Annotated in this window: 32 protein-coding genes and 2 pseudogenes (1 of these 34 running past the window's edge); 15 read left to right on the forward strand and 19 right to left on the reverse strand. The window is 69.6% G+C overall.

Annotated elements, in window-relative coordinates:
* Positions 1-31 precede the first annotated feature (31 nt).
* The 3 genes from AADR41_RS00005 (at position 32) to AADR41_RS00015 (ending at position 4713) form a co-directional block, all read left to right on the forward strand.
* On the forward strand, positions 32-1057 hold the full coding sequence (locus AADR41_RS00005; protein WP_342279368.1) for a 1-aminocyclopropane-1-carboxylate deaminase: 1026 nt from the start codon (positions 32-34) through the stop codon (positions 1055-1057).
* A gap of 134 nt (positions 1058-1191) precedes the next feature.
* Positions 1192-3240: an APC family permease gene (locus AADR41_RS00010; RefSeq protein WP_342279250.1), complete on the forward strand. Its 2049-nt coding sequence runs from the start codon at positions 1192-1194 to the stop codon at positions 3238-3240.
* Between the two features lie 144 nt (positions 3241-3384).
* Positions 3385-4713 (forward strand): class I SAM-dependent RNA methyltransferase, encoded by a 1329-nt coding sequence (locus AADR41_RS00015; protein ID WP_342279251.1) that lies wholly within the window; start codon positions 3385-3387, stop codon positions 4711-4713.
* Positions 4714-5411: 698 nt separating this feature from the next.
* Here the strand turns inward: AADR41_RS00015 and AADR41_RS00020 are convergent.
* The 7 genes from AADR41_RS00020 to AADR41_RS00050 all read right to left on the reverse strand — a co-directional run bounded on the left by AADR41_RS00020 (position 5412) and on the right by AADR41_RS00050 (position 20202).
* Positions 5412-7580: a DEAD/DEAH box helicase gene (locus tag AADR41_RS00020; RefSeq protein ID WP_342279252.1), complete on the reverse strand. Its 2169-nt coding sequence runs from the start codon at positions 7578-7580 to the stop codon at positions 5412-5414.
* Entirely contained in the window at positions 7580-8905 is a 1326-nt protein-coding gene (gene brxD / locus AADR41_RS00025; protein ID WP_342279253.1) for a BREX system ATP-binding protein BrxD, read from the reverse strand. The genes AADR41_RS00020 and brxD overlap by 1 nt, the downstream gene beginning before the upstream one ends.
* 46 nt (positions 8906-8951) lie before the next feature.
* Positions 8952-10700: an AIPR family protein gene (locus AADR41_RS00030; protein WP_342279254.1), complete on the reverse strand. Its 1749-nt coding sequence runs from the start codon at positions 10698-10700 to the stop codon at positions 8952-8954.
* A 42-nt stretch (positions 10701-10742) separates the two neighbouring features.
* Positions 10743-13640: a BREX-2 system phosphatase PglZ gene (gene pglZ, locus AADR41_RS00035; protein ID WP_342279255.1), complete on the reverse strand. Its 2898-nt coding sequence runs from the start codon at positions 13638-13640 to the stop codon at positions 10743-10745.
* A complete protein-coding gene (pglY, locus tag AADR41_RS00040) occupies positions 13637-17557 on the reverse strand; it encodes a BREX-2 system ATPase PglY (protein ID WP_342279256.1) in 3921 nt (1306 codons plus the stop codon). Before pglY ends, pglZ begins: the two co-directional genes overlap by 4 nt.
* Positions 17558-17651: 94 nt before the next feature.
* On the reverse strand, positions 17652-19550 hold the full coding sequence (locus tag AADR41_RS00045) for a DUF2075 domain-containing protein (protein ID WP_342279257.1): 1899 nt from the start codon (positions 19548-19550) through the stop codon (positions 17652-17654).
* A 391-nt stretch (positions 19551-19941) separates the two neighbouring features.
* Positions 19942-20202, reverse strand: coding sequence for a hypothetical protein (locus AADR41_RS00050; protein ID WP_342279259.1), 261 nt, complete (start codon positions 20200-20202; stop codon positions 19942-19944).
* 200 nt (positions 20203-20402) lie between these two features.
* Here AADR41_RS00050 and AADR41_RS00055 point away from each other — a divergent pair, with 200 nt between their 5' ends.
* Together AADR41_RS00055 and AADR41_RS00060 are read left to right on the forward strand one after the other, a co-directional pair.
* Positions 20403-21245: a helix-turn-helix domain-containing protein gene (locus tag AADR41_RS00055; RefSeq protein WP_342279260.1), complete on the forward strand. Its 843-nt coding sequence runs from the start codon at positions 20403-20405 to the stop codon at positions 21243-21245.
* Entirely contained in the window at positions 21227-21436 is a 210-nt protein-coding gene (locus AADR41_RS00060; protein ID WP_342279261.1) for a DUF397 domain-containing protein, read from the forward strand. Before AADR41_RS00055 ends, AADR41_RS00060 begins: the two co-directional genes overlap by 19 nt.
* A 59-nt stretch (positions 21437-21495) precedes the next feature.
* Here the strand turns inward: AADR41_RS00060 and pglX are convergent, their stop codons facing one another.
* The 3 genes from pglX to AADR41_RS00075 all read right to left on the reverse strand — a co-directional run bounded on the left by pglX (position 21496) and on the right by AADR41_RS00075 (position 30329).
* Positions 21496-25128 (reverse strand): BREX-2 system adenine-specific DNA-methyltransferase PglX, encoded by a 3633-nt coding sequence (gene pglX / locus AADR41_RS00065; protein WP_342279262.1) that lies wholly within the window; start codon positions 25126-25128, stop codon positions 21496-21498.
* A complete protein-coding gene (pglW, locus tag AADR41_RS00070; protein WP_342279263.1) occupies positions 25125-29801 on the reverse strand; it encodes a BREX system serine/threonine kinase PglW in 4677 nt (1558 codons plus the stop codon). The genes pglX and pglW overlap by 4 nt, the downstream gene beginning before the upstream one ends.
* A gap of 372 nt (positions 29802-30173) precedes the next feature.
* Complete coding sequence (locus tag AADR41_RS00075; protein WP_342279264.1) at positions 30174-30329, reverse strand: hypothetical protein; 156 nt, start codon at positions 30327-30329, stop codon at positions 30174-30176.
* 73 nt (positions 30330-30402) lie between these two features.
* On the opposite strand from AADR41_RS00075, the gene AADR41_RS00080 reads away from it, so the two are divergent.
* Complete coding sequence (locus tag AADR41_RS00080) at positions 30403-31449, forward strand: beta family protein (protein WP_342279265.1); 1047 nt, start codon at positions 30403-30405, stop codon at positions 31447-31449.
* Between the two features lie 36 nt (positions 31450-31485).
* Here AADR41_RS00080 and AADR41_RS00085 read toward each other — a convergent pair whose 3' ends face one another.
* Both AADR41_RS00085 and AADR41_RS00090 read right to left on the reverse strand, forming a co-directional pair.
* Positions 31486-35361 carry a caspase, EACC1-associated type gene (locus AADR41_RS00085; protein WP_342279266.1) on the reverse strand — a complete coding sequence of 1292 codons (3876 nt, stop codon included), beginning with the start codon at positions 35359-35361 and terminating at the stop codon, positions 31486-31488.
* Complete coding sequence (locus AADR41_RS00090) at positions 35358-35765, reverse strand: effector-associated constant component EACC1 (protein WP_342279267.1); 408 nt, start codon at positions 35763-35765, stop codon at positions 35358-35360. Before AADR41_RS00090 ends, AADR41_RS00085 begins: the two co-directional genes overlap by 4 nt.
* Before the next feature lie 260 nt (positions 35766-36025).
* On the opposite strand from AADR41_RS00090, the pseudogene AADR41_RS00095 reads away from it, so the two are divergent.
* The 5 genes and pseudogenes from AADR41_RS00095 to AADR41_RS00115 all read left to right on the forward strand — a co-directional run bounded on the left by AADR41_RS00095 (position 36026) and on the right by AADR41_RS00115 (position 45434).
* Positions 36026-36945: pseudogene (locus AADR41_RS00095) on the forward strand (M56 family metallopeptidase).
* 251 nt (positions 36946-37196) lie between these two features.
* Positions 37197-38843 carry a TIGR02677 family protein gene (locus AADR41_RS00100; protein WP_342279268.1) on the forward strand — a complete coding sequence of 549 codons (1647 nt, stop codon included), beginning with the start codon at positions 37197-37199 and terminating at the stop codon, positions 38841-38843.
* Positions 38840-40072 carry a TIGR02678 family protein gene (locus AADR41_RS00105; RefSeq protein ID WP_342279269.1) on the forward strand — a complete coding sequence of 411 codons (1233 nt, stop codon included), beginning with the start codon at positions 38840-38842 and terminating at the stop codon, positions 40070-40072. Before AADR41_RS00100 ends, AADR41_RS00105 begins: the two co-directional genes overlap by 4 nt.
* Complete coding sequence (locus tag AADR41_RS00110; RefSeq protein WP_342279270.1) at positions 40069-44184, forward strand: TIGR02680 family protein; 4116 nt, start codon at positions 40069-40071, stop codon at positions 44182-44184. The genes AADR41_RS00105 and AADR41_RS00110 overlap by 4 nt, the downstream gene beginning before the upstream one ends.
* Positions 44175-45434 carry a TIGR02679 family protein gene (locus AADR41_RS00115; RefSeq protein ID WP_342279271.1) on the forward strand — a complete coding sequence of 420 codons (1260 nt, stop codon included), beginning with the start codon at positions 44175-44177 and terminating at the stop codon, positions 45432-45434. The genes AADR41_RS00110 and AADR41_RS00115 overlap by 10 nt, the downstream gene beginning before the upstream one ends.
* 210 nt (positions 45435-45644) lie before the next feature.
* Here the strand turns inward: AADR41_RS00115 and AADR41_RS00120 are convergent, their stop codons facing one another.
* The 4 genes and pseudogenes from AADR41_RS00120 to AADR41_RS00135 form a co-directional block, all read right to left on the reverse strand.
* Entirely contained in the window at positions 45645-46703 is a 1059-nt protein-coding gene (locus AADR41_RS00120; protein WP_342279272.1) for a hypothetical protein, read from the reverse strand.
* Between the two features lie 158 nt (positions 46704-46861).
* The gene (locus tag AADR41_RS00125) at positions 46862-47515 is read right to left on the reverse strand and encodes a D-arabinono-1,4-lactone oxidase (protein WP_446750960.1); all 654 of its coding nucleotides are present in this window, start codon (positions 47513-47515) and stop codon (positions 46862-46864) included.
* Positions 47421-47726 (reverse strand): annotated as a pseudogene (locus AADR41_RS00130) (FAD-binding protein); the annotation flags it as partial. The pseudogene AADR41_RS00130 and the gene AADR41_RS00125, both read right to left, overlap by 95 nt.
* Positions 47727-47757: 31 nt before the next feature.
* A complete protein-coding gene (locus AADR41_RS00135; protein ID WP_342279274.1) occupies positions 47758-49092 on the reverse strand; it encodes a GH1 family beta-glucosidase in 1335 nt (444 codons plus the stop codon).
* A 61-nt stretch (positions 49093-49153) separates the two neighbouring features.
* Here AADR41_RS00135 and AADR41_RS00140 point away from each other — a divergent pair, with 61 nt between their 5' ends.
* Positions 49154-49777 (forward strand): TetR/AcrR family transcriptional regulator, encoded by a 624-nt coding sequence (locus AADR41_RS00140; RefSeq protein ID WP_342279275.1) that lies wholly within the window; start codon positions 49154-49156, stop codon positions 49775-49777.
* A gap of 16 nt (positions 49778-49793) precedes the next feature.
* Here the strand turns inward: AADR41_RS00140 and AADR41_RS00145 are convergent, their stop codons facing one another.
* Positions 49794-51056, reverse strand: a complete 1263-nt coding sequence (locus tag AADR41_RS00145; RefSeq protein ID WP_342279276.1) for an MFS transporter — start codon at positions 51054-51056, stop codon at positions 49794-49796.
* On the reverse strand, positions 51053-53113 hold the full coding sequence (locus tag AADR41_RS00150; RefSeq protein ID WP_342279277.1) for an alpha-galactosidase: 2061 nt from the start codon (positions 53111-53113) through the stop codon (positions 51053-51055). The genes AADR41_RS00145 and AADR41_RS00150 overlap by 4 nt, the downstream gene beginning before the upstream one ends.
* 591 nt (positions 53114-53704) lie before the next feature.
* Here AADR41_RS00150 and AADR41_RS42750 point away from each other — a divergent pair.
* The 3 genes from AADR41_RS42750 to AADR41_RS00160 all read left to right on the forward strand — a co-directional run bounded on the left by AADR41_RS42750 (position 53705) and on the right by AADR41_RS00160 (position 57060).
* Positions 53705-53929: a hypothetical protein gene (locus AADR41_RS42750; protein WP_446750961.1), complete on the forward strand. Its 225-nt coding sequence runs from the start codon at positions 53705-53707 to the stop codon at positions 53927-53929.
* 758 nt (positions 53930-54687) lie between these two features.
* Positions 54688-55542, forward strand: a complete 855-nt coding sequence (locus AADR41_RS00155) for an alpha/beta hydrolase family protein (protein ID WP_342279278.1) — start codon at positions 54688-54690, stop codon at positions 55540-55542.
* Positions 55543-55659: 117 nt separating this feature from the next.
* Complete coding sequence (locus AADR41_RS00160) at positions 55660-57060, forward strand: carboxylesterase/lipase family protein (protein WP_342279279.1); 1401 nt, start codon at positions 55660-55662, stop codon at positions 57058-57060.
* 39 nt (positions 57061-57099) lie between these two features.
* Here AADR41_RS00160 and AADR41_RS00165 read toward each other — a convergent pair whose 3' ends face one another.
* Positions 57100-57671, reverse strand: partial view of a PucR family transcriptional regulator gene (locus AADR41_RS00165; protein ID WP_342279280.1) — the 3' portion only. 613 nt of this gene lie beyond the right edge of the window; only the last 572 of its 1185 coding nucleotides appear in the window; its start codon lies beyond the right edge, outside the window — the gene reads right to left on this strand; the stop codon is at positions 57100-57102.

The raw sequence follows: 57671 nt of genomic DNA on the forward strand, positions 1-57671 counted from the left end.
CTCCACCCCACCCGCGACCAAGGGAGCCCCCGTGTCCATCTCCTCGTACGAGCGCTACCCCCTCCTCTTCGGCCCCTCGCCCGTGCACCGGCTCGACCGGCTCACCGAGCACCTCGGCGGCGCCGCGGTGTGGGCCAAGCGGGAGGACTGCAACTCCGGCATCGCCTACGGCGGCAACAAGACCCGCAAGCTCGAATACCTTGTCGCCGACGCCCTCGCGAAGGGCTGCGACACCCTCGTGTCCATCGGCGGCGTCCAGTCCAATCACACCCGCCAGGTCGCGGCGGTCGCCGCCCGCGCCGGCCTCAAGTGCGTACTCATCCAGGAGAGCTGGGTCGAGTGGCCCGACGCCGTCTACGACAAGGTCGGCAACATCCTGATCAGCCGGCTGGCCGGCGCCGACGTACGGCTGGTGCGCGCCGGGTTCGGCATCGGGGTCAAGGAGAGCTGGGAGCAGGCACTGCGCGAGGTGGAGGAGGGCGGCGGCAGGCCGTACGCCATCCCGGCGGGCGCGTCCGACCACCCGCTGGGCGGTCTCGGCTTCGCGAACTGGGCGTACGAGGTCGCCGAGCAGGAACGCGCACTCGGCGTGTTCTTCGACACCGTGGTGGTCTGCTCGGTGACCGGCTCCACCCAGGCCGGGATGGTCGCGGGCTTCGCCGCGCTGGAGGAGGCGGGCGCCCGCCCGCGACGCGTACTGGGCATCGACGCCTCCGCGGAGCCCACCCGGACCCGCGAGCAGATCGCCCGGATCGCGGCCGGCACCGCACGGCTCATCGGTGTGCGCCGAGAACTCACCGTGGACGACATCGAGCTCGACGAGCGCTATCACGCGGGCACCTACGGCATCCCCGACGACACGACCCTGGACGCCATGCGGCTCGCCGCCCGAACCGAGGGCATGGTCACCGACCCCGTGTACGAGGGGAAGTCGATGGCGGGAACGATCGACCTCGTGGCACGCGGCGAGATCGCCCGCGATTCCACCGTCCTCTACGCGCATCTCGGCGGCCAGCCCGCGCTGAACGGCTACAGCGCCCTTTTCGCGGACGCCTGAGCACGCGGATTCCGTACCGGGGCGCAAGGATTCCGTTAAGGATTTCGTGGCCCTTTCGGCCGAGCGCAGGAGATTGCGGGGCCACGGGGGTGGTGCGTCTGCGGCTTCCATATGGAGCGCTTACGATCCTCAGCGTGTCCAAACTGACCGACGTGCCCAAACGGATCCTGATCGGACGGGCGCTGCGCAGCGACAAGCTGGGAGAAACGCTCCTCCCCAAGCGCATCGCACTTCCTGTCTTCGCATCCGACCCGCTGTCCTCGGTGGCCTACGCGCCCGGAGAAGTCCTCCTGGTGCTCTCCGTCGCGGGCGTGTCGGCGTACCACTTCAGCCCCTGGATCGCGCTTGCCGTCGTGGTCCTGATGTTCACGGTCGTCGCCTCCTACCGGCAGAACGTGCACGCCTACCCGAGCGGTGGTGGTGACTACGAGGTCGCCACCACCAACCTCGGCCCCAAGGCCGGGCTGACCGTGGCGAGCGCACTGCTGGTCGACTACGTGCTGACCGTCGCCGTGTCGATCTCCTCCGGGGTGGAGAACCTGGGGTCCGCGATCCCGTTCGTCGTCGAGCACAAGACGGTGTGCGCGATCGCCGCCATCGTGCTGCTGACGCTGATGAACCTGCGCGGCGTCAAGGAGTCCGGCAAGCTCTTCGCCATCCCCACGTACCTCTTCGTGGCCGGCGTCTTCATCATGATCATCTGGGGTGCGTTCCGGGGGCTGGTCCTCGGCGACACCATGCACGCCCCGACCTCGGACTACACGATCAAGGCCGAGCACGCGGGGCTGAGCGGCTTCGCGCTGGTCTTCCTGCTGCTGCGGGCCTTCTCCTCCGGCTGTGCCGCCCTCACCGGCGTCGAGGCGATCAGCAACGGTGTGCCCGCCTTCCGCAAGCCGAAGAGCAAGAACGCCGCGACGACGCTCGCGATGATGGGCCTGCTCGCCGTCACCATGTTCTGCGGCATCATCGGCCTGGCCATGGCCACCGACGTGAAGATGGCCGAGAACCCGGCCAAGGACCTGATCAACCACGGCGTCCCGGTCGGCTCGTCCTTCGTCCAGGACCCCGTGATCTCACAGGTCGCGGCGGCGGTCTTCGGCGACGGCACGTTCTTCTTCGTCATCCTCGCGGCGGCCACCGCGCTCGTGCTCTTCCTGGCCGCCAACACCGCGTACAACGGCTTCCCGCTGCTCGGCTCGATCCTCGCGCAGGACCGCTACCTGCCCCGCCAGCTCCACACCCGCGGCGACCGGCTCGCCTTCTCCAACGGCATCGTGCTGCTGGCCGGCGCGGCGATCCTGCTCGTCTGGATCTACGGGGCGGACTCGACCCGCCTCATCCAGCTCTACATCGTCGGCGTGTTCGTCTCCTTCACGCTCAGCCAGACCGGCATGGTCCGGCACTGGAACCGCCACCTGCGGACGGAGAAGGACCCCGCCAAGCGCCGCCACATGGTGCGCTCCCGCGCGATCAACACCTTCGGCGCCTTCTTCACCGGCCTGGTGCTCGTCGTCGTCCTCGCGACCAAGTTCACCCACGGCGCCTGGGTCGCGCTCCTCGGCATGGTGATCTTCTACGGGACGATGACCGCGATCCGCAGGCACTACGACCGGGTCGCCGAGGAGATCGCCGCCGACGAGACCCCGTCCGACGAGACGATCCGGCCCTCCCGGGTCCACTCGATCGTCCTGGTCTCCAAACTCCACCGGCCCACCCTGCGCGCCCTCGCCTACGCCAAACTGATCCGCTCCGACCGGCTGGAGGCGCTCTCCATCAGCGTCGACGCGGCGGAGACCAAGGCGCTCAAGGACGACTGGGAGCGGCGCGGCATCGACATCCCGCTGAAGATCCTCGACTCCCCGTACCGCGAGGTGACCCGCCCGGTCATCGACTACGTGAAGAGCCTGCGCCGGGAGAGCCCGCGCGACGTGGTGAGCGTGTACATCCCGGAGTACGTGGTCGGCCACTGGTACGAGCACCTCCTGCACAACCAGAGCGCCCTGCGCCTCAAGGGGCGGCTGCTGTTCACCCCGGGCGTCATGGTGACCTCCGTGCCGTACCAGCTGGAGTCCTCCGAGGCGGCCAAGAAGCGCGCCAGGAAGCGCGCCGAATGGAACGCCCCGGGTTCGGTGCGCCGAGGACCGGTGGAGCGCAGGCCCAAGGAACCCAGCGGCAAGAGCTGACCGCAGGACCCGCTTGCGCCGGTGGTAAACGGCCGGACGACACCCACGTAGAATCGTAGGTTGTTGTCCGGCCGTGGTCGTTGTCCGGCCGTTCCCCCTTGACCCCTTTCCCTTGTTCCCCTTGATCCCTGGAGCCACCCCCTCATGCAGAACGAACCCACGTCGTCGCTGGTCGGGGAGGAGTACGAGGTCGAGGTCGGCCCCGTCGCACACGGCGGCCACTGCATCGCCCGTACCTCGGAGGGCCGGGTCCTCTTCGTACGGCACACGCTCCCCGGCGAGAAGGTCGTCGCCAGGGTCACCGACGGCGAGAGCGACTCCCGCTTCCTGCGCGCCGACGCGGTACGGATCATCGAGGCGTCCAAGGACCGCGTCGAGGCGCCCTGCCCGTACGCGGGCCCCGGCAAGTGCGGCGGCTGCGACTGGCAGCACGCCAAGCCCGGCGCCCAGCGCCGCCTCAAGGGCGAAGTGATCGCCGAACAGCTCCAGCGCCTCGCGGGCCTCACCCCCGAGGAGGCGGGCTGGGACGGCACGGTCATGCCGGCCGAGGGCGACAAGCTCCCGCCGGGCGAGGTTCCCGCCTGGCGCACCCGCGTCCAGTACGCCATCGACGAGGACGGCAAGGTCGGCCTGCGCAAGCACCGCTCGCACGACGTGGAGCCCGTCGAACGCTGCCTGATCGCCGCCCCCGGTGTCACGGAGCTCGGCATCGAGAAGCGCGACTGGCCCGGCATGGCCTCGGTGGAGGCCATCGCCGCCACGGGCTCCCACGACCGCCAGGTCATCCTCACCCCGAGGCCCGGCGGCCGGCTGCCCCTGGTCGAGCTCGACAAGCCCGTCTCGGTGATGCGCGTCGACGAGCGCGACGGCGGCGTCCACCGCGTCCACGGCCGCGCCTTCGTCCGCGAGCGCGCCGACGACCGCACCTACCGCGTCGGCTCCGGCGGCTTCTGGCAGGTCCACCCGCAGGCCGCCAACACCCTGGTCCGCGCCGTCATGCAGGGCCTGCTGCCCCGCAAGAACGACATGGCCCTCGACCTCTACTGCGGCGTCGGCCTGTTCGCCGGCGCCATCGGCCAGCGCATCGGCGAAAAGGGCGCCGTCCTCGGCATCGAGTCCGGCAAGCGCGCGGTCGAGGACGCCCGCCACAACCTGAAGGACCTGGACCGAGTCCGCATCGAACACGGCAAGGTCGACCAGATCCTCCCGCGCACCGGCATCACCGAGTGCGACCTGATCGTCCTCGACCCGCCCCGCGCAGGCGCCGGCAAGCAGGTCGTCAAACACCTCACGGGCCTGAGCGCCCGCCGCATCGCCTACGTCGCCTGCGACCCGGCGGCGCTGGCGCGCGACCTGGCGTACTTCGCGGAGGGCGGGTACCGGGTGCGGACGCTGCGGGCGTTCGATCTGTTTCCGATGACGCATCATGTGGAGTGCGTGGCGATTCTCGAACCGGCCGCGAAGGGATCCTGACCTGCGGTTTTCTGGTGTGGCCGGTGTTTGACGGATTATGCCGACCTGTTTTCGGGTGGGCATGATGTGGGGAATGCCATCGGACTGCCGAATGCTTCTGACCTGCGGTTCTGTGGATGGTGTGTTGGATGAGGGATTCACTGCCCCGATCTTCGCGGGGCAGTGAGAGATCATTTCGACGCTCATCTGACGCTAATTCTGACGGGGCGTCATGCGTGTCCGGTAGTGCTCGTGGTCGCTTGGGACCGGTGGTGCCGGGCCTCGAACTCTTCGAGTGGAGGTCCACTGGACGGCGAGGCGTTCGACCTGGTCAGCGTCTTGCCCGGCTCGGCCTTGCGGTCGCGCCAGTGTCCAGCAGCCGATCCTCGCAGGGGATGGAAACGTATTGCGGGCCGCAGTGCTGTGATGAATCAGTCCCGAGCTCTGCTTGATTCCCCGCCGGCGCAAGGCGGTCTTCAGTGCGTCGAGCGGGGATCTGTGCGCATGTGAGTGGCGAGCTGCCATCCGGCGGTACGGACTCGGGGGCCTGGCGACGACGCTCGCAAATCCGCCTTTGGCGCTGTGCATGCGGCACACGGGTCTGCCAGGCTAGACCGCACCGTGAGCCCCACTCCGTCCGTTGTCCGTAACACCGCTGGATATTGGTGCGAGCGGCGTGCCCGAGCAGCCCGACCGTGGCCCTGGACCAGAGGCGACGGCTATCCGGCCGATGTGACGTACAAGCGTTTCGGCTCCGCCAGAACGGCACGTGCGCCGTCGAAGTCGGCGAGTCTCGCGGCCACTGTGGCGGTGGCCAGCCGCAGGGGGAGCGCTGCCGAGAACTTCAGCCCGTGGACTGCGCGCGGGTCGACGTCCGGAAGGACCATCGCCGGAGCTGCCGCGGCGGCCTCGATCGCGGAGCGCCACATGACGTGTGACAGATCCTCCCGCAGCCGCAAATAGCAGTCCGTCGGGCGCTGAACCGGATCGGCGATCGATGACAAGGTTGCGCCCAGCGTCGCGTTGGCGCGGTATCCGGCCCACGTCCACCAACGAACGTCGTTGCCCTTCCGGGCCACAAGTGTCCCAGCGGGATGAACGATGTGTGGCCCCTCGGTTTCACGCCACTCCTGAAGGCAGACGTCGGCCCGCCGGGTGAGCGAGACGACCGGGTCGGATCCGAGAAGTACTGCTCGCATGGCACGGGTCAGTGCATGGGAGAGCCCCATGAATGTCCCGCTCGACCATTTGGCGATCCCTCCGCCGTCGACCGGTTCGACGAAAGCCCGCTTGCGTCCCCAGTCGATGAAGGTCACCTGCCAGCTGCGACCGGCCAGCAGCAGCCTCCGTGGGCCCGGCCGTTCCTCGGTGAGTACTGAGGGATCCATCTGGCCGATCTCGGTGCGCCCGGACAGGACGGTGAACTGCGGTGGTGCGGTGAACGACGCGGTCAGCTCGATGAAGTGCCGTCGACCGAAACGGCGTTCGGCCTCAGGCCCGATGAACAGCATTCCGCCGTCGGTGTCGAGGAAGCCCTCGTCCGTCAGATGGCGCAGGATTGGAGCGGCCGAGCGGTCGAAGGGAGCGAGGCCGTTCCACTGCTCGGGCCAGAGCTGGTCACCCAGTTTGTGTTCCTGAAGTGTGGCGGCCAGCAGCTGCTGAGCCACGAGGTGGCGAGGCTCGGGTGGTGCCACAACGGGTTCGACCCATCCGCGCCCCCAGAGCAGGAGTAGCCCCGCGGCTTGCAGGAGCGTGTCCTTGCGTGTGGCCAGGAAGAGACAATTGCGCTGGGTACCAGCTCTGCGTCCGGTGCGGCCGATGCGCTGGAGGAACGAGGCGACGGTGCTCGGGGAGTCGATCTGGATGACCCTGTCCAAGTCGCCGACGTCGATGCCCAGTTCCAAGGTGGACGTGGACACGATGACGCAGTCCCGTGCCTCGGCGAACGCCTGCTCCGACCTGGCTCGCTCGTCGGCCGAGAGCGAGGCGTGCGACAGGAACACCGTGACCTCCCGCGCCCGCAGCGCCGCTCCCAGCTCCTCCACCTGACGCCTGGAGTCGCAGAACACGAGCCGTTTCTCGCCCCTGTGCAGGGCCGCGATCACCTTGGCGGCGTTGTCGAGGGAGCCCACGTAGTCGAGCTCCACGTCTCCCGGTGGGGGCTCCGCGGCCGGCATGCCGACGGGCCGGCCAGAGGTGGTGGCGGGCGCCTTGGGGAGATCCGGAGCCACCACCCGGCCAGGACGCTGTCCCGCGCCCGATCCCTGGAGCCAAGTGAGCAGTTGGTGAGGATTGCCGACGGTCGCGGACAATCCGATGCGCTGGATGGGCCGCCCGGTGACGCGCTCCAGGCGCTCCAGCACGGCCAGGAGATGCCAGCCGCGGTCGTCGCCGGCGAAGGCGTGCACCTCGTCCACGACGACGGCCCGAACCCCTCCCAGCAGGTGGGCGTGATCGGTCTTCACGCCGATGAGCATGGCCTCCAGAGACTCCGGCGTGGTCAGCAGGATGTCGGGCCTCTCGGTGCGGATGCGTCTGCGCTGGGACTCCTTGGTGTCGCCGTGCCAGAGGGCGGCGGTGCGCCCGAGCCACTGCGCGTACCCGTCGATCCGCGTTACCAGGTTGTTGAGAAGGGCCTTGAGCGGGCAGAGGTAGAGAACCGAGGTGCCCGTCCAGCCTTGGGTGGTCATGGCCGACAGGATCGGCAGGCACGCGGCCTCGGTCTTGCCACCGGCAGTGGGAGCGAGGACGACGGTGTCCTCGCCGTCCATCACCGGGTCGATCGCAGCGCGTTGGAGCGGGCGCAGATCGGGCCAGCCGAGGGTGTTCACCACGTGATGCAGGACGACGGGATCGAGCCGGTCGACGGGGTCCGCTCCCTGCGCCATCACAGCTCCAGATCGATGCCGTCGGCGGACGACGCGGCCGCCAGGTTGCGTTCCACGGCGGTGAGTTCACTGCCGGCCACCGTCAGTCGGTAGTGCTGCCGGGGGTCGAAGTCCTTGAACTGGTCGATGCGGTCGAGGACGTCTCCGACGAGCTTCTTCAGGAAGAGCCGGGGCGCCACACCGACCTTGCCGCCGAGCGCCCCGCCCACCGCCTGTGCGAGATCGGCGACGTACGCGTCGTTGGCCAGGGCCTTGATCCGGTCGGGAGCAGCGGCACCGGTTGCGTACAGGTCTCGGATCGTGATTCCGAGACCTGTCAGGGAATCCTGGGTGAATCCCGACAGGCGCAGCTGGACGGCGCGGGGGTTGTCGAAGCGAGGGTCGGTGGTGAAGTCGGTGGCGAGGCGCTGGGCGAGCGGTGCGAGCCGCTGGACACCCTGCTGGCCGTCGTAGAACGCGGGGGTTCCGGTGATGACCAGGTAAAGGCCGGGGAAGCGGCCCGAGTGAACCTCGTCGATGAGCTGCCGCAGGGCGTTCAGAGCTTTGTCGCGGGCGTCCGACCGTACGCGCTGCAGCGTCTCCACCTCGTCGAGTACGACGAACAGCCCTCGGTGTCCGGAGTCCCGCAGAACGGTCAGCAGCCCCTGCAGGAAACCCAGGGCCCCGAAGTGATCCAGGTCGCCGCGTACTCCCGCGGACCGGCGGGCTGCCGCGGCCACATGAGGCTGGCCGCCGAGCCAGGCGAGGATGGCCGCAGCCGTCGGTTCGTCGCCTTCCACGAGTGCGGACCGGTAGCCGCGGAGTGCGCTGGCGAAGGAAGGGGCGTGTCGCGACACCTCGGTCAGTCGGGCGGCCAGGAGTTGCTCCACCTCGCTGCTCAGGTCGTCCTCGTCGGCCCCGGCGGCGAGTGCGTCCTCCTCCAGTGCGTAGAACCAGGCGTCCACCACCGGGCGGAGCGCGCTCGGAGGGAAGCTGGAGGTGGACAACCGTTCGGTGAGGCGCCGATAGACGGTTTCCAGCTTGTGCAGCGGCGTCTCTGTCTCGGAGACCTGGATCTCGGCCACGGCGAAGTTGTGCTGCTTGGCGCGTTCGCCGAGCCAGCGGGTGAAGAACGTCTTGCCGGATCCGTACTCGCCCCGGACGGCTTTGAACACCGAGGCGCCCGAGGCGACCGCGTCGAGCTCGGCGTCGAGCGCGGACTCGAATCGGTCGAGGCCCGTGGCGAGCAGGTCCAGGCCGCTCTCCGGAACGGCGCCGCGCCGCAGGGCGTCGATCGCGGTACGCCGCCGGACGGCGGAGACGGCTGAGGAGCGAGGGTCGGTCACCGGGCCATTGTCCCATCGGCCCGGTGACTCTCGACCGGCTCTCGCGTCATCTGCGGGGTAGTGGCCCGTATCCGAGGGCGGTCGTCAGGTGGGCGACGAAGTCGCCGCTCTTGGCGGTCTTGTCGGGACTCCATTGCCGTTCGTTCTGGAAGTCGTCGAACTGCTCCTTCAGCGACTTCCAGAGGGACACCAGGCGGACGGTGGTGGGGAAGATGTCCTCCCGGGCGGCGTTGTTCAACTCCCCCGGCTTCCCGAACGCCCTGCCCACGAGATCGACGGCGCCGAGCATGGCGAGATGGAAGCGAAGGTTCGTGTGCTCCGAGCGGGAGACGAGTTCGGGTGCCACCTGAAAGAAGGCGTCGATCTGCCGCTGTGCCTTTGCCAGCCACAGGTAGACCGGCAGTTCGGTGTTGTCGGAGAAGACGCGCCGGTAGTCGGTGTCCGACTTCAGCAGGCTCGACGGACGGGCGCGGGCGTAGTCGGGCCGGCCGAGGCCCATCGCCATGACGGACTGGGCGAGCAGGGGGATGCTGATGATCCGGTCCGCCGACTTGCCCTGGTTGCGGTAGAAGTTCTTGCGCCGGTCGTAGAACCAGTCGTGCTCCAGGAAATACGACTCGATCTGCCGTTGGATGTCGTCCGTCGCCCGCAGGGATGCCACGGGCACGCTCGTCTGCCGGTTGGTCGCCCGGATCACGGCATCCCGCGCTGCCTGGTCGGCAGTGACGAGGATGCGCACCTGCACCAGCCTCTCGAACACCGCCGCACCCGGATCGGTCACGTACAGGCCGCTGAGCGTCTCATGCAGCGTGTACGAGGTCTGGAGCCCGTTCACGATCTGTACGTCGGACAGGCTCATCCGCTTGCCGATCGAGGTCGCCTGAGAGCACACGATCGTGATGCCGTTGTTGAGCCACCAGAACTCCGGCGCGTCAGGATTCTGGAGGGACGCGGTGATCTCCCGGTTGACCTCGACGTTCCCCTGATAGTCACGGACGTTCCAGTCGAAGATATGGGTCTGTATCGCCCCGGACTCCTCGCTGAGGAAGTCGATGTACTCGCCCAGGGCGACCAGCGCGATGTGGCTGGTGCCGTGCGTGATGCTCTCCCGGTACGGGAGTTCCAGGGTGTACGAGGGCAGGGTGCTGGCACGCTTCCACAGCTCCGCAGGCCCGAGAAACTCCACCTCGCCCGTGGAAATCGCGAAGGCGTTGGAGAACTGTGCTTCCAGGATCTTGCCCTTCGCCTGCACCTTCGGGTGCACTTCGCCCGCCTCGCCGCGCGTCACGTACGAGAACTTGATCAGTACCGTGGGGTGGCGGGTGAGGAGCTTGGTCAGGGCCCTGCGGAACATTCCGAAGCGGGCAAGCAGGTCGTCGGAGTACAGCAGCCCGACCACGGACTCGTCGACCTCCATGTCCAGGAGGTTCGAGCAGGTGGAAGCTACCTTGTCCAGTGCGACCTCGGAGAAGCCGGTGCTGGTCTTCGCCTGGACGAGCCACAGCGTCAGGTGAGATCCCGCCTCCACCCCCGTGGCGGCGAACTGGGGGGAGAAGATCTCGCTGTCCTCGTGGAGCAGCCTGCCACCGAGGAAGACGTACACCCCATCGATGCCGCCGTCGTCCGAGCCACCGATCACACCGGCCTCGATCTCCTCCTCGGAGAGGCCGTAGCCGTGCAGGGCATGCTCGGCCGCGAACCTTTCGAAGGTGGCGTCGAAGGACAGCGGAACGGTGCGCGCGTTCCGCTGCTCCTCGATCATCGCGTTGATCAGTACACGATCGTTGGCGCTCATGGCCCCCCGGTCCGTTCATGAGGTGCGGCTCTCACCGCTCTGTCAGCTGAGATCGAACTGGTCGCGCAGCAAGGAGAGATCGAGACGGATCGTCCGACCGTCCGGAAGCGTCTCCAGGACCTGCACGCCGTCGTAGTTGAGCAACTGCCGCAGGATGGCGGCGAAGCCGTCCGCCCGGGTGGCCGGGTACTCGACGCGCTGGGCCAGCGCCGTGACCGGAAGGGTGCCTCCCGCATCGACCAGGGCCCGGATCGCGCGGTCCACCTTGTCCATCGGCGGCTTCCGCGCCAGCAGGCCGATCTGTCCCCGGAACGCCTCCGATGCGAAGAGGGCCTCGATGAGAGCGTCGTCGGGATCCACCAGTGCCTTCTTCACGAGTGCTTCCTCACCCTCACCCGCGGGCACCAGGGCGACATCGAACAACGAGTCGTGCGTCCTGGCCAGGTGAGCCTGTTCCTTCTTCGGCTTCTGGCGGGTGTGCCGCTTCTCTGCGGGAGCCGTTTCGGGAGTGGCCGCCATGACCGGACGCGTTACCTGCTCTTCGAGGAGCCACCAGGTCGGACGCTGATCACCCAGCTCCCGCCAGGTCGGGGGAGGCGTGGCTCCGAACGGCAGAAAGGCCAGGACCGGAATGGTGAACTCCGCAAGGGATGCCCCGCCGTGATAGCCGGCCTTCCGGGCCGTGTACCTGGAATCGGCATCCCACAGCGCGACGATCGATCCGCCGGGCTTCGGCGCGACCACCCGGTGCCCGCGCAACTCGACCTCGGCCGCCGCCGTCCTGCCGCCTTCGGCCCGGTGGCGGGCCGACTGCGGCGACTCGGTATCGACCTTCATGCCGTGCCGGTCCACCACATGCCCGTGGTCACTGGTGACCAGTACACCCATGCCCTGCCCGGCGGCGACGCGCAGCAGATCCAGGAGAGCGGGAATGTGCTCGGCCTGCCAGGCTCCGTCGCCGAGCTTCTGCTCCTTGGCGAGCCGGTCGTCGATGGCGTTGAGGACGACTGCCACGTGCGTCCGGCCGTCCATGAGCGCTTCGGTGAGCGCGGGCCCGAACGTCGCCCCCGCGCTTGCCGCCCGCAGGTCGTCCTTGTGGAACACGGCGGCGGGCGCACCGCGCCAGAGGGCCAGGCCGGGGAACAGCTGGGCCTCGTCCTTCTGTGACCCCTGCATCAGTCTTCCCGTGAAAAGTGACGTACGGGAGACCGCGGTCAGCGTCGGCAGGGCCGCGGCCATGGCGCGGCGACGTGGGACACCTTCGTCCAAGGGATCGAACTCGGCCCAGGAAGCTCGTAGTTCCTCGCCCAGCTCGGTGGCGATGGCCGCACTCATGCCGTCCAGTACGAGGAGGAGAATCCTCCGGTCGGCGGCGCTCTGGACGACCGGCTTCACGGTGCGCTCCAGGAAGGTCTCCACCGTGAGCATCGCACCGGGCTCGGTACCCGCGGCCGTCCAGGTCGCGAGAGCGCGGGCGAAGTCGCGGTCGATCTCGTGCCGCCGTGCGCGTACACGAGCGACGAGCACGTCGTACGCGGCCTTCAACACGGCATCGGGGTCCCCGCCGGCCTCGATGTGTTCAAGGGCGCGGTCCACCCACCCGGTCTCGGCGAGATGGCGCTGTATGGCGGCGTAGACCGAGGGAGCGTCGACGGCTGGTTCGTTGGCCAGCCACTGGGCCAGCCGCTGGGCCATGTGTGTGCGCTCGACGCGCGCTCGTACGTCCGGCCCGTTCCCACGCCGGTGCTCGCCCAGAGCGCGGACCGCAGCAGCGAGCGGGTCCGCCCGGCCGGCCGAGAGCGCCCGTCCCACGGTGGTGAACCTGGCATCCAGGCCGGCCGGCAGTACCGGGCTCTCCTGGGCCGCGGCTTCCGCGCCGAACTGACGGATCAGTGCCGAGGCGCGCTCCAGGACGGTGTCGGTGATCCTCCGGGCCTCGCGGGCTTCGTCCGCTCCGTCGCCACCGCCCCTGGCGGTCCGGGCCAGGAGCCCGACGATGTAATCCTCCGACGCCCGCCCGAATGCGGCTGCGAGGGTGTCGAATTGTTCGCCTTCAGCCGGTCGCCGCTCCCCGAACCAGCGCTCCGCCCGACCGCGTGCCGTGTACGTGGACGCATCCGCCGAGGCATGACACCACAGGGCCGCGCACACCAAGCCGAACGCGACCGCGTCGGCCCCGTGTTCCGCCTCGACGAGGGCGAGGAGTGCCCGCCCGGCGAGCCCGGCCTGATCCTCCTCACTGAGGAACTCCGTGAGCCCAGAGCGCTCGGGTCCCCGTAGCTCAAGAAACCTCTCGGGGCGGCCGGGAGTCAGCGACCAGCCGAGCAGCGTATGCGTGTCCAGGCTGCCGGCCGCCGCGGTGTGATCCTGTGCCGCCGACTCGTCCTCGTACGGGCCGAGCCGAAGCCGACGCAGCGACAGGGCGGACAGCGCCGTGCGCCGCGAGAGCATGCCGCCCGCCAGACGAGGCCAGCGCTTGGGCGGAGCGGCGTCGAGGAGCGCCTCAGCAGCCCAGTTGTCCTCTTTGAGCCGGGGGTCGACCTGATGAGCGCCGAATGCGTCCCGGACCACGTCCCAGCTGTCCACCGCGTCGATGCGCTGCTTGTGGGAACGGGCCAGGATCGCCGGGTCCAGTTCGTTCTGCTCGCGATCGGTGAGGATCACGAGCACGGCAGGGCCTGTGACCCGGTCCGCGAGATGGTCGAGCAGCAGCTCGTGCACGGCGAGTGGGGACAGCGCTGCTACGACGCGGGCGGACTGCCCGTCGCCCCAGACCGGTTCGGCGGGGCCGTCCCACTGCGGTGCGGAACGCAACAGTACGGCTCTGCGCTTGCCCCGGCCCACGAGAGCATCGGTGAGGGACGACTGGGCGGACAGGTACTGGGTGATCGTCGCGAGGTTCAACCGCACCGCGACCGTGCTGGTCGTCACCGCGCTCATGCCTCGACTACCCGCCAGGTGATCTCGATGGTGGCACCGGGCTCCTGTGCCGCCAACTCTGCCAGTTGCAATTGGAGTTCGGCCACCGCTTGCACCGCAGGTGTACGGCTGCCGCCCGAACGCCGCACCCGGCCGGTACCGGTGGACCCTTCGGCGGGGCTGGTAGAGGACCCCTCCTCCGGCACACGCGGATGGCGGGAGGGCGTATCCAGAGGCACGTCACCCGGACCGGGGACAGGAAGAACAGGCGGGGGCGGCGGGGTGACCGTCGCCCGGTTCCGCTTGACCAGCGCGAGGACCTCGCGCTGAGTGCGGGCCAAAGCGTCCTTGAGGTCGTTGGTCCGCTGGTCGCTGCGGGCGGCATTGCGCAGGGACTCGAGCAGTGCCGCGCCCTCGGGGCCCTCGGCGGTGGCCAGGTCGAGGGTGGTCCACGATGCCGAGTCCAGCGCCCGGGCCACCGCCCCGGCCTGCTTGACCGAGGTTCCGAAGCGGTCCGCGCTGACCCCGCCGAAGTCGAAGGCGGCCAGCGCCTCCACCGTCTTCTTCGCACCGGCGGCACCCTGGCCGGCCGAGCGCGTGAGGGCGTCCAGCAGATCGACGGCCCGGCGCGCGATGGCGAGCCGGCCGGCCTCCGCGGTCTCGTCCAGCTGAAGGAAGGCGGCATGCCGCTCCAGCTCGGTCACGAGCTGGCGAGCCTCTTCCCGGTAGGCCCCCGCCTCCTTGGCGATCTGCCGGGCGAGCTGGTTCACCATGCGGCCGCGTCGCAGCGTCGGCGCGGGTACACCGAATAGCGTCGTGAAACGCTGGCGGGCAGCCTCCCAGACCTCCTCCGACGGCAGCGGCTGGCTGCGCAGCGCATCCTGGTCCTTGATTTCGTGGAGTCCAGGCGCCGGGTCGAGAGGAATGCCCGCCCGCACCCACACCCGGTCGTCCATCTCGGCGAACGAGGCCACCACGAGCCGGGAGAGGAAGGCCGGCAGTCCGCGCGGATTCGGCCGGTCCGTCCAGTCGGTGAGTGTGATCAGACTGAGGTCCCCGGTCACCCCCTGCTCGCGAGCGAGCTTCTGGAAGTGGTCCGCCCAGTAGCGTGACACCTCGAAATACGCTTCCTTCTGCTGGCCGAGCCGCAGCTGGCCGGCCACCCGCCGCATCAGGTTCCGGTCGGCGGCCGGGACCTCGGCCCGCCCGTCACGGGCCTCGGAGGCTGCCTGGACGTGTCCGAACACCTTCTTGGCGTCGGTCGGCTTGACGACGGTGCCGTTGCCGTCGGGGTCGAGGTCCGGGTGATCCGGGTACTGGCTCGCGAGCAGCTTGCCCGCGATGTGCCGGATCCCGTCGCGCAGCGACTGGCCGAAGGAGAGCGTCAGCCCGTCGACCGCACGCAGTGACTCCAGGTGGTCGCCGAACCCCAGCTCCACGTCGGTCGCCTTCTTGTCCGCGAGCCCGTAGGCCTGCTTGAAGGCGGCCTTGACGTTCTTGAGCAGGGACTCCCGCTGGGTTTCGAGCAGCCCCTTGGCGCTTGCCCGGTTGTCGGGGTTCAGATGGACCGCGTACTGACCGTTGAACCGCTGCTCGTCCGCGAGCGCCTTGTCGATCACGACCAGCCGACGGAAGTCGGCATACCGCTGGCTGGAGAGGTGGGTGGGGAGCCAGGCGACGGTACGCGACGGCTCGCCCTGCTTTTCACGGAGCCGCCGCATCCGGTTGGCGTCCTCGACCGGCCCGTACTCGCTCTCGTCGAAAGGCAGGTCGATCGCGATCCGCCAGCGACCGTCCAGCTGCGGCATCAGGTCGTGATCCGCCAGCTCGTCCTCGTCCGCGACGTTGCCGAAGATCACCTCGACACTGCGGTCCGTGCCCCGCCAGACGAAGTTCAGCTCGTCGATCAACTGGCCCTGCGTGATGCCGAGCTCATCGGCGAGAAGCCGCTTGGCGAGGGCGCTGCGGCTGCCCGGGTTGTCGTTGACGTTGGCGTTGGCGATGACCGAGTCCACGTCGACCCCGGAGAGTTCGAGACGGACACCCGGATTGCTGTCGGTGCCGGTCTCCTTGATCTCGGGGAAGCGGCCCGCCCACTCGGCCACCTTGTTCTTCAGGATGCCGTACTCGCGGCCGGGGATCGGAGCGACCACCGAGCCGTAGTTGAGGGCGGACAGCCGTCGGATGGTCAGGTCGGAGAGAGCCGGGACGCTGGGCGCGAGCGCGGACAGCAGCAGCGTGCCCACGATCCGGTTGTCGCCGACAAACAGCTTGACCCGGCCGCGCAGTTCCTGGTCGGTGAGACTGTCGGGACGGTTGGTGTACTGCTCGATGTCCTCCTCCGACACGTTGTGCGTGAGGAGGAGGTACGGGCGCAGCTTGGTCCGGTAGAGCTTGTCCGCGGCCTCGAAGACCACCTTCAGGCTGTTGGTGAAGGGCTTGTCGCCGCCGGCCGTGATCAACGGGTACAGGTCGCCGACCGGGATCAGGTCGCCCAGGCGCAGCTCGGCTCGGTGATTGGCGAGAAGCTGACCCATCAGCTTCATTCCGGTCCGGTTGCGCTGGAGTGCCGAGGACACATGGACGAGGGTGTCCATGAACGCCGGGGAGAACGGGTACGTCAGCCGGAAGCTCTCCTCGTCGGCCCCGATGCCGTCGGCGCCGCGGTCGGAGCCGAGGAGGGTGTCCCACACCTCCTGGCGGACCTTACGGGTCTTGTCGAACTCCGCCCTGACCAGAGCAGCTGCCTCGCCGTCCTTGGGCTGGAGCAGACGGGCATGCGCGATCAGGGGAAGGTTCCGGTCCTCGAGCGTGATCTTGTCGAACCGGCCCGAGGCCAGATTGAGCGTGTCCTGGATGGAGGACTCCGCCGCCCCGGACACCTCCTCGCCGACCAGCTCGCGCAGATCGCGCTGGCGGGCGATGAAGGAGACCACGGGGATGGCGCGCCGGGCGTCGCCGCCCTCCACGAAGTTCGTGATCTTGCTGGCCTCGCGGGCCACGAACTTCTCCTCGTGGATCAGCGTGGCCAGCCACAGGATCAGCTCATCAAGGAAGAGGACCAGCCCGTCGTAGCCGAGCCCCTTGGCGTGCTCGGCGATCACGGACAGACCGGCGTCGAGCGAGATGAACCCGTGCTCGTTCTCGGCGGCGTTCTTCGCGAAACCGGGCAGCAGATTCGTACTCGCGTCGCGCACCAGCCGCGCCCGCAGCTCGGACGGCGTGGACGGGCGGACGAGGTTGAGTGCCTGGCCCGCCTCGTGCACCTCCTCGGCGGCGAGCGCGGTGTCGAGCAGGTCCGGCGTCCATGTCCAGGTGAGGGACTCGCCCCACTCGTCGCCATCGTCCCCGGCTGCCACCGCCTCGGACTCGTCCACCGAGGTCAGGCCCGTGATGACGGGCCCGTCGCCCATGCTGGCCCGCATCGCCCGGATGTCGTCGAAGAGGGCGTCCGTCCGGTACACCTGCGGCGTCGGCGCCTCCGGGTGCAGCTTCTTGACGTGGGTCACGTACCCGCCGAGCACCCGCTGCTCCAGCACCTTCGCCCCGAGCATGTGGTACGGCACGAGCAGGAACTTCTTCCCGTCCGTGCCGAGCCACTCGTGCTTCGTCAGTACGGGGTCGAGGTCCTCGCGGGCCCGGGCCGCCGGGCTGCCGCTGAGCAGGGCATGCAGCACCGCCATGAAGTGCGACTTACCTGAACCGAACGAGCCGTGCAGGTACGCCGCCTTGGACGTCCGTCCGTCGAGCGCGGACCGGATCAGGCCGAGCGCCTCGTCGAAGTTCTCCAGCAGCCGCTCGGTCACCACGTAGTCGCGGAGCGCGCGCTCGGCGCCCTCGGGAGTCGTCGCCTCCGAGAGCTGGAGCACGAAGTCCGAAGTGGAGATGGACTCCTTGATGTCGATGACATCGCGGAGCAGGGGCGGCTGCTGGGCCATTGACGATCTCACTCTCCGGCGGGACTGGTGTTTTGGTTCAACCGATCGTATGGCGTAGGTCTGACATCGGATGAACCTTTTCGGTCACCGGACGTCACACCAGGGCGGCTACCGCCTCGACGCCCGAGGCCGGGTGAACGAGCGAGCGCAGTTTGTCCCGCGTCTCGGGATCGGTCGAGTAGATGACCGTGCCGACCATGCCCCGAGTGAGCAGCACCTTGTAGGTGTTGCGGATGAGCCTGTCGACGTGCGCGTCCGGGGTCGCCTTGGTGAACGACGGGTCCTTCGAAGCGGTCCGGTCCACCACCCAGTGGTCCGTGCGCCAGACCAGGTCGGGGCCGATGATCACGCCCGACCAGTCGTACTCGAAGCCCTGCGCTGTGTAGACGCAACCGACCTGGCCGAATCCGGCCGGATCGGTGGCCCACAGGGGAGCCGGCGGAGCGCCGAGCACCGACCGGTCACCGTAGAGGTTCCACGGCCGCGCCCAGTCGCCGATGACGACATCGGCGGGCAGTGACGGCATGTCCGGAGTGACCTTCGTCGTCCACTTCCAGCAGTAGCCGGCCGACATGCGCGCGCTGTAGCGGTCCACCTTCCGGCGTGCGAGGAGGAAGTCCTCAAGCTCCTGGGGGCTTTCGGCAGTCAGCAGTTGCACCTTGCCGTCCGGCTCCCAGATGGCCGGGTCGCCGCCTTCCAGGCCGAGGAGGTCGGATACCCACTTCACGTATGCGTCGCTGCCGCCGCAGCGGAACTGACCGCCCAGCTCCACCACCGCGCAGTCCACCCCCTGCTCGGCGGCGGCCCGCTCGATCTCCTCCTTGGTCCCCATCTCGCCGGGCCGCACCACCTGGTGCTGGTCGAGCAGGAACACCGGCACCCTGGCCGCGTCGATCAGCTCCGCCACTTGCGGGCGGTCGGTGCGCAGTGCTGCCTTGGTGTAGCGGTTGGCGGAGGTCTTGCGGAGCCGGTGCGCCTCGTCGCAGATCAGTACGTCGAGGTCGTTAGGCTCGGCCTCCATGAAGCTGTTGAAGTACATGAACAGCTTCTTCACCTCGGGTTTCCGGGCCCCCGCGACCTTGCGCATCGTCTTGGTGAACGACTGCGAACCGGTCGCGTGCAGGGCGGTCTCCCCGCGCCGGTACAGCTCGCCCAGCAGCGACAGAGCGATCACGCTCTTCCCGGAGCCGGGCCCCCCGGTCACCACGATCACCTGCTTGTGGTTGCCGCGCTTGGCCTTGCGCACGGCGGACAGCACCAGCTCGTACGCGAGCCGCTGCTCCGCGACGAGCACGAACTGCTCCCGGTCGCGGATCTCGGCCGCCGCGACGGCCATCAGCTGCTTCGACGGCCGCACCTTGCCCTGGAGCAGCGCGTCGGCCGCCTCCGCGCCGGGCTTCGGGGCGAGCCGAGAGCGCAGGAAGTCGAGGAAGGCGCCGCGCTGCTCACCGGTGTACATCCGGCCCTGCTGGTCCTCCGTGACTTCTCGCAGGCCGGCGACACCGAACTCGGTCGCGTTGTGCAGGAACGCCACTCCGGCCAGTGACTTCGGCATCCGCTCCAAAGCCCCGTTGAACGACAGCAGGTACTCGCAGTAGCCTCGGACCTGCTCGATGGGGTTGAGCACAGGCTGCGTGTACGCGTCGATCCGGCACAGCAGCGGCTCGTCCTCCTCCGGATAGGCCGCGCTCCACTGCTTGAGTTCCACGACCACGTAGGACGGTTCACCGGTCGTCGGATGCACTCCGGCGAGTATCGCGTCCGCACGCTTGCTCGTCAGGGGCAGGGAGTACTCCAGCATCACCTCGACGTCGCCGAGGCCCGCTTCGACCAGCGCGTTGGTGAGGGCGGGGATGCTGCGCTCCCAGGACCGCACTTCGGAGGCTCCGGGTCGGCGGCCGTGCTGGTGGACGAAGTTCTCGATCAGATGCAGCGCCAGCGACCCTTCGAGGATGCGGGCGGCCACGGACGCCGCGGACTCACGGAACAGCAAGAAATGCCCCCAGGCAGCACGAAGTAGCTCGTGCGGGTGGGGGCATGTCCTCTGCATGTCCGCTGAAGCGGAGCGGAAGCCCGGCGGGCCGCGATGATCCTCGTCATCCTAGGTCAGTGTGTAGATCACGTGGAGGGGTAGTCCGGACTCCGCACGCTCTGTGCGGTGGCTCAGCGGCCCTGTCGGCTCCGTGCGTTGACCTCGGCGAGGAGTGCGCTCAGCAACTCGTCCTGGCTCATGGGCCGCAGGTGACTCGGGTCCGCGTCCCATTCCCGCCCGCCGCCGAGTGGCCGGAGCCGGCAGTAAGGCCCGGGGTGGTCCGTGACACGTCCCACACGGTCACGGGAGGTGTCACGGACGGCCTCCCCGATGGCGGGGATCGCCTCGTCCTTCACCGGGCGATCCCGTTCATGATCACAGTGGCGAGCGCATGGGCCACGGGCGCGGAGCAGACCCCGAGGTGGACGAGCGCGTACCGGGCCTCGCCCTCGCGGTCGTCGCCCCAGGGGGTACGGATGTCCATGGCGGGGAGCTGGACGCCCGCCTGGGTGAGGGCGGCGGCGAGTGCGTCCCGGGCATCCAGTGCCTCCTTGACCTTGGGGGTGGCGGTGTCAGTGCTCGGGCTGTCGGCCGGTCGCTGCTGCTTCGTCATGGGCGCTGTCTCCTCGTGGGCTTCCGTTGTTTCCCTGACCCGGTGACATGCGGTGAATTACTCTGCGTAGTCCGGGTGTTACGAGGATGCGTCCGGATGTCGGTGCCTACGCCGTGGAATGGGGATGGGCTCCCCGCAGCGCGGTGGTGGTTCCACACCTTCCACACCCAGCCCGCGCGAACGCCTCGGAGGGGAGCGCCATGCCGCAGCGACGAGTGATCAGTGGTCGCAGTCAGGAGCCACGCCAACGATTCGCGGAGGAGCTGCGGATACTGCGGACGGGCAGCGGGACGAGCCTGCGGCAGCTTGGTGAACGGCTTGGCTGGGATTGGTCCCTGTTCGGGAAGATGGAGAAGGGCGAGACGCTCGGCAGCCCGGAGGTCGTCCAGGCACTCGACACGCATTACGGGACGCCAGGGTTGTTGCTGGCGCTGTGGGAGCTGGCGGCGGGGGACAAGTCGCAGTTCAAGGAGCGGTACCGGCGGTACATGACGCTGGAGGCGGAGGCGGTGAGTCTGTGGCACTTCGCGGTGAGTGTGTTGCCGGGGTTGTTGCAGACGGCGGGGTATGCGCGGGAGGTGCTGCGAGCCGGAGGTTACAAGGGGAAGGAGCTGGAGCAGCAGGTCGAGGCTCGGATGGGTCGGAAGTTGTTGCTGGAGGGGGAGGACGCGCCACCGTTCCGGACGATTCTGGCAGAGGCAGTTTTACGGACGCCGGTGCAGGACGAGCCAGAGTGGCGCTCGCAGCTGGAGTACCTGCTGGAGGTGTCCGAGCGGCAGAACGTCACTGTGCAAGTTCTGCTGCACAGTGCGGGAGTGCACGGACTGGTCGGTACAGAGGCGTGGTTCCTGCGCCTCGCGAACGGTCGGCCGGTGGCGTATACGGAAAATGCCCATAGCGGCGAGCTCATCGAAGAAAGCATGAGGATCGAGCGCATGCAGCGTGCCTACGATGTGGTGCGCGACATGGCTCTGTCCCCCGCCGAGTCGCGGAAGTTCATCCTGCGCATGTTGGAGGAAGTGCCGTGCGACCCATCGACTTGAGCGACGTGACCTGGCGCAAGAGCAGTTACAGCAACCCGGACGGCGGCGCGTGCGTCGAGGTGTCCGATGACATCCCCTCCGTCGTCCCGGTGCGTGACAGCAAGACCCCGCGAGGCCCGGTTCTCGTGTTCCCAGCCTGCGGCTGGTCCTCCTTCGTTACGGCGGTCAAGGGCGGGCAGCTGAACGGCTGAGCACACAGCAACGGCCTCCGCAGACCTGCCGGTCGCGGAGGCCGTCGGCGTACCTGGGCCTACTTCTTCGCTGTACGACGTCCTCGCGTGACCGCCACCGGGCGCCAGGCGCGCAGGTCGTCGTCCGTCAGGCCGTGCCTGCCCTGCTCCATCTGCCGGTCACCCCGGAAGAACGCAGCTGGGGAGGAGCCGAAGGACGAGTCGAACTCGTCGTGCCACTGGTCCAGCCACGGCTGGAGTTCGAGGAGACCTGCCAGGAACGGAGTTGTCTCCTCGGCGGTCAGCGTCTCGTGGGTGGCGATGTACGTGGTGAGCGCGTACGCCTGTTCCCGGTGATCCCAGCCGGCCCAGCCGTACAAGGCGGGGGTGGCTGCGTTGGTCTGCCCGTATGAGATGAACCGCTCCTTGGGAACGTCCAGCTTGCCGCGTGCCCGCCAGAAGGAGGGGCGCAGGAAGTCGGCCGAGGTGTACTTCGGCGGTACGGGAATGGTGTCCCGGATCTTCCGCTTGGCCGGCTCATCCTCGGCGGCGTCTTCCTGGCGCTGGAGGTCCCACACGTGTTCCCAGTCGGCGCGCTTCTTCAGTCCGGCGGGCTTGTAGCGGAGGGCCGAGAGGAACGGTACGTGCTCGTCGGTCATCAGCTCTGCGACGACGGCGGGCAGTTCCTTGCGGGGTGCGTAGATCTTGGCGACGGAGACGAAGTCCTCGTCGCGGGAGAGGCTGTCGGTGAGCCGGGGGAGCGTGACGAGGGCGGGCATCCCGTTCTCGTCGAACCAGTGGGCCCGGTCCTCGATCCGGTCGAGCAGCCACGACCGGAGAGCCTTGTCCTGGAGGGCGTCCCAGCCTTCGGTGGCCCAGCGCCGCTTGTACTCGGGGCGTTCGACCATGCCGATTGCGCGGGACGACTCGATGGCATCGATGCGCTTCTGGACGACCTCGCGGTAGGCGGCGGGCCAGTGGTCGGGGATCTCGGTGATGGGCGTGGATCCGTGCCGCTTGAACCACTCATCGCTCGCCTCGCCTGCGGCGACCCGACGAGCGAGCACGATCTCGAAGGCTCGCTCACCGAGGGCGAGTTTGGGGATGTCGGGGGAGTCAGGGTCCTCGGAGACGCGCAGATCTTCGGTGTGCAGGTTGTAGAGCGAGTAGACCTGCCAATCCAGTTCTTCTTGAAGGGCGATCATCCGGGCGCGGATGGAGTGCCAGTTGTCGAAGCCCTCGCGGAGCGCGGGAGTTGCGGGGGTGGAATCGTAAGCAAGTGTGGAGGGGGTGACGGAGATATATCGATGGGCGAGGGCGTCTACAGCGGTGGCGAGGATGGTGGGGTACTTGGATGGCAGCGGGAATCGCTCGACGTTTGATCCGTTGAATTGATAAAATCGTTCCCACTCGCTACTAGTAAAGCCGCCACCTTCTCCGCGGATACCCTTGTCGTGGCAATTCAGCTTAAGCCAGAGGCAGGCTGTTGAGCTGTTGAGGAGTCCGATTAGCTGGAGGTGATCACTTTCGCTGGCATCCGCGTCGAGCTTGATCACGGGTGCAGTCTGTTTGAAGACCTTCCCGCCTCGATCCAGCACGAAATGGTTGTGTGTCGAAACTTCCGCAAACGTGATCGACAGTGGTGTCCGGAGTTTTTTGTGAGTCAGGCGGCCGTACTCCGTCCAGCGGAGACCGGCATCCACCTTTGTCTTGGCGCCGAACATAAGATTACGTGAGATTACGGTCCGGCCCGGCCACATGTAATGGAGTACGGGCGCTACGTCTTCAACAAAGATTGGGGAGAAGTCGCCATCATACGGAAAAACCGCGTCGTCGAATCCCTCTGCGGTCCAGTCCCGGACGAGGTCACCGGTGACCATTGGGCGCCGATATTCATCTGGCAACCCGCGTCTGCGGGCACTCCGAGGCGGGATCAGATAAAGGTCGTCTTCGAGGGTAAAGCTGGTGATGCCAACTGAATCCGAGATCGAGGACAATGAAGAAGTGCTGGCTTGAGCGAGTCCCCCAACCATCTCCAGGCCACCGTTGGCCAGGATCCAGGGCTGCTTGCCGAAGTAGCGCTTTCGGTCCAGGTCGTCCACAGAGACCCACTGGCTAATCGAGCCGGGCTTGTCGATCTGTTCGACGATCGCTCGCCAGACGTGCCCCTGCTCCGGCATCTCCGGTGCCGACGGCTCGCCCTGGACGCTACGCACCGTGCGAATTGTCTCGGAGCGTCGGTTCCCCCCGCGCTGCATACCCACCAGGATGACCGTCGGTGTCCCGTGCCCCGGGATGTGCGCCCCCGAGGTGTCGATTACCTCGGTCACCTCAACCTCGTGCCCGAAGTACGTCTCGATGAGCCGAGTGCCGAACTCGCGCTTCATGAACGAGTTCGCCGTGATCTGCCCGACCAAGCCATACCCGCGCCCGCTCTCGGCGTTCCCGCCCTTCGCCAGTTCGAAGAACCTCTGCGCAAACGGCACCGACAGCGCGTACTTCCCCGCACACGCGTCGTACAGCTCCCGATACAACTCGTTGAGCTTCCTGTCCTTCACCTGGATGTACGGAGGATTCCCCACCACCACGTGGTACCGCCCAGGCTCCAGAATCCCCGGGTGCTCGTGCACGTCCTCCGTCTCGTACTTGAAGTCCGCGAGCTCGTCCGCGCCCTCTTCCTCCAAGTCGTCGAACAGATTCCCCTGCTTGTGCCGGTGCTTAATGAGCGAGTCGCCCACCGCCAGATGAATCGGCCACTCGTACTTCGCCGCATCCCCCAGCGTCCGCACCCCACTAGCCGCCATCGCCGCCACCAGCAACCGGAACCGCGCAATAGCCACCGCGAACGGGTTCAGGTCCACCCCGTGCACCGAGTCCAGCGCCGCCCGCACTCGCTCGTGCAGATCACGTCCCGGCTGCCCGTCCCCCCACAGCCGCACCAGCCTCCGAAACGCCCCCAGCACAAAGTGCCCCGACCCGCACGTTGGGTCGATCATCTTCAGGTCTTCGTAGCCGAACTCCCGTACCGCCGGGTCCATCGTCCGGTCGAGGATGAACTCCTCCACGAACTCCGGGGTCTGGAGCAGCGCGTACGTCTTCCGGGCCGCCTCGCTGAGGTCCTGGTACAGGTCACCCAGGAACCGCGTGTCCCAGCCCTCCGTACCGTCGCCCTCCTCCTCCAGCACATCCGTGAAGTCGTGGACGAGCACACCCGCCTCGTCCCGCTCACGCCAGAAGTCGACCAACTCCCGCGCACCGTCGTGCGACAACGGGATCTGGTACAGCGGGTTGTGCCGCTGGTCGAACAGCAGCCGGCCCGCCTGCCCCGCGCCCAGCTCCTCGAAGGCGCGCTCGAGCCAGCCCCGGTACGTCGGGTCCTCCGACTTGGCCATGTAGTCCTCGTACCGCGCCAGCGCCAGGTCCCGGCGGTCCGGCTCCGGAGCCGTCAGGTACGGCTCCGGGATGAGCCCGTTGTCCTCGGTGAAGCGGACGAACACCGACCCGAGCACCCACGCCACCGCGACCTGCGTGACACGCTCGTCCAGCCACGTGTTCCAGGTCGCCGCCGTACGGCCGAGCTTCCGTGCCCGGTCGTACTCGCTTTTCAGTCGCGCGCCGACCTCCGGAACCGCCTTCACCTGCTTGCCGAGGTCCGTCTCAACCGCATTGACCTGTTGCTTCAGGTCGTTCAACAGGGCTTTGCGGTCGATCACTTGTTGTCTCCCTCGGTTCCATCCAGCTGCACTGCACCCGACCGGTGGGCGTTCTTCACCCACGAGTCGGGAAGTTCGATCCACTCGCCCAGGCCCGCCTGGTACGCCACGGCCACGGACCCCAGCCGCGGCTCCCGCGCCGGGTCCGGTTGCGGCGCCAGCAGCCAGAGCCCCCGCCCGCCCTGCCGCGCCGCTTCGCCCAGCCGGTCCAGGACGCCCATTGCGTCGTACCGGGCGAACACGCCCGCCTCCGTCAGGAGGACCGGCCCACTTCCCGCCTCCGGCTTCAGAAGCTCCCGCACGCGCGGCTCTACCGTGCCCCAGGCCGTCGTCACGTACTCAGCGAACTTCAGCGCGCCCCGCGAGCCCGGCTCGGCGACATCCGCTTTCAGTAGGGTCTCCCAGGTCGGCTTGGTGGCCGGCGGGACGAGGGAGTGCATGGACTCCAGGAAGAGTTCGGTCACGGAGACCGGCTGGGCGCCGATCCGGGCGGCGGTGAGTTCCCGTACCGCGTCGACCGTACGGCCGTGGTGCACGGTCAGGACCCGATAACCGTCCTGCCGCGCCGAGGAGATGAGCCGTTCGTCGGCGCGGACCGCGCCCGCGAGGAGCGGGTCGTCCGAGTACCGCGTCACCGCGCCGGTGTCGGTAGTCTGGCGCCAGGCGCCGCTCGTCAGGTAGCTGGACGCGCTGTCCATCCGCGTGGGCAGGTAGCGCAGGGTCTTGGTGTCCTCGCGCGTGAACAGGGTGAGTTCGAAGCCGGCGTCGCGCAGGGCCTTGGTCAGGGGGCCGCCGGTCGGCAGCTCGTGCGTCGAGCCGCCCCGGCCGTCCGGGACGACGAGCTCCGGGAAGCGGGCTCGTACGAGCTCGTGGATGTCCTCGCCCGTGAGGCCCGGCTGACGGGCCTCCGGCACGCCCGGGATCAGTCGGACCAGGCCGGCCTGGGTGAGCCGGAGGGCCCGTACCAGGGGCAGGTCGCGAGGGTAGATCTCCAGGCGCGGTGTCGCCGCCGCGTTCGCCGAGGCGGCGGCAGCCAGTTCGACGAGGCGCCGCTCGTCCCACTCGACCAGGCCGGGGGGCGGGGCGAGCGCGCCCATCTCGTTCAGGACCGTGGTTGCGGTCGGCAGGGTCCCCTGGCGGGTGAGCCGGTCGGCCGTCCTGCCCAGGCGCATCGCGTAGTCGAGCAGGCCGGGGGCCGTCGGGGTGTCCGGGGCGTCGCCGTCCCGGACGTCCAGGGCGAGCAGGCCCGCGGCGAGGGATTCCTCGGTGGCCTTGCGGTTGGGCTGGTGCTGGAACTCGGCCTCCTCCGGCTCAAGTTGCTCCACCTCCACCACGGCCCGTACCGCAGCCAGTGCCAGCGCCCGACGCTGCTCGCGCTCGGAGAGCTGCGTACCGCGCCGTACGGCGAGGGCGTCGGCGATCTCGACGGCGGAGGCGACACGGCCGAGCCCCGCGAGGAGATCCATGATCTCCTCGCGCAGAGCCTGCGCCGCCGGGAGCTTCTTCCAGCGCTTGCGCTCCTCCTTCAGCATCTGCGGGATACGTCCCGCCGACAGATGGAGGGCCTCCGCCACGTCCTTCTGCTTGGGCCAGACGCCGATGTCGGGCAGTTCGCCGCGCTCGTCGGGCAGCCGGAGAAGGAGCCGGACCATCTCGACCTTGTTGCTGTTGGAGCGGTTGTTGTTCAGCTCGGGCACGAAGATCGTGGCGAGGGTGTCCAGGCTGACCGAACGCAGCGCCTGCCCTGTCAAGCCGCCCGCGCCGTCACTCGCGGCGAGGGCGCCGAGCACCGCCGACTCGGTCACGGTGAGCTGGGCAAGCTCTTCCTTGGCTTCGGCCCGGCCCTTCGGGGTCAGCGGGGAGAGGGGCGCCTCGCTCAGCAGCCTGCCCCACTGGCGCTGGCGGCGCTGCACCTCGGTGCGGGTCTTGGTGCCGAGGCCGGGGGCGTTGAGGAGCTTGCTGCGGCTGTAGTCGAGGAGGCCGCCGACGGTGGTGATGCCGAGGCCGTACAGGAAGGACTCGGCGGCCGGGGTGAGGCCGGCGGACGACAGGTGCGTGTCCCGGGTGACCGCCGCGGCCAGCTTGTCGCGCTGCTGGTCGGCGGTGAGGGGTTCGGCGTCCGCGATGACGGGCCCGCCGTCGGCCGGGGTCTGGTCGACGACCGGCTCGGGGTGGCGGGAGCGGTGGCTGGACGGCACCGTCTGCGAGGCGTCCAGGAAGATCTTCCGCCAGGCATCCCGCATCGGCTTGAGCTCGGGGAAGCGCTTGGATGCGTCCCGGTGCAGGGCCTTCTGGAAGAAGGCCACCAGGCCGTCCCGCACGGCAGGTTCGAAGGCGTCGGCGGCGACGGCCGCGTGCGGGACTTCCTTCTGGTCCGTCATCCGAGGCGGCACGGAGCCGTCGCCCCACTTGGGCAGCTCGCCGGAGGCCATCTGGTGCAGAGTGACCGCGACGGCGTACCGCTCGGCGTGCGAGTCGTACGCGGTGCGGGTCAGGGTGCCGATGAACGGGTCGAGGTACCCCTCCGTGCCGGCCTCGTACTCCTTCGCCGGGTAGCCCGCCAGCGAGAAGTCGATCAGGACCAGCTCGCGGGTGCGGTTGGGGCGGATGCGGATGGCGATGTTGTCCGGCTTGATGTCGCGGTGCCAGACGCTCTCGCCCTCCAGGAAGTCGACGGCGCCGAACAGGTAGTCGCCGTATGCCTCCAGCTGGTCCATCTGGAGCCGGCCGCGCTCGCGGAGCTGGCGTGCGACCGTCTCCTCGCGGCGACGGGGTCGGGTCCGGGTGCCGGTCTCGGCGGCCTCGGCAGCGTCGTCGGAGGCCTCGCGTTCGTCACCCACGTACTCCAGGGCAAGGACGGTACGCCCCGCGATGCGCAGCGGCTCCGGCTCGACGAGCCGGATCACCCGGGAGTCCGGGCGCAGCCGGCCCATCACCTCTGCCTCTTGGACCAGCACGTCGCCGCGGCTGTCCGAGAGGCCCACCTTGAGTACCGCCAGCGGGCGCGTCCTGCGCGCCTCCGCCTCCAGGTCGCGTACGAGGAACGCCCTGCTGGTGGACCCGGTGCCGAGACGGCGGCGGACTTCCCAGCGACCGCCGAGCACATCACCCGCCACGGCCTCCAGCGGGTCCTTCTCGGGGGTCTCGAACTCAGCTTCGGCTTCGACAAGTGCGGTCGTCGGCGCCGTCAGGCCGTCCTCGACCAGCTCCAGCATTTCCAGGAACTCGTCCACCGAGGACAGGCGCTGGCCCGGCCGGTATGCGGTGGCCGCCTGCACCAGTTCGTCGATGTCCGGGGACATCCCGTCCACGAGGGAACTGGGACGCAGGCCCTCACCCGCCTCCAGGCGTGCGAGCAGCTCGGCCTGGCTCGCCGCCGGAGCCTTGCCTGTCACCAGTAGATAGGTGAGGACTCCGAGACCGTACACGTCCAGGTAGACGGGGTCGGCGCTGAGAGCGGTCAGCTCGGGGGCGAGATAGGGGTCGGAACCTTCGGACAGGTGCATCGCCGACAGGGCTGTGGGCGCGAAGCGGGTCATGCCCTGGCCTGTGGCACCACTCGAGCCGGAGCCGCGCTGCGTGGCGATCTGCCAGTCCGAGATCTCCAGGCGGGGGGTGAGCCAGGCAGCGTCCTCGCCGACGGTGTGCCCCTGGCGGCCACGGTCCCGTGGGATGACATGTACGGAGCGGGCGGCCAGCGCCCGGTGGTGGATCCGGCTGGAGTGCGCGGACCGCATCGTCTCGGCGAGCTGGCGGACGAGGGCCATCCGGCCGAGGATGTCGAGCTTCTTGCCGTGCTGGAGCAGGTATTCGTCGAGGCGGAGGGTGTGCGGGTGGTAGTCGAAGATCAGAGCCGGCCCTGCGGAATGCCCGGACGGGAAGTACTGCTTCAGCCCCACGACTCCGGGGTGGCGGAACCGCTGGAGTACCGCTGCCTCGCGACGGGCGGCGTTCTCCACCGACCGCCGGAGGGTGGCGTCCGAGCCGCGCTCGCTCAAGTAGACACGGACGCGGGCGATCTCCGGCAGTTCTGTGTGGCCGGCCCGGTAGTCGGCCCATGTCGGACCGGAATCGAAGGACTTCCGCTCGAGCTGGTAGGGGCCGACCTTGTATTCGGCTTCGCTGCGCCGGATGCCGATCCGGTCGAGTGCTGTCTTGATATCGCGCGAGTCGACAGCCGTGATCCGGCGCCTTTCGTCGCGCGGCGGCTGCTGGAGCATGGCCACCAGCTCGGCGACGGTATGAACACCGTTCTGGTCGTGCGCTGGCAGCCGGACCCGCAGGCCGCCGTCGGTGAAGCAGACCGCCTCGCCCACCCACACCCGCCTGCCGTTCTGGCCGAGCAGCGTGGCCAGCTCCTTCGCCTTCTTGTTGACTAGGTGGAGGGGATTTCCGTGGGGACGACGATGGCCGCCGGGGGTGGTCTGGATCCAGGTGCCGTTCTCGCTGGTCACGGAGCCGTGCCAGTCCTTCAGCTCGATCATGCATACGCCGCCGGGGGCCACGACGAGCAGATCGACCTCGCGGACGTGTCCGGTGTTCGCGGTGAAGGTGAAATTCGACCAGGCCCGCCAGGGGTCGGAGTCCGGCAGCTTCTCCCGGATGGCTTCCAGACCGCGGTGCTCATGGTCGAACTCGGACTCGGTGACCGTGGTCCACCGGCCTTCCCGCATGTGCTGTCCCCGCCCTTTGATTCCGTGCCGAGTGGGTGTCCGCTCCCGGGCACCCCGTGCCGTTCCACCGCCGGCCCGACCAGGTCGCAGACCCCGTGAATCCTAACCGTGAGCGCTGACACCGGAGGTGTCCTCGATGAAGCCGCAGAGGCATGGGGATGATTACCGAAAGGTCGGTACTACGTCCCGAACTGGCTATATCTGGGTAAATGGGACGTTATCTCTGTGCTCTGGCTGCGAGGCAGTCCGGGGACGTCGGGGTCCCACTGGGCGCGGCTGGGTGACCGCGCCGTCCTCGAGCGTGGCGACCTGGTCACCTCTGGCGTCGTGGTCGCAGGCGCAGGTGGCGCGCCCGATAGTGGCGGGGGAGATCTACCCGGCCGGGTCCCCGCCTGTGAGGGTGTTGGAGCCGGTCATGCGTCCCGCCCCGTCGTAGCCGAAGGTGGCGTCGAGCGTGCCATCCGAGTAGCCGATCTTGGTGAGCAGGCCGCTGGCGTAGTCCAGCCACCCAGGCCGAAAAGGCGTCATTCCGCGAAATGCCGACGGGGTAGACCCTGAAGAAGGGGAGCCAGGGCACGGGCACAGCCAAGGGGGAGCCGTCATGTCCGGACCGTCGTACGTTCCCGTCCTGTCGGCGGCGCCGCATGCCATCGCGGCGTACCGGCAGTTGAGTCCGGCTGTTCAGGGATCGGTGGTGCCGCTCTGGAACCTTCCGCCGCGTCATGGGTCGGTACGCGACGTACTCGTCGCACACACACGGCGCGAAGCGCATGCTGTGAGCAGAGTGCAGCGCCATCATCCGGCCTGGATCGATACCCCCTTCGCAGGGGAGGTCCAACTGCGGGTCTTCATGTCCGTGCTGGCCGACCTCGGTGAGCTGAGCGCACTGCGTCCGGTCACCGGGCCCGACCGTCCTGAGTTCCAGCAGACAGCCGCGCTGGAGGCTGCGAGGCGCAGCGGGAGCGGCGTCGGCATACGGGTGGCACTGCCGGGCGAGTGGGACGATCACGCAGCCCACGCTGTTCGCGCCCTGCTCGCCCGCCTGGATCCTGCCGACGAGGCGGATCTGCTCCTCGACCTGGGTACAGTCTTGGGCGATCGCCCCGGTGCCGGAAAGGAGGCACTGCGCGCGCTCGACGCTCTGATGCCCCTGACGCCCTGGAGAACCGCAGCCTTTCTGAGCGGTGGGTTCCCGTCCGTGACCGCGAAAATGCTGGAGGAAGGACTGCGCGCCGAACCTCGCACGGACTGGCTCGTCCGGCGTGAGCTGACCGCCGCCGCCCGCGCCTACGTCCCGTGGCTCAGCTTCGGCGACTACGGCATCCAGTCCGCCCGGGCCATCGCACGCGAGCCGTCGGCGGGCGGGGGCGGCCCCGCCTGGGGCGTGCTTCGCTACACCACCGCCGAGTCGTTCGTCCTCGCCAAAGTACTTGCGCGAGGCGAGGACCGGACCGCCGTGAACCGGGCGGCGGCCCGCCAGCTGCTTGAACTGCCTGACTTCCGGGGCGCGGTGGCCGGTGCAGGCGAGAGCTGGCTGAGGGACTGCGCGTGCGGCTACGGCACCAAGGGCACCGGGAATGCCTCCGTCTGGCTTCGCGTCGGCAACCTCCAGCACATGACCTACGTCGTGCGGAGCCTGCGGGAATGACGGCGCCTTTCTGTCCCTGTTCGGCTCCCCGACGCATCAGCTGAACAGTGGCTCCAACACCGCCTTGCCGGCCAGGATCCGCCATGCCGGGACCCGGACAGTCCGGGTCACCGGCCCGGCCTTCGCCCCGGCACCACCGGACGGGAGTCCGGTCAGCAGGTCGGCCCGTGCGTGGGTCAGCCGCAGGTGCCGGGCCGGATCCTGGTTGTTGCGGGGGCCAGGATCGATCAGCACGGCGGTATTCGTGCCGTCCACAGTGAACAGCAGATCCACGGTCTGCCCACCGACGACGGCCGCACGCTCCAGATCGGTGATCCCGCGTTCCCCCAGGTACTCCTGGAGCCGGTCCGCGAGTTCTTCGCGGACGCCGGAGACCGTCTCCGCCCTGACCGCGGTGTCCTGGTCGGCATACGCGTCCGTGCGCAGCACCGCCGACCGCTCGGCGAGCAATGCGGGCAGCCCCGCCTGTTCCTGCCAGAACGCGTGACTGCCCACGGTGATCAGCTGAGACTTTGCCCGGGTGACGGCAACGTTCCACAAATTGACCTGACTCGCCACCCAATGCGCCGTCCGCGGAGGGGTGTTGTCGGTTGCTACCGGGCTCAGGACCATGACATCGCGCTGCCCGCCCTGAAAGGCGTGCACGGTTCCCACCCTGACCCGCTCATTGTCCGGCCAGAAGCGGGCGAGCACTTCCTTCTGGGCCCGGAAAGGCGTGACCACACCGACCGTCGCATCCGGCGGAAGCCGCAGCAGTAGCTCGTCCACCGTCTCCCGCACCCGCCCCGCCTCCGCCGCGTTGCGCCATGACTGGCCGCTGCCACCCCGCGCCGACTCACCGTGGGGCACGTCCACCCACCCCAGCACCGGTGCCGGGTCGTTCCTGCCGAACGGATCGGAAGCCGGTACCTGCCTGCGGACGTCAGTGAGGACCTGCAACTGTCCCGCGTAGCAGTAGCCGTTGACGATGTCCGCGATCGCTGGATGGCAGCGGTAGTGCTCGTCGAGCAGCAGCGCTGACTCGCCGTGCTGTGCGGCCGCGTGGTACGACGCGTACACGTGGTAGGCGAGCCGGTGGTCCTCCAGCTGTGCGGCGCTGAGCCCGGCCCGCACCCGCGCCTGCCGTTCCTGCTGCGCCGTGATGCCGGGGATGTGCCCGAGCTGCATGGGGTCACCGATGATCAGTGCCCGCTTGGCCCGGAAGAGCAGGGGAAGGACCGCCGGGATCGAGCACTGGCTCGCTTCGTCGATCACCACCAGGTCGAAGAGCTTCGGCGTCAGTTCCAGCTGGCGCACCGAATGCGTGCTGATGGCCCACGCCTTGAGGTGCGTCATCAGGTTGCGCTGGCTCTTCTGGAAGCCTGACCGGCGACGCAGCGCCTGGAGCCGTTGGCCCATGAGCGAGCGTCCTCGGGTCATGGCCTCCGCCGCCACGGTCCGGGCCAGTTCACCCGACACCTCCGACAGCCCGGCGGCCGTCTCCAGCCGTGCCTGCTTCAGCTGCTCCTCGTCCCGGCCGAGGAGCAGGGGCACGCGTTCTCGCAGCGCCCGTTCCACGGCCACAGCCTCCGCCAGAGCGAGCAGGAGCTCGGGTGGCGCGGGCCGTGCCGAGGCCCAGGACGGCCACGGGTCGGCCGGCGCCGCACCGGAACCGGCGACGAACGCCGAGAGGGCACGTCCCCTGCGCCATCGGCCGAAGCCGAACCATCGGGCCCGGGCGGCCCCACGGGCCCGCTCCTCCCAGCGGGAGAGCGTGTCGGTCTCGTCGTCGGCCCAGAGCCCTTCGAGCAGTTCTACGGCCAGGCCGAGGGTGTCGGCCTCCTGGGCGCGCTGCCGTAGCAACTCCACCAACGTCATTTCGTCGCCCACCAGCCGCGCCGCATCCGCCCGGTGTGCGAGCGCTCGCGCGTGCCGGTTGCGAAGGTCACCGGCCACGGTTGCAGTCCCGCGTCCCGGAGGCTCAGCGGAGCGGCTGAGAAGTTGCTCCAGTTTCGCGGCCTCCCGCTCCAGCGCCGCGGCGTTGCCCGTCCGCATCAGCAGGCCGGGCGAGATCGCGTCACAGCGGTCGGCCACCACGTTTACGGCTTCGTTGTTCGTGGAGGCGACCAGCACGGTCTGGCCTGCGGCGACGGCCGTCGCGACCACGGCCGTCACGACCTCGCTCTTGCCGGTACCGGGTGGCCCGGTTGCGACGGTCAGTGGACGGGTCATCGCCGCGCTGATCACGCGCTCCTGGCTCTCGTTGCACGGCCCCGGGGCGACGACACCCGGCGCTTCACGGTCCACCACCGCCTCGTCGCCGCCCGTGAGGAGCGCGTCCAGCGCGGTGCCGGGCATCTGTGCGGTACGTGTCGACATCTGGAGCAGGTTGTCCACGAGCGCCTCGGTCGCGATCCGTTCCACACCCGAGGGCGCGAGGAGAACCGCGGCGTTATGAGCACCGGGCCGTAGCGAGTCCATCACGGATCGCTCACTGAGCGCCGACAGGTCCAAGGGCTCCAGCTCCGGAACACCGAGTTCCGCCAGAAGCTCGCGCACGGCCCGCACCATCTGCGTGCCGTTGCCCTCCTGCCAGGTCGGCTGCCAGCGGGCCAGGAGGTCCGCAGCGGCCTCATCGTCCAGCAGGTCCGTGATCAGCCCCGTGTGGAGAGAGGGAACCCCGTTCGGGCGGAGCCTGTCACGGCCGTCTTCATCGGGGGCGAGTTCCATCGACTGGATCAGCAACGGCGCGATCCGCACCGCGGCCCGGCGTCGGCCGTCCCCGCCGCGCTCGGGAAGGGTGATCGCCGGATATCCGTACCAGTACTCCTGGAGCCCGGCTCCATTCGCAGATCCGGCCCCTCCACCCTTCGGCCTCGGCAGCTGGGAGGGAGCGGGGAAGGTGGGGCCGAGCCCGGACTGGATCGTCTCGGACCCCTGCCCCAGCAAGAAGTACGCGGAGCCTCGTCCGCTGTCCCGATCGGGCAGCATGCCCGACGCCGCCTGCGCGCTCAAGCAGTGCACGTAGTAACGCAGCAGCCGTTGCCGGTCGACGCCGTCCCGGGCGTCGAGCCCGGCCAGTTCCCGCGCCTTCAGCAGCGCGGGGGAGGTGTTCCGGTCGGCCCGGGTGCTGCCGTCGCCGGGCAGGGCGGGAAGGTTCACCGACCGCGCCACGGAGCGTGCCAGGGGGAGCGAACTCGTGGCCCGAATCGTGGACTTGGTCGGCCGCTGCTCCTGCGGCACTCCGGCGCGCACCATCTGGGCGGTCAGGTACGTGAAGAGGTCGTCCGGTGTGATCCAGCCACTGTCCTTGATGCGCCCCGAACGCAGCCCCTCCACGATCTCACCGGTGAATCGGGAGGTGCCGAGGGAGGACCCGGCCGGGGCCATCGCCGAAGCGGCCTGGAGGGCGTCGGAGGCGGTGATGAAGTACACCCCGGTCGGATGCAGCAGTGTGCTGGGCGCGGGCCGGGCATCCGACTTGGATGCGCCCTTGGCGGTCCAGCCCTGTACGACGGAACCGCTGGAGCAGCAGTCCAGCAGTACCACTTTCGAGGATGCCCGGCAGGACTGGAGCATCCGCTCCAGGAACTCGGCGGGCACCGCCGTTCCCGGCAGGTCGTCCGGATCGGCATCCCGGGTGAGAAAGTACAGCTGGCCGTCCGCCTCGCAGAACTCTCCATGGCCGCTGAAGTAGAGCAGAGCGGTCTCGATGGGCTGCCGCTCCTCCAGGAACGTCTCGATCGCGTGCAGCATCTCGGCGCGGGTCGGCTCGGCGACTATCGCGCAGTCGTTGTACATGCCGATCTCGGTGCTCTCCAGCACCGCCTGCATGTAGTGCAGGTCGGCCCGGACGGGCGGCAGATCGTGGTAGCGGTCACTGTCGTACGTGGATACGCCGATGAGCATGGCGTACCGGTCGTTGTCACTCACTCGGCGGTCGGTCCGTCTCCGTGGAGGTCCTCCGAGCCGTCGGTGAGGAAACGCTCGATCCGCTCGTCGTCGACCCGCGCCTCTTTCCCGGAGATGCGCAGCGTCGCCCCGTCGGGCCGGGTGACGACGATGGTCCGCTGCGGCACGCGTGCCAGCCAGATCTGAACGGCGGCGGCGGCCAAGGAACCGCCGCCGAACATTAGCCCGATCAGGTCGGCGGCCGGGCCGCCCTTGAGACTGTCGTCGGTGCCCGGATCCTGAGGTCGGGGAACATCGAGTGCGGCGTGCGGATCTGTGTCGGTGATCGCCGCGAGCAGCTCCCGCGCTTCGCGCCGGGAGCGCAGCGGGTCCTCGTCGACGATGGAGAGGCGGTAGCCCACCGGCCCCGCGTGGATGGTGCTCACGTTCACTGTGTCCTTTGGTTCCCCATGCGGCGGATACACGGATCCGCAAGGCTATCTGGGGCATAGCGCGGCGCTCCCTGGGTAGCCGAAACCGGCCGGTCAATGGCGTGAAACGCGCAGCTCGGCCCGTGCGGTCCTTCCTGTCCGGATCGGCATCGACTTCTTCGCACACCGGGTCGTGCGATGCGACCCCTTCGAGACCGACACCTGAACGGCAGGTCGCGTGGCGTTCTGCGGGTGGAAGTGGTCTGCCATGCCTCGTGGCAAGTAGCTCCCGGAAGGGTTCGAGAAGGACGCGGTCGATCTGTGCTCTCCTCACCGAAGAGCGAGGAGGTCGACGCGCTGAAAGCACGGGTCAGAGAACTGGCCCGGCTGCTGTCCGAGCGGAATCACGAGCTGACGCATGTAGGCGTCTTGTGGTCGGGACGGCTCAGCTTCCCGGAAACCCGCTTCCGGACGGCTGGTCAGACGACGAGGTCCGGGAGGCTGTCCCGCACGATCGGCTCGCGGGCAAGGGCGGCGATCGTCGCCCTCGCGGCTGTGGCCCTGGTCTGCGCGTCGATGCTATGGGCTCACTATCGTTTCGTTCCCGCGCGCATAGGACGCTTGCCCGCTGTCCACGACGGGCGAGGTCGCCCTGCTGCCCGACGAGATGTCATACGCCTTACCCGGCTCGCCGGGAAGGACCATGGTCTCTTCCGCCATGCTCGCTTCTCCGACCACGGCGGAGCAGCAGGCACTCCTCGCGCACGAGCGGGCGCATCTGGCGTGCCGACAGCACCGCCTGCTGCTGGCCGCCCAATTGGCCGGCTACGCCAATCCACTTCTGCGGCCTCTCCGCGTGGCCATCTCGTACACCACCGAACGTTGGGCGGACGAGGAGGCTGCCCTCCACACTGGTGACCGGCTGCTTACTGCCCGCGCCGTCGGGAAGGCGGCGCTCGTCTCACACCGGGCCGCCGCCCCGGCCTTCGCGGCCTTCGCCGTGGCCGGGCCCGTCCCGCGACGCGTGGCCGCGTTGCTGGGTTCGGTGCCACCGGAGCGCGGCTGGCCGCCGGCGCTCACTTCGACAGGCGTCGCGGCGTTCGTCGCCGCCTCGGGAACAGCCGTGTCCACCCTCTCGTCGCTGAACGCGGCCTTCGCACTCTTCGTCGTACTCGAAGTGGCGACGCCGCTGTAAGGCGTGGGGCCCGAGTCACAGAACCCGACGGAAAGCCGGCATCCGGCGCAGTTGATCGTCGGGTTGAGGGGCTGGATCTCGATCTTGGACGGGCCGTACGGTCCCGTGATCCGCTCATCCGCAATGCCCGGATCCTCGTCGGGCTGCTCCAGCTCGACATCGGTGACATCCTGATCCGGTCAAACGGGTTGAATCGGCCGGGTATTTCGGTCTCTTTCCGTGGTAGCCGCACTTCAGGGACAATGGCGGCGATGACTGTCACCGTCCCCAGAGCTTCCCCCGGCCCGCTTCCCGAGCCGTCGGGCTTCGGCCCCTTCGCTCATCTCACGGTGCCGAACACCCCGCTCTACCGCCACGTGATGCGGGCGTTCCTGAAGGCCAAGGAGCGGTTCGCGGTCCACCTGCGGCCCGAGGACGTGCACACCGCACTGCCGGCGGATGTCCGTCCTGCCGAGCTGGAGGCTGTCGTCGGCGCGCTCGACAAGCTCGTCGGCTGGGGCAATCTGTGGGCGGATCCCGATACCGCCCGGGTGACCGCGGTCGAGGACTTCTACCGGAAGCGGTTCATCTACCAGCTCACAAGGGAGGGGGAGGCCGCCGAGGAGGCGCTGTCCGCCTATGACGAGGCGCTCGGGCGGCGCGGTGCCCTCCAGGCTGTGGCCCTGCACGACATCGTCACCCAGCTTCGCGCCCTTCTCGTCCTGGCTGCCGAGGAGCAGCCGGATCCGGCCAAAGCGCATCTGGCGCTCGACGCGCTGGCCAGCCGGTTCGCCGCGCTCGCCGACAACGCCCGGGCCTTCATGGGATCGCTCCAGCAGACCATCGACCTGCACGATGTCGAGGAGGCGGTCTTCCTCGCGTACAAGGACTGCCTCATCCAGTACCTGGAACGGTTCATCCAGGATCTGATCACGCTGGGCGGGCGGATCGCGCGGCTGATCCTGGAGCTGGAGGAGGACGGGAGAGTGGAGCCCCTGCTTCGCGCAGCCGCCGGGCGGGAAGCCGTCGACGCCTCGCCGGAGGATGCCGCGAACGCGGAGCGGGAGATGTACGAGCGGTGGGCCGCCCGCTGGTCGGGGCTCGGCGCGTGGTTCATCAGCAGGGACGGGCGCGAATCGCAGGCCAGGCTCCTGCGCGGCCGTGCACTCGGTGCGATTCCCCAGCTCCTCGCCGTCGTACGAGCGCTGAACGAGCGCCGGGCCGGCCGCTCCGACCGGTCGGCCGACTTCCGTACGCTGGCGCGCTGGTTCGCCGAGGCGCCCGACGACGATGCCCGGCACCGGCTGTGGCGGGCTGCCTTCGGCCTCTACCCGGCCCGGCACCTCACCGTCGACGCCGACACCCTCGCCGCCCGCGCGGCGCGGCCCGTCCCGGCTTCCACCTCGTGGGCCGAGGCCGAGCCGTTGCGTATCAGCCCGCAGCTGCGCCGCACCGGCAGCTATGAGCGGCGCGGCAAGCCCCGCAAGGTCGAGGATCGGGAGGAGCTGCGGCGCTCGCTCGCCGAGACCGCTGCCAAGCAGGCCGCCGAGACGGCCGCCGCCCGCGCCCGGCTCGTCACCCATGGAGTCACACGCCTGTCCGGTCTCGGCGAGCTCGACCCGGCCTCCTTCGGACTTTTCCTTCAGCTGCTCGGGGACGCCCTGGCCACATGGCGGCCCGGTATGCGGCACACCACCGCCACCAGCAACGACGGCTCCATGGAGATCAGACTCACCGCACTCGCCGACGGCACGACCGCCGAGGTTCGTACCCCCGGCGGAGTCTTCAGCGGGCCGGACCACCTCATCGAGATCGTCGACCTGACGGACGGAGACGGCCTGACGGACGGAGACGGCCTGACGGACGGAGGCGGCCTGGTGGGCGGAGACGGTCCGGCGGACGGAGAACCTCGACGATGACCACACCACTCGCCGAGGTCCTGGACGGCCAGCACGCCGCCGAGCTGCGCAAAGCCGCCCGTGCCCTGCTCAAGCAGCCACTCCTGCTCGCGCGCGGCCGGTACGCCGACGAGTTCCGCCTCGCTCGCCGGCACGCATCGGAGCTACGTGAGTGGTTCGACCGCAACACCGGCTGGGCGCTCCAGGCGGACACGGAAGCCGCCCGTCTGCGCAAGAGCCCCGGTGTGCTGACCGACCCCACCCACCCCGCACGGGACACGACCCGCGGTGCTGCCCCCTTCACCCGACGCCGCTACGTCCTACTCTGCCTCGCGCTCGCCGCCCTCGAACGCGGCGAGGCCCAGATCGCCCTGGGGCGCCTCGCCGACCAGATCGTCCTCGACGCCGCCGATCCCCGACTCGCCGCGACGGGGATCGAGTTCGCCCTGGAACGCCGAGACGAGCGCCTCGATCTCGCCGCCGTCGTACGGCTGCTGCTCGGCCTCGGCGTGCTGAGGCGGGTCGCGGGCGAGGAAGAGGCTTACGTCAGCGGGGCGGGCGACGTCCTGTACGACGTCGAACGCCGGGTCCTCGCCGGGCTCCTGGCCTCTCGCCGCGGCCCCTCCAACGTCCACGCAGAAGCCTTTGACGACCGGCTTACCGAACTCGTTGCCGAAACCGCCCTGGACAGCGACGAGCTGCGCTTCCGCGCGATGCGCCGCTCGCTCACCCGCAGGCTCCTCGATGACCCAGTGCTCTACTACGACGACCTGAGCGACGCCGAACTCGGGTACCTCACCAGGCAGCGCGGCTTCCTCACCGTCCGGATCACCGAGCTGACCGGACTGGTCGCCGAGGTGCGGGCCGAGGGGATCGCCATGGTCGACCCCGAGGACGACCTCACCGACCTCCGCATGCCCGAACAGGGCACCTACGGCCATGTCACCCTGCTGCTCGCCGAGCACCTGGCCGCCGCCGAGGGCCCCGTCGATCTCGATGAGCTTGCCCTCCGAGTCCGTGGACTCGCCTCCCAGCACGGCGGATTCTGGTCGAAGTCCGCCAGGGAGCCAGGCATGGAGACCGAGCTCGTCGAACAGGCCGTCGCCCGGCTCGCCGCGCTCGGCCTGGTCTCCCGTACTCCGTACGCGGTCGTGGTGCGACCTGCCCTCGCCCGGTACGCGATCGGCGAGACCGTCATCCGCGAACCCGGCTCCGCCCCCGTGCCTCCGCAGCGAAAGGCCACTTCGTGACCCGCCTCCCCACCCCGCGGCGTTCCCGCTGGCAACCCCTGCGCATCGGGCTCGTCGACCTGTTCCACTACGACGTGGAGGAGTTCCACTTCCGGGACGGGCGCCTGTTGCTGCGCGGCAACAACGGCACCGGTAAGTCCAAGGTGCTCGCCCTGACCCTGCCGTTCCTGCTCGACGGCGACCTCAGCGCGCGTCGTGTCGAACCCGACGGCGACCCGGGCAAGCGGATGGAATGGAACTTGCTGCTCGGTGGCGAGCACCCGCATTCCGAACGGCTCGGCTACACCTGGATCGAGTTCGGCAGGGTCGACGACGCGACCGGCGAGCAGCACTTCCGTACGCTGCTGTGCGGGCTCAAGGCTGTCAGCGGGCGGGGTATCGCCCGACACTGGTACGCCGTCACCCGCCAGCGCCTCGACCACGTCTCCACCGAACGAACGGAGGAGACCTTCCGGCTCCTCGACGCCACCGGCACGGCCCTGTCCAGGGACCGCCTTGCCGAGGCCGTCGCCGGGCACGGCATGCTGTACGACCAGGCCAAGGCCTACCGCAGGGCCGTCGACGAAGCGCTCTTCGGTCTCGGAGAGCAGCGCTACGCGGCCCTGGTCGACCTGCTCATCCAGCTGCGCCAGCCCCAGCTCTCCAAGCGGCCCAACGAAGCCGCTCTCTCCCGCGCCCTCACCGAGGCGCTGCCGCCCGTGGACCAGGCCGTCATCGCCGACGTGGCCGAGGCGTTCCGCTCCCTGGACGAGGAGAAGGACGAGCTGGCCGCCGCATCCGCCGCCGAGCGGGCCGCCTCCGCCTTCCTGGAGCACTACCGGCGGTACGCCCGGATCGCCACCCGGCGCCGCGCCCGGCTCCCTCGCGCCGAGCACTCCCGCTACGAGCGCGTGCAGCGAGATCTGACCGAGGACCAGGAGCGCCGAACCCGGGCCGAGGAGAAGCGAGCGGCGGCCGAAGAGGAGATCGGCTCCCTGGCCGAGACCGGGGAACGGCTGCGGGCCCAGGAGACAGCGCTGCGCGAGGCGCCCGAGATGCGCGACGCCCGAGAGCTGGAGCACGCCGCCCAGGCCGTGACACGAACCGGGCAGGCGGCGGACCGGGCCCGGGAGGACCGGCAGCAGGCGGACGCCCTCCACGCCAAGGCCCTCGGGCGGCTCGGCACCGCCGACAACCGGCTGCGCGCGGCGCGGGGCCGGGCCGAAGAGACCAGTGCCCACGCGCGGGAACAGGCAGCCGCCGCGCACGTCGCCCTGCCGGCGGACGACCTGCTGCCCGAGCCCGCATCGCGGCGCGCCGTCGAGGAAGCCACGGACCGCGCCCGGCGGGCGCTCGACCACATCGAGGGCCGCCTCGAAGCGTCCGAGCAGGCCGCCGGCGCGCACCGTCGGGCGTCGGGCCGTCTCGACGAGGCGGAGAGCGACCTCGCGCTGGCCGCCGAGACTCACGGCGAGGCGGAGGAGAATGCGGCGCGGGCGGGCCGGGCCCTCCTGGACGACGTACGCGAACGCGCCCGCGCCTGGCAGGAGCTGGCCTACGCCGACGTGAACGGCCTCCTGGACGAACTCCAGGAGTGGACCTGTCACCTCGACGGCCCCTACCCGACGCGGGTCTGTGCCACCCGGGCGCACACCGCCCGCTCGGTGGACCTCGCCGACCAGGCGGCCGAAGCCGCCCGCGCGACCACGGAGCTGGCAGAGCGCACCGCCGAGGCCCGTCGCGAACTCACCGCACTGGAAGCCGGTACCGGACGCGAACCCCGGCCCCCGGCGACGCGCACCCCCGGCCTGCGCGAGGCGCTGCCGGGCGCGCCGCTCTGGCGCCTGGTCGACTTCCGTGACGGACTGCCCGAAGCCAGCCGTGCCGGGCTCGAAGCGGCACTCGAAGCCTCCGGCCTCCTCGACGCCTGGGTGCTGCCCGACGGCTCCGCCCTCGCCGCGAACGGCCACGATGTCCTCCTCTCCCCGCCGAACGGACCGGTGAGCGGCCCCTCACTGGCAGACGTGCTGTGCCCTGTCGTGGAGCACAGCGATGGACAAGCCCCTGTCCTGGACGAGACGACGGTGGCGCGACTGCTCGCCGCCATCGGCCTCGACGGCGGGGGAGGAGCCACGACATGGGCGGCACCCGACGGGCGTTTCCGGATCGGCGCCCTCACCGGTACATGGGCCAAGCCCGCCGCCACCTACATCGGCGAGGGCGCACGCGAAGCAGCGCGCCGGGCTCGGGTCGCGGCGCTCGGCATCGAACTCGCCTCCCTGCGTGAGGAGTCGGAGAATCTCGCGGCTCGGTCCGCCGTGATCGCGGCACGTCGGCGCACGCTCGACGCCGAGCTCGCCGACGTCCCCGACGAGTCGCCGCTCACCAGGGCACACGCGCTCGTCAGCGCCGCCGCCGAGACCGTACGCAAGGCGCGTGCCCGGTATGAGGGGCGTGCCACCGAGGTCATCGAGGTGGCTGAGCTCGCCGAGCGGGCCGCCGCTGAGCTCACCGAGGCCGCCGCTGATCTGGGGCTGCCCGCCGACCTGGCCGGACTCACCGCCGTACGTCACGCCCTCGGCTCCCTCGCCACCGCGCTGGCGGCTCTGTGGCCCGCGCTGCGCGAACGGGGGGAGGCCGCACGGCAGGTGGACGACGAGCGTGCCGAGGCGGCCGAGGTGGAGCAGCGGGTCGTCGACCTCACCCTGCGGGCCGAAGAGGCGGCGCGCGAGGCGGCGGCGGCCGACGAGCGGCACCGGACTCTGCGCTCCACCGTCGGCGCCGCCGTCGCCGAACTCCAACGGCGCCTCGCCGAGACGACCGAGGCACAGCGGATCTGTGAGACCGACCGGAAGAACGCCGGGCAGCGTCACGCCCTGGCGGACCGGGAGGCGAGCCGGGCCGAGGGGCGGATCGAGCAGCTGGAAAAGGACCTCGCCGAAGCCGTGGACGCACGTGCGGAGGCCATCGTCGCGCTCCAGCGCTTCACGACCACCGGCCTGGTCGCGGTCGCGCTGCCCGAGGTCACCGTCCCCGCCTCGGACGACGGCCACTGGGCCGCGACCCCGGCCATCACGCTCGCCCGCGCCATCGAATCCGGCCTGTCGTCCACCGACGACACGGACGCCGCCTGGGAACGCGTCCAGCGCCGGCTCAGCGAGGAACTCAAAACCCTGCAGGACACCCTGTCCCGGCACGGGCACAGCGCCTCTGCCCGCATGGTCGAGGACGGCATGGTCGTCGACATCGTCTACCAGGGCCGTGAGCGGGCCGTACCCGAACTCGCCGAGGCGCTCGCCACGGAAGTCGGCGAGCTCACCCGCATCCTGTCCGCGCACGAACGCGAGATCCTCGAAACCCACCTGATCACCGAGGTCGCCGGCACCCTCCAGGAACTCATCGGTGCCGCCGAACGACAGGTGCGGGACATGAACACCGAACTGGAGGACCGTCCCACCTCCACCGGCATGAGGCTCCGGCTGGTGTGGCGGGCCTCGCGCAAGGCCCCGTCCGGACTGGCCCAAGCCCGCGAGAGGCTGCGCCAGTCCCCGGACGCCTGGACTCCGGAGGACCGCGCGGCGGTGGGCGAGTTCCTCCAGGCCCAGATCGCCCGCCAACAGTCCGACGACGGCTCGGGCAGTTGGCTCGATCACCTCACGGCCGCGCTCGACTACCGCTCCTGGCACGAATTCGGCGTCGAACGCCACCAGCACGGGCGCTGGGTCCCGGCCACCGGCCCGGCCTCCGGCGGCGAACGCGTCCTCGCCGTGTCTGTACCGCTGTTCGCCGCCGCCTCCTCGCACTACACAAGCGCGGGCAGCCCGCACGCGCCCCGCCTGGTCACCCTGGACGAGGCGTTCGCCGGCGTGGACGACGACTCCCGCGCCAAGTGCCTCGGCCTCCTGAGCGCCTTTGACCTCGATGTGGTCATGACCAGCGAACGGGAGTGGGCCTGCTACCCGCAGGTGCCCGGCATCGCCATCGCTCAACTGTCCCGGATCGACGAGGTGGCGGCGGTACTCGTCACCCGCTGGGAGTGGGACGGTACGAGACGACAGCGTCGCGAGGATCCCGTACGTAACGCGCCCCAGGCCACGCCTCGTGCAGAGGAGCCCGAGCCACTGTGGAACTGAGCCACGGGCATGAGCCCGAGATCGGAGCGGTCGACGGCACGAGGCTCACTCGGCTGCTCGGTGCACCGGAACTTGCCTGGCTCGTCGAGCGAGCGCGCCGACGTCTGGTGACCGGACAGCCCCTGACCGGTTCCGTGTCTCTGGGCGATCCCACTCCGGCTCAGCGGGCAGCGGTCGAACGACTTCTCGCCCGAGCTCCTGGTGGCGGCAGGACCCTGACGGTACGGCTGGACGCGGTCGACGCCGTACTACGCCGTTCGGGCGTAAGCCCGAATGGCCTCGCCGCTGCGGTCGAGGCACTCACGGGACCTGTCACATCGCTCGCCCAGACCCGCCAAGAGGAGGAGGATGCCTGGAAACGGGCGCACGCGCCGCTCGACGAGCTCGTCGTTTCGGTCCCCGCGCTTGCGGAGTGGGCGGCCCGGATACGCGCCGACGGCCTCGCGCGGCGTCTGGGACGCACTCCAGATGTCACGCTCGGCCTGCTCACCGGGGTGTGCACCGCGCTGAGCGCGCTCCCCGCCGTCCCGATCGTCTCGCAACCTGCCTTCGCCGCCCGGGTCCTCGGCTGGGCCCACGCTCTTGACGACGGCACACCGCTGGCCACCCTCACCCTGTCCGGGGCCCGTGCGCTGACCGGCTTCCACGACGGTCAGGGCGCCGAATGGCGACGCGAGGCGTGGGCCGCGGTGGGACTGTTGCGGGATGAGCTGTCCTCGACCGTACTGACCCTGAACCTGCGCGGCACCCCAGCCCTGGACCGCCTGGCTGAAGACGGCGAACCCTGCGTGCTCACCCTTCGCCAGCTCACCCGCAGGCCCCCGGCCGTCGCCGCTCCCATGGTGCGGATCTGCGAGAACCCGACCGTCCTCGCGGCGGCGGCCGACGCGCTCGGCGCTGCCTGTCCGCCCCTCGTCTGTCTCCAGGGCCAGCCTTCCGCCGCCGCCCTCACGCTGCTCCGGGGGCTGCACGACCACGGAGCGGCCCTGTACTACCACGGGGACTTCGACTGGGGCGGACTCCGGATCGCCGGCATCCTTCACCGCCGCGTCCCATGGCGGCCCTGGCGCTACACGGCTGCGGACTACCGCGCCGCCGTGCTCCGCAGCGCTTCACCTCCGCTGTCCCCGCTCGTCAGCACTCCGACGGAGACCCCCTGGGAGCCGGCACTCGCTGCGGCCGTCGCCGAACTCGGTGTTCGTGTCGAGGAGGAGAGGGAACTGGAGCTGCTGCTGTCCGATCTCGGATGAGGACCGTGACACGGCCCGGTTCTGAGGTGATCACTGGAAGACCGGCGTCGCAAGCGGCGGTGAGTGACTTGTGGACCTCGCGGTCGCGTTGGGCGGTCTTGACAGGCCTTCGCCGTCCAGTGATGAAGGTGCGTTGCTCGCGTGCCTGCCCCGATTTCGGAGGAGGTCAAGTTGATGAGCTCGCCCTGCCCGGTGGCTGGCTCAGGGCCATCAAGGAGCTGTAGGTGTGTGCTGAAAGATCGCACGTAGCGTCCATAGCGCGCGTAGTGCACGTTGATCTCCGTGGGGACGGGTTCGACACGGTCTTGTTCCTCCAGGACGAGGAATTCGCATCTCTGGCTCTGGGCCGTGATGGTGAAGTGAGGTGGTCCGCTTCGCAGGCGATGCGTTGGCGGTACCGCATTCGCTGTGCCGATCACGGCGGTGTGCCCCGCCTCCCGCAGCCCCATGGGGCTCCTGCGCCCGGGTCTTCGCGGCGGTCCGTTCGAAGGACTGGTCGTCCGGGGCCTCGGCGGCCAGGTTGGCGCGCGCCTGCTCCAGCGAGATGAACGACGTCGCGATGCGTACCTGGACGGTCCTGGTTCCGGAGGGGAAGCGTACGTACGCGGACAGGTCGCCGGCGGTGCGTTCGTTCTGGCCCTCGTGCAGCTTCGCGCCGGTGGCGGTGCCGTGGCTGTCGAAGGCGGTGTCGAAGCGGGCGACGAAGTAGCCCTTGAAGTTGGAGGCCTTGAAGGGGCCGAGCTTGCTGTCCTGCCGGTCGGGGTTGTAGCCGGTGATCTCCCGGGCGGCGGGATCCACGTGCACCTTGCCGGTGATGCCCGAACGGGTCGCCTGCAGAACGAAGTTGGTGTCAGTGTCGGCCGGATAGGTCGTACGCAACAGGCCCACGCGCGACGTCCCGGTCATCTCCGTCTTCAGCGTCCGGCCCGAACCGGCCCGCATCCGGACCGAGTAGCGGTCGGCGGCGGCCTGCTCGTCGGCGTGGCTGAACGGCAGCGCCCGGTCGTCGGCCGCCGTCTTCACCGTCCCGATGCCGGGCATTCCCGTCACGTAGCCGGAGTCGCCCATCCAGATCGCCGGCTGGTGGGTGCCGATGAAGCCGCCGATCTTCTTGTCGTCGTAGTGGTACGGGGTGCGGCTGACGTAGTTCTGCCGGGTCATCGGCGACCAGCGGGTCATGGCGAACGGCGGGGCGGTGCTCGGGATCATCCCGCCGTAATCGGCGTCGCGTTTGCCCGAGGTGCCGATGAACGGGTTGACCAGGTCCACGTTGGCCCGTCCTGTGCCCACCCGGGCGGTGGCGGACGGTGACGGCGGCGGGGGCGAACGCCACCACCAGTGCCGTCGCGACAACCAGGGCCCGCGCGAGGAGGGCCAGGGATCTTCCGTTGCGCATCAAGACTTCCTCCACTGTGGAGACATCGTTGTCAGAGTGCCGTGGCCGGGGCTGGGCCGAGGACGCAGTCGAGGTAGGGATTGGCGAAGAGTCCGGTTGGGTCAAGGGCGTCGCGCAGGGCCGCGAAGTCGTCGAAATGGGGGTAGCGGGGGCGCAGGGCCGCAGCGTCGAGGGCGTGCATCTTGCCCCAGTGGGGGCGGCCGCCGTAGGAGCCGAGGATGTCCTCGCACGCCTGGAAGTATCGGCGGTACGCCATGCGGTGGTACTGGTGGAAAGCGACGTAGCAGGTCTCGCGCCCCTGTGCCGTGGAGAGCCAGATGTCGTCGGCTGCGGCGAACCGGACCTCCAGCGGGAAGGAAACCCGCTCGTCGTGGGTGCGGATCCAGCGCCCGATCTCCCTGAGCGCCTCGCAGGACCGCTCGCGGGGAATGGCGAACTCACCCTTGTGGAAGCGTACTTCGCGAGGTGAGGCGAAGACGCTCGGGGAGAGGTCGGTCCACTCCCGGGTGGACATCGCCCGTGCGGCGAGCCCGGTGATCGGCGGCACCAAGGAAGGGAGCCTCGTGCGGGTCGATGTCCCCCGTGGTCTCCAGTGCGAGGCTGTGCTCGGCGAGGAGCGGGCCGAGCTTCCACAGTGGCATTCCAGCCTCGACGGTGACCAGGCCGCTCGCTCGGTCGACGGCATACAGGCCGTCCATACGGTCGAGGCGCAGTTGGACGCCGGGAGCCACGGCGACGGGACTGAAGGAGTGCCCGGCACCCACCGCCTTGACCCGCTGTCCGTCCAGGACCGCGTCCCGGACGGCTTGAGCCACCTCGGCCGAGCTCCCCGGCCGACGGACGCGCGCGGGCCGGACCTCTTCGTTGCCTGCCCAGTTGCGCCATGACTCGGTCATTGCGAGAAGTCCCCTCGTCCGCGTCGGCGGCTCAGCCGCGCTGCGCACGGATGAGGTCGCGGTACCACGCGAAGGACGCCTTCGGGGTGCGGACCTGGGTGTCGTGGTCGACGTGGACGAGGCCGAAGCGCTGGTGGAAGCCCTCGCCCCATTCGAAGTTGTCGATCAGGGTCCAGGTGAAGTAGCCGCGGACGTCCACGCCTTGGGCCACGGCGGCGTCGACGGCCTGGAGGTGGGTGTCCAGGTAGTCGATGCGGTCGTGGTCGAGGACGGCGCCGTCCGCGGTGACGACGTCCTCGACCGAGCAGCCGTTCTCGGTGATGTAGACGGGCGGGAGTGCCGGGTAGCGCTCCTTGAGGCCGACGAGCAGTTCCCGTAGGCCGTCGGGGACAACGGGCCAGTCGAAGGCGGTGCGACGGAAACCCTCGATGGGGGCGTCCTCGAAGGGCAGCCCTTCGGACGTCGGCGCCTGGATGCGGGTCGGGTTGTAGTAGTTGATGCCGAGCGCGTCCGGCGGGGCCGAGATCAGTTCGAGGTCACCGTCCTGGACGGAGCCGCCGAGGGTGGCGTCGGCACCGAAGGCGGACAGGTCGGGGTAGGTGCCCGTGAAGATCGGGTCGTTGAACAGGCGGTTGTGCAGGGCGTCGTAGGCGCCCGCGGCGGCGATGTCGGCAGCCGCGTCCGATGCGGGCCAGACCGGGGTGCAGTTGTTGGCGATCATCACCTGGAGACCGCGCGCCTGCAGTTCTTTCAACGCCAGGCCATGGGCCAGCAGCTGATGGTGGGCGACGGGCAGGCAGTCCAGGAAGAGGGCGCGGCCGGGCGCATGGGTCCCGAGGCCATAGCCCCAGACCGTGTGGATGAACGGCTCGTTGAGCGTGATCCACTTCTCGACGCGGTCGCCGAGCCGGTCGGCCACGACCGCGGCGTACTCGGCGAAGCGGTACGCGGTATCGCGGTTCAGCCAGCCGTCTTCGTCCTCAAGGCCCTGGGGGAGGTCCCAGTGGTAGAGGGTCGGGACGGGTTCGACGCCGCGTGCGAGCAGGCCGTCGACCAGCCGGTCGTAGAAGTCCAGGCCCTGGAGGTTGACCTCGCCCGTGCCGGTCGGCCGGATCCTGGGCCAGGCGATGGAGAAGCGGTAGCCGGTGAGGCCGGCCTCGGCCATCAGCGCGAGGTCCTCCTCGTACCGGTGGTAGTGGTCGCAGGCCACGTCACCGGTGTGCCCGTCGCGGACCGTACCGGGGCGGGCGGTGAAGGTGTCCCAGATCGACGGCCCGCGGCCGTCCTCCTCGGTGGCGCCCTCGATCTGGTACGACGCCGTCGAGGCGCCCCAGATGAAGTCGGCGGGGAGATGGTTCAGCGTCACGACTAACCTCCTGAAACATGAGCTTAGCTCACGTTAGCTGTTTCGATGGGATGATGGAAGCGTGAATCAAGACCGCAATGCAGGGACACTGCGCAGGCTGCCGGTGCAGAAGCGCAGCGCCGAACGCTTCGAACGGCTGCTTGATGCCTGCGCCGAACTCCTGGACGAGGTCGGTTATGCCGCGCTGACCACCAAGGAGGTGGCCCGCAGGGCCGACGTGCCCATCGGCACCCTCTACCAGTTCTTCTCCGACAAGGAGGGGCTGATCGGTGCGCTCGCCGTCCGCAACCTGGAGTCCTTCATGGCGCGGGTCGCGGGCCGCCTTGAGCGCGAGGAGCCCGAAGGCATTCCGGGCGTCGTGGAGGTGACCGTCGACGAGTTCGTCATCATGCGCCGGACGATCGCCGGGTTCGGCGTGGTCGACTTCGGCGCGGTGGGACAGGACCACGTCCTGGAGCCGACCCTGGACAACAACACCGCGGTAGCCGGCAGGCTGCGCTCACTCACCGCCTCCCTGACCGGGGGGCAGGACGACGCCGAAATCGACTTCGCTGTGAGGGTGGCGCTCGAATGCGCGGACAGCGTGCTGAAACTGGCGTTCGCCACCGATCCGCAGGGTGACGCCCGGCTGATCGCCGAGTGCAAACGCGTTCTCAACAGCTATTTGAACGACCGGCTCCGATGACACGCGCCGGCCCGGCTCAGCGGACGCTCCTGACCTTCCAGACCATGGCCGCGCCCAGTACGGACAGGCCCGCGGAGCAGAGGAACAGCGAGCGGTAGCCGCCCAGACCGCCGAGCACGACCGAGGCGATGGGGGGAACCAGGACATATGGCAGGGACGTCATCAGGTTGGCCAGCGCCATGTCCTTGCTGCGGTCTGCCGAGGCGGGCAGCACCTCAGTGATCAAGGCGGTGTCGACGGACAGGTACACGCCGTAGCCCAGGCCCAGGATGACGGCCGCGACCAGCGTCATGGTCCACGTGGGCGACAGCGCGAGGGGGAGCGCGGCGACGGCCATCGTGACGCCGCCGAGGAAGACCAGCATCCGTCGCCTGCCCAGCCTGTCGGAGAGCCAGCCGCCGAGCACGACCGTCGAGACCGTGGCCACGGAGTTGACGCCGATCACGATGAGCAGGCCGTCGTCGGTCGACCGGCCGGGGAACAACTTCTCGTAGTGCAGTACGTCATCCAGGAAGTACGGCAGGTAGAGCGTGCCGAGGCCATAGCCGAGGCCCATGGCGAACCGGGAGCTCATCGCCCAGATGAAGTCGGGGTGCTCGCGCGGGCTGATCCGGTAGCCGTCCAGGAAGGTGCGCAGCGAGAACGGCTCGCGTTGCTGTACGGGAAGCGGCGGATCCTTCATGGTGGCCGCGAACAGCAGGATCAGCAGCGGAAATGCGGCAAGCAGCAGGTACTGCGCGGAGAAGCTCGCGACCAGGCCGATCAGCAGGCCGCCCACGATGAGTCCGCCGGCCTGCGGGGCCGTGGCCCAGCCGAGGACCACACCGCGCTGACCGGCCGGGACCTGGTCGGGCACCACCGGGGAGAGTCCGGCACCGATGATCATGCAGGCGGCGGACAGCGCGAAGGAGCCGATCGCGACGCCGGCAACCGTTGTCTGGAGACCGAGGAAGACCAGCACCGCCATGTAGATCAGGGCGCCGACGACCATCCACGGCCGGCGCCGGCCGAACCGGCTGGTGGTGCGGTCGCTGAGGGCGCCGGCCAGCGGCGCGAGGACGATTCCCGAGATCGCTCCCATCACGCTGACCCAGGCGTAACTGCCGACCTTTCCCGCTGGATCGATCTCGGCGATCTGCTCGGGCATCAGGAGCGTGGTCGGCACCAGCATCGGGATGAACAAGCCGACGTTGCCCAGGACGTACAGGGTGATCCAGCCGTGGCCGACCGGGCGGACGGGCTCGGCGAGGGCCTCGGACCGCTCGGGGGCGAGGCTCATCGGGGCACTCTCCTGAGATGGACGAGCTCGCTCGTCCAGTCGAAGGGCAGCAACGGCGGCAGGCCGTGGCCGAGCAGGACGGCGCCCGCGTGGACGGCGCCGGTGGTCTCGTCCCGGTAGTGGGCATCGGGGTCGAGACCCTTCAGCCGGGTTCGGGCGACCGACCGCGCGGATGCGGACGGCTGGAACTGGAAGACGACGACTTCGTCCTCGGTGACGTACTGCACCGCGTCGTGCTCAAGCCGGTACTGGACGCCCCCGTGCACCACGGGCCGGATCCGCTTGTACTCCTCGACGAGCATCCGGGCCCAGCCGCGATCCTCCTCGCTCCACTTCCTGAGGTCGCCGCCGATGCCCATCGCCCCGGCCATCGAGACATGGAAGCGGTACCGGATCGGGGTCGCGCGGGCGGTGAAGGCGTGCGGGCTGTCGGTGACCCATGCGCCCATGGTCCGGGCGGGCAGCAGCTGACCGTGGCCGTGCTGGATGGCGATCCGGTCGACAGCGTCGGTGTTGTCCGACGTCCAGACCTGGTCGGCGCGGGCCAGTACACCGAGGTCGGCCCGGCCTCCGCCGCCCGCGCACGACTCCAGGTACAGGCCGGGGCGGGCGGCGCGCAACCGGTCCATCACCTCGTAGACCCCGAGGGTGTGCTCGATCCAGACCCGGTCGGGGTCGGCGGCCCCGGGCTGCCCAGCCTCGCTGAAGGGCCGGTTCATGTCCCATTTGAGGAAGGCCACGTCCAGCTCGGTGACGGTCCTGACCAGCCATTCAACCGCCCATTCCCGGACGTCGCGGCGGGCGAAGTTCAGCACGTGCTGGTTGCGGCGCTGCGTACGGGCCCGGCCTTCCTGGTGGAGGATCCAGTCGGGGTGCGTACGGAAGAGGTCGCTGTCGGGGTTGACCGCCTCGGGTTCCACCCACAGGCCGAATCCCATGCCGAGCGCGCGTACTTGATCGGCGAGCGGGCCCAGACCGTCCGGGAAGCGGTCGGGGTGGGGCCACCAGTCGCCGAGCCCGGCCCGGTCGCTGGTGCGGGCGCCGAACCACGCGTCGTCCACGACGAAGACCTCGACGCCGACGCCCGCGGCCAGCTCGGCCAGTTCCCGCTGCTGCTTCTCGCTGATGTCGAACTCGGTCGCCTCCCACGAGTTGAAGATGAGAGGCCGTTCGGCGGGACGGGCGGGGAGCACCTGACGCTCGATGTAGGCGTGCCAGCGGCGGCTGGTGCCGCCGAAGCCGTCGGGGGCGTACAGCCCGGTGAAGACGGGGGTCTCCAGTCGCTCACCGGCGTCCAGCTTCCAGACCAGCCCCTCGTGCCCGAATCCGCCGGTCCAGGAGGCGCGGCCGTAGGGGTCGCGGCGCAGGGTGATGCGGCGGCTGCCGCTCCAGGCCAGGGCAGTGCTCCAGACCTCGCCGTGCTCCTCGGTGGCGTCCTGCGCGTCGAGCATCAGCCAGGGTCCGGCGTGCGGTCCCGTGATACCGAGTCGGCTGGTGAACACGGTCTCGCCGACGGGCACCCGGTCGCGCCGAAGCTGGAACTCCCGGGCCCATTCGCCCATCACATGGCTGACCCGGTAGTCGTCGCGGGCGGGCAGCGTCCAGGCGGCGGAGTCGAACCGCAGGACGTCCACCGGTTCCCCCGCGGTGAGGACGGCCCAGCGCTCGATCTGGTCATGGTCGTCCCGGACCCGGTAGTTGAGGTCGAGGTCGAGGGAACGGACCCGGTCGGTGAAGGAGAGCGTGAGCAGGTCGTCCTCGACGGTGTACGAGACGAACCGCCATGCGAAGCCGCGGACACCGTCGCTGAACCGGACGGTCAGCGACGGCGCGCCGAACCGCAGCCCCCCCTCCACCACATACTCCTCACCGCCGGGATCGTCGCCGCCCGGATCCTCGGCGGGCAGGTCGGCCGCGACCGAGACGGCCTGTTCCAGGCTCAGCGGCCGGCCCCAGTGCGCGTGCCGGGGGACGTCGTCGGCATCCAACCGGAAGGCGTACGAGGTGCCGGGAGTGCTCAGAAGCCAGAGGCGGGCTTCGGGGTGATGAGTGATCACGTAGTTCCTCAAATATGAGTTCGGCTCATGTTCTGCTCGTACGGTAGGCAGTCGAGCCCGCGCTGCCAAGCCCCTGGCAGCCGAAAACCGGCCGGGGCCAGCCGGATCAGGAGAACCTCGGCCGGCCCCGGCCCTGGGCACCGCCTCATGGGCGGCTCAGCCGGCGTGAGCGCCGACCTCGCGCAGAGAGCGGCACCACTTGGCGCTGCGCTCCAGCCCCTGGATCCGTACGTAGCGCGCCGGAGTTCCGGCGAGACACCAGGGTCATCGCGGTGAGGAGCAGGAGAACCGCCGAGAGGGATCTGCGCCTGCGGCTTGGAGGGTGCGCGATGTTCATCGACGACGCACACACGCAGAGATCCCGGAGGTCGACGAATTCCCGGGTGGGATACGGATGTACAGTCCCGGCACCGGCACCAGCAGCCCGATCGCACCGCCCCTGCCCATCACCCTGGCCGACGGCGGCCCCGCCGGACGGCGGCTCCTCGCATCGCCCATGAGGGACCGCCCGGCTTCGGCCGCGGCGGCGTCAGCGCCATGCTCCTCGACGCACTCATGGGGTGAGCCTGCGCCGCCGCCGGACACCTGGGCGTGACCATCTCCCTCCGGATGCGCCACAGAAGCCCCGTCCCTCCGGGGACTCCCTTGCGGGTACTCGCCCGCGTCGCGGGAACCGAGGCCCGCAGGATCTCCACAACAGGCTCGATCGCCACCGAAGAGGATCCCTCCACCGCCCTGGTGACAGCGGACGGCATCTTGGTCGCGCCGGACCCTGAAGTCGCCCGCGCACTCTTCCCGATCCTCGGAAACACGTAGTGAACCACCGCCCGTCGAGGAAATGCCCCGGGCCTGAGGCGGAGGAACCACCACGCCCACTCGGAGCGGCTACGAAACGGCTGGTCAGGAGCGCGAATCGACGGCGGCCGAGGGCTCCTCGCGGACCCGGCTCATCACAACCGCAGGAAGTGCGTAGGGGGAGGAGGCCGCGCTGGGCCGGCTGCGTCCACCGGCCGTCGACCTCCTCGACCACGCCCACCTCAGGCCGTGCAAGTCGGCCGCTGTGAAGCGCGGGGTGGCTCGCTGCTCACGGCGACGGTGATGAGTTCGTTGAGGTTGTCACGTCGGGACGCACCATGTGGAGTGCGTGGTGATCCTTGCGCCGGCCGCGAAGGGCTCCTGACCTGTGGCTTACCCGCATGCATGACGTGCAGTGCGGGCGCTGCGGGCGTTGTGCCGGTGCTGAGATGACGCTCGTGGCGCTCATGTGGCGCTCGTTCCGACGAGGCGTCACATGATTGACCGCGCAGATCATGAGGGAGGACGATGCGCAGGGCTCTTCCGTTCCCGGCGTTCTCCCCTCGGGGCCGGGCGGCGGGCTCTGCGGCGTAACGGCGGAATCGAGCATGGCAGCCTCACCGGGCTCAGGCCTCTCGGCATGTTGCACAAACTCCGACGTCGCTGCTTGCCGCGATTGCGCAGAGACGGGTCTCGAACCGTGCTTCAGGATGTGCGATCAGACAAGGTGTGAGCCGGATGAAACATCCAGTTCACCGTGACGACATCGGGAGTCCGCTGTGCTCTGGAGAAAACTGCTCGTCCCCCTGACCGCGCTCATGCTCCTGCTGACGGCTTCCGCCGGCGCGGGAGCGGCAGCGGCGTCCACCGGTTCCCCCGCCGGTTCCAGTACCGAGGCGGCCGCGGCCGACTACGGCGCTCCCGGCCCCTACGCCACGGCGGTGGAGGTCGGGGTGGTGACCACCCTGTACTACCCGCGTGACATCGCGACCAGCGACCGCCGCCACCCCGTGATCGTGTGGGGAAACGGCACCTTCGCCTTCCCGGTCGTCTACCGCGAACTGTTGCTCCACTGGGCCAGCCAGGGCTTCATCGTCGCCGCTGCCAACACCCCGCAGTCCAACCTCGGCATCTCCATGCGCGCCGGGATCGACCTGCTCACCCGTCGCAACGCCGACCCGGCCAGCCCCTTCCACGACCGTGTCGACCTTGAGCACATCGGTGCGTCCGGTCACTCGCAGGGCGGGGCCGCCGCCATCGTCGTCGGCGCGGACCCGCGCATCGACACCATCCTGCCCATCCAGCCCGGGCCACTCGCCAACATCGACAACGTCCACGTACCCGCGCTCCTCCTGGCCGGGCAGAAGGACAGCATCGTCTTCCCCTTCCTGGTCAAGGCCTTCTACAACGACGCCGACCACATCCCGGCCATCTACGGGGAACTGCGCGGCGCCGATCACTTCACGGTCGTGGGCGACCCCGGCCCGTTCGCCGCGCCCACCACTGCCTGGTTCAAGGCACAGTTGATGGGGGACCAGACGGCGAGGGCACAGTTCTTCGGGGCCGACTGCGGGATCTGCACCGACAGCGGCACCTGGTCCGACGTCCGCCGCAACGGCCTCGCAAGCCAGTGACCCGCTCCCGGAGATCCCTTCTGCCGTGACCGGCGGCCGTCCCGATCCACGCCGCCCGCCCCTGACACTCTCGCGACCGGGGGCGGGCGGCCCCCGTTCGCACATGGAAGGACTGCCATGGACCTCATCGCGACCACCGGGCAGGGCAAGGTCCGAGGCCGTTTCCACAACGGGATCGCCACCTTCCGCGGCATCCCCTACGCCGCCCCGCCCTTCGGCGCCCACCGCTTCCGCGCTCCCGCCCCGGTCGAGCCCTGGGAAGGGGTACGAGACGCTCTGGAGTACGGGCCGACCGCCCCCAAACGCCCCTACCGCCCGCCCCTCGACCGGCTGATACCCGATCCGAGCATCGCCGGGGACGACTGTCTCAACCTCAACGTCTGGACCCCGTCCGTCGGTGAGGGCCGGCTGCCCGTCATGGTCTGGATCCACGGGGGTTCCCTGCGCAACGGCTCGGCGAGCCTGCCGCTCTACGACGGGGGCGCCTTCGCACGCGACGGGGTGGTCCTCGTCTCCGTCAACTACCGGCTCGGCGTCGAGGGGTTCGGGGTCTTCCCCGACGCCCCCGTCAACCGGGGCCTCCTCGACCAGATCGCGGCCCTGATCTGGGTCCGCGACAACATCTCCGCCTTCGGCGGAGATCCGGCGAACGTCACCGTGTTCGGGGAGTCCGCCGGCGCGATCAGCGTCGCGGCCCTCATGACCAGCCCCGGCGCGGCCGGGCTGTTCCACCGGGCGATCCTGCAGAGCGGCCCGCCGCACACGGTGTCGCGCCGCGAGGGCGCGAAGACCGTACGGTCGATGGCGAAGCGACTGCGGATCCCGGCCACCGCCGAGGCGTTCGCGGCGGTGGACCGAGACCTGCTGCTGGACGCGCAGGCCGCCGTCGTCGACCGGTCCGACCCCATCGGCGGCGGTCCCGGCTTCCACATCGTGGTCGACGACGACGTGGTGCCCGCCGCCCCGCCCCTTCCCGAGGCCGACCTGCTGCTGGGCTGCAACCGGGAGGAGTACCGGCTGTGGTTCGTACCCGGCGGAACCGTGGACCGGATCAGCCGGCTCACCCTGCGGCTGGCACTGCTGAAGATCCGTGTCCCGCAACGCGTGGCACGCCTGTACCGAGCCACCCGGCCGCATGCCAAACCCGGTGAGATCCTGGGAGAGATGGCCACCGACCTGCTGTTGCGGGGGCCGCTCAACCGCCTGGCAGACTCCCGGCCCGCCCGCACCTTCGTCTACGAATTCTGCTGGCGATCGCCCGTGATGGGACTCGGCGCGTGCCATGCGCTGGAACTCGGCTTCGTCTTCGACAACCTGCGCGCCGCCGAGGACCTGACCGGGCCCGGCGCGCCCCAGCCACTGGCCGACGCCATGCACCGGGCCTGGGTCGCCTTCGCCACCACCGGACAGCCGGGCTGGTCCGGCTGGAACGCGGACCGGCCCGTCATGGTCTTCGACCACCCCGGCGCCGGCCTGGTCCTCGCACCCCGGCACGAGGAACTCGGCGCCTGGCTCTGACAGATGACGGGCCGAGCGCTCGCCGACGCCGGCCGTGGTTCAGCCGTTTTCCGCCGCTCCTGCGGATCCCTGCGGGCCGATGACCCCGCGGTGATCCGCGGGCCCGGCCAGGTCCCTGGCGACGAGCGCCGCCTGGATCAGCCGCGCCTGCGCGGGAACCGCGAGGTCGAGGCCCGTCAGCGCGCTCACTCGCTGCAACCGGTAGTCCAGGGTGTTGCGGTGGACGCACAGCTCCGACGCCGTCCGGCGGCGGTTGAGCCCCCGCTCCACGAACACGCGCAGCGTTTCGAGCAGGTACGGATGCTCCTCCAAGGGGTCGAGTTTGGCCGCCAGCCGCACCAGGCCGTCCCCGGGGCGCGCGAGCTGGTGCTCCAGCAGCACGTCGTCGAGGCGGTAGCACCCGGGCGGGCGTCCCAGGCGCCGGACGAGATCCAGCACGCGGCCGGCCTCCTGCGCCGCCGAGGAGATGGCCGCCGGTACGGAGGAGCGGGCGGCGGCGGCGCGCACGGGCTGCCCCACGTCCTTCTCCAGCCGGGCCACCAGGCCCGGCACGTCGGGCCTGCCCGGCAACAAGGCGATCCGGGCGACGTGGTCCATCAGCACAGGGATCC

This window comes from Streptomyces sp. CLV115 (assembly GCF_038448545.1).
Taxonomy (GTDB): Bacteria; Actinomycetota; Actinomycetes; order Streptomycetales; family Streptomycetaceae; genus Streptomyces; species Streptomyces sanglieri.

Coding starts and splice junctions, on each gene's coding strand:
- AADR41_RS00015 (WP_342279251.1), top strand. CDS start 3,385: ATGCAGAACGAACCCACGTCGTCGCTGGTCGGGGAGGAGTACGAGGTC.
- AADR41_RS00020 (WP_342279252.1), bottom strand. CDS start 7,580: ATGGCGCAGGGAGCGGACCCCGTCGACCGGCTCGATCCCGTCGTCCTG.
- AADR41_RS00030 (WP_342279254.1), bottom strand. CDS start 10,700: ATGAGCGCCAACGATCGTGTACTGATCAACGCGATGATCGAGGAGCAG.
- pglZ (WP_342279255.1), bottom strand. CDS start 13,640: ATGAGCGCGGTGACGACCAGCACGGTCGCGGTGCGGTTGAACCTCGCG.
- pglY (WP_342279256.1), bottom strand. CDS start 17,557: ATGGCCCAGCAGCCGCCCCTGCTCCGCGATGTCATCGACATCAAGGAG.
- AADR41_RS00050 (WP_342279259.1), bottom strand. CDS start 20,202: ATGACGAAGCAGCAGCGACCGGCCGACAGCCCGAGCACTGACACCGCC.
- AADR41_RS00055 (WP_342279260.1), top strand. CDS start 20,403: ATGCCGCAGCGACGAGTGATCAGTGGTCGCAGTCAGGAGCCACGCCAA.
- pglW (WP_342279263.1), bottom strand. CDS start 29,801: ATGCGGGAAGGCCGGTGGACCACGGTCACCGAGTCCGAGTTCGACCAT.
- AADR41_RS00075 (WP_342279264.1), bottom strand. CDS start 30,329: ATGACGCCTTTTCGGCCTGGGTGGCTGGACTACGCCAGCGGCCTGCTC.
- AADR41_RS00080 (WP_342279265.1), top strand. CDS start 30,403: ATGTCCGGACCGTCGTACGTTCCCGTCCTGTCGGCGGCGCCGCATGCC.
- AADR41_RS00100 (WP_342279268.1), top strand. CDS start 37,197: ATGACTGTCACCGTCCCCAGAGCTTCCCCCGGCCCGCTTCCCGAGCCG.
- AADR41_RS00105 (WP_342279269.1), top strand. CDS start 38,840: ATGACCACACCACTCGCCGAGGTCCTGGACGGCCAGCACGCCGCCGAG.
- AADR41_RS00125 (WP_446750960.1), bottom strand. CDS start 47,515: ATGCCGTCGACCGAGCGAGCGGCCTGGTCACCGTCGAGGCTGGAATGC.
- AADR41_RS00145 (WP_342279276.1), bottom strand. CDS start 51,056: ATGAGCCTCGCCCCCGAGCGGTCCGAGGCCCTCGCCGAGCCCGTCCGC.
- AADR41_RS00160 (WP_342279279.1), top strand. CDS start 55,660: ATGGACCTCATCGCGACCACCGGGCAGGGCAAGGTCCGAGGCCGTTTC.